At 62.2% G+C, this 56,974-nt stretch carries 50 protein-coding genes and 1 tRNA gene; 30 read left to right on the forward strand and 21 right to left on the reverse strand.

Annotated elements, in window-relative coordinates:
• Nucleotides 1-74: 74 nt before the first annotated feature.
• The 4 genes from DC522_RS07860 to DC522_RS07875 form a co-directional block, all read right to left on the reverse strand.
• The gene (locus DC522_RS07860; RefSeq protein WP_116528155.1) at nt 75-746 is read right to left on the reverse strand and encodes a response regulator transcription factor; all 672 of its coding nucleotides are present in this window, start codon (nt 744-746) and stop codon (nt 75-77) included.
• 125 nt (nt 747-871) lie between these two features.
• The gene (locus DC522_RS07865) at nt 872-1,324 is read right to left on the reverse strand and encodes a secondary thiamine-phosphate synthase enzyme YjbQ (RefSeq protein ID WP_116528156.1); all 453 of its coding nucleotides are present in this window, start codon (nt 1,322-1,324) and stop codon (nt 872-874) included.
• 2 nt (nt 1,325-1,326) lie between these two features.
• Nucleotides 1,327-3,168 (reverse strand): cisplatin damage response ATP-dependent DNA ligase, encoded by a 1,842-nt coding sequence (locus tag DC522_RS07870; protein WP_116528157.1) that lies wholly within the window; start codon nt 3,166-3,168, stop codon nt 1,327-1,329.
• Nucleotides 3,165-4,208, reverse strand: a complete 1,044-nt coding sequence (locus DC522_RS07875) for a ligase-associated DNA damage response exonuclease (RefSeq protein WP_116528158.1) — start codon at nt 4,206-4,208, stop codon at nt 3,165-3,167. The genes DC522_RS07870 and DC522_RS07875 overlap by 4 nt, the downstream gene beginning before the upstream one ends.
• A gap of 762 nt (nt 4,209-4,970) precedes the next feature.
• Here DC522_RS07875 and DC522_RS07885 point away from each other — a divergent pair.
• Nucleotides 4,971-5,894, forward strand: a complete 924-nt coding sequence (locus tag DC522_RS07885; RefSeq protein WP_245444043.1) for a class I SAM-dependent methyltransferase — start codon at nt 4,971-4,973, stop codon at nt 5,892-5,894.
• Nucleotides 5,895-6,042: 148 nt separating this feature from the next.
• Here DC522_RS07885 and DC522_RS07890 read toward each other — a convergent pair whose 3' ends face one another.
• A complete protein-coding gene (locus DC522_RS07890; protein ID WP_116528161.1) occupies nt 6,043-6,861 on the reverse strand; it encodes an SDR family oxidoreductase in 819 nt (272 codons plus the stop codon).
• A gap of 142 nt (nt 6,862-7,003) precedes the next feature.
• Here DC522_RS07890 and DC522_RS07895 point away from each other — a divergent pair, with 142 nt between their 5' ends.
• On the forward strand, nt 7,004-9,517 hold the full coding sequence (locus DC522_RS07895; protein WP_116528162.1) for a ligase-associated DNA damage response DEXH box helicase: 2,514 nt from the start codon (nt 7,004-7,006) through the stop codon (nt 9,515-9,517).
• Nucleotides 9,514-10,215 carry a ligase-associated DNA damage response endonuclease PdeM gene (pdeM, locus tag DC522_RS07900; protein ID WP_116528163.1) on the forward strand — a complete coding sequence of 234 codons (702 nt, stop codon included), beginning with the start codon at nt 9,514-9,516 and terminating at the stop codon, nt 10,213-10,215. The genes DC522_RS07895 and pdeM overlap by 4 nt, the downstream gene beginning before the upstream one ends.
• Nucleotides 10,216-10,219: 4 nt before the next feature.
• Here pdeM and DC522_RS07905 read toward each other — a convergent pair whose 3' ends face one another.
• From DC522_RS07905 to DC522_RS07915, 3 genes are all read right to left on the reverse strand, one after another.
• Nucleotides 10,220-10,957 (reverse strand): TIGR02186 family protein, encoded by a 738-nt coding sequence (locus tag DC522_RS07905; RefSeq protein ID WP_245444044.1) that lies wholly within the window; start codon nt 10,955-10,957, stop codon nt 10,220-10,222.
• 83 nt (nt 10,958-11,040) lie between these two features.
• Nucleotides 11,041-11,970: a sulfite exporter TauE/SafE family protein gene (locus DC522_RS07910; protein WP_116528164.1), complete on the reverse strand. Its 930-nt coding sequence runs from the start codon at nt 11,968-11,970 to the stop codon at nt 11,041-11,043.
• 115 nt (nt 11,971-12,085) lie between these two features.
• Entirely contained in the window at nt 12,086-15,205 is a 3,120-nt protein-coding gene (locus DC522_RS07915) for an SEL1-like repeat protein (RefSeq protein ID WP_116528165.1), read from the reverse strand.
• A gap of 597 nt (nt 15,206-15,802) precedes the next feature.
• Here DC522_RS07915 and DC522_RS07920 point away from each other — a divergent pair.
• The 8 genes from DC522_RS07920 (at nt 15,803) to DC522_RS07955 (ending at nt 24,539) form a co-directional block, all read left to right on the forward strand.
• The gene (locus DC522_RS07920) at nt 15,803-16,213 is read left to right on the forward strand and encodes a MerR family DNA-binding transcriptional regulator (protein ID WP_116528166.1); all 411 of its coding nucleotides are present in this window, start codon (nt 15,803-15,805) and stop codon (nt 16,211-16,213) included.
• Between the two features lie 305 nt (nt 16,214-16,518).
• Nucleotides 16,519-18,312, forward strand: a complete 1,794-nt coding sequence (locus DC522_RS07925; RefSeq protein ID WP_116528167.1) for an acyl-CoA dehydrogenase C-terminal domain-containing protein — start codon at nt 16,519-16,521, stop codon at nt 18,310-18,312.
• A gap of 133 nt (nt 18,313-18,445) precedes the next feature.
• Complete coding sequence (locus DC522_RS07930; RefSeq protein ID WP_116528168.1) at nt 18,446-19,654, forward strand: acetyl-CoA C-acetyltransferase; 1,209 nt, start codon at nt 18,446-18,448, stop codon at nt 19,652-19,654.
• A 26-nt stretch (nt 19,655-19,680) separates the two neighbouring features.
• Entirely contained in the window at nt 19,681-21,888 is a 2,208-nt protein-coding gene (locus tag DC522_RS07935) for an FAD-dependent oxidoreductase (RefSeq protein WP_116528169.1), read from the forward strand.
• 203 nt (nt 21,889-22,091) lie between these two features.
• Nucleotides 22,092-22,601, forward strand: coding sequence for a DinB family protein (locus DC522_RS07940; RefSeq protein ID WP_116528170.1), 510 nt, complete (start codon nt 22,092-22,094; stop codon nt 22,599-22,601).
• Nucleotides 22,598-23,146 (forward strand): thioesterase family protein, encoded by a 549-nt coding sequence (locus DC522_RS07945; RefSeq protein WP_116528171.1) that lies wholly within the window; start codon nt 22,598-22,600, stop codon nt 23,144-23,146. Before DC522_RS07940 ends, DC522_RS07945 begins: the two co-directional genes overlap by 4 nt.
• A gap of 54 nt (nt 23,147-23,200) precedes the next feature.
• Nucleotides 23,201-23,824: a 2-hydroxychromene-2-carboxylate isomerase gene (locus DC522_RS07950; RefSeq protein ID WP_116528172.1), complete on the forward strand. Its 624-nt coding sequence runs from the start codon at nt 23,201-23,203 to the stop codon at nt 23,822-23,824.
• A 7-nt stretch (nt 23,825-23,831) separates the two neighbouring features.
• A complete protein-coding gene (locus DC522_RS07955) occupies nt 23,832-24,539 on the forward strand; it encodes an aspartate/glutamate racemase family protein (protein WP_116528173.1) in 708 nt (235 codons plus the stop codon).
• Between the two features lie 108 nt (nt 24,540-24,647).
• On the opposite strand, the gene DC522_RS07960 is transcribed toward DC522_RS07955, so the two are convergent.
• The gene (locus tag DC522_RS07960) at nt 24,648-28,157 is read right to left on the reverse strand and encodes a PAS domain-containing hybrid sensor histidine kinase/response regulator (protein WP_116528174.1); all 3,510 of its coding nucleotides are present in this window, start codon (nt 28,155-28,157) and stop codon (nt 24,648-24,650) included.
• A 468-nt stretch (nt 28,158-28,625) separates the two neighbouring features.
• On the opposite strand from DC522_RS07960, the gene DC522_RS07965 reads away from it, so the two are divergent.
• The 5 genes from DC522_RS07965 (at nt 28,626) to DC522_RS07985 (ending at nt 32,587) form a co-directional block, all read left to right on the forward strand.
• Nucleotides 28,626-29,060, forward strand: coding sequence for a DoxX family protein (locus tag DC522_RS07965; RefSeq protein WP_116528283.1), 435 nt, complete (start codon nt 28,626-28,628; stop codon nt 29,058-29,060).
• Nucleotides 29,061-29,071: 11 nt separating this feature from the next.
• Nucleotides 29,072-29,599, forward strand: a complete 528-nt coding sequence (locus DC522_RS07970; RefSeq protein WP_116528175.1) for a VOC family protein — start codon at nt 29,072-29,074, stop codon at nt 29,597-29,599.
• A 58-nt stretch (nt 29,600-29,657) separates the two neighbouring features.
• Nucleotides 29,658-30,092, forward strand: coding sequence for a large conductance mechanosensitive channel protein MscL (mscL, locus tag DC522_RS07975; RefSeq protein WP_116528176.1), 435 nt, complete (start codon nt 29,658-29,660; stop codon nt 30,090-30,092).
• Between the two features lie 117 nt (nt 30,093-30,209).
• On the forward strand, nt 30,210-31,412 hold the full coding sequence (locus DC522_RS07980) for a pyridoxal phosphate-dependent aminotransferase (RefSeq protein ID WP_116528284.1): 1,203 nt from the start codon (nt 30,210-30,212) through the stop codon (nt 31,410-31,412).
• Between the two features lie 86 nt (nt 31,413-31,498).
• Nucleotides 31,499-32,587: an AbrB family transcriptional regulator gene (locus DC522_RS07985; protein ID WP_245444045.1), complete on the forward strand. Its 1,089-nt coding sequence runs from the start codon at nt 31,499-31,501 to the stop codon at nt 32,585-32,587.
• Between the two features lie 3 nt (nt 32,588-32,590).
• On the opposite strand, the gene DC522_RS07990 is transcribed toward DC522_RS07985, so the two are convergent.
• A complete protein-coding gene (locus tag DC522_RS07990; protein WP_245444046.1) occupies nt 32,591-33,448 on the reverse strand; it encodes a MurR/RpiR family transcriptional regulator in 858 nt (285 codons plus the stop codon).
• 153 nt (nt 33,449-33,601) lie between these two features.
• On the opposite strand from DC522_RS07990, the gene DC522_RS07995 reads away from it, so the two are divergent.
• The 6 genes from DC522_RS07995 (at nt 33,602) to DC522_RS08020 (ending at nt 40,630) form a co-directional block, all read left to right on the forward strand.
• Entirely contained in the window at nt 33,602-34,390 is a 789-nt protein-coding gene (locus DC522_RS07995) for an N-formylglutamate amidohydrolase (RefSeq protein WP_116528179.1), read from the forward strand.
• A gap of 197 nt (nt 34,391-34,587) precedes the next feature.
• Nucleotides 34,588-36,123 carry an amino acid permease gene (locus DC522_RS08000; RefSeq protein ID WP_116528180.1) on the forward strand — a complete coding sequence of 512 codons (1,536 nt, stop codon included), beginning with the start codon at nt 34,588-34,590 and terminating at the stop codon, nt 36,121-36,123.
• 60 nt (nt 36,124-36,183) lie between these two features.
• On the forward strand, nt 36,184-37,554 hold the full coding sequence (locus tag DC522_RS08005; RefSeq protein ID WP_116528181.1) for a glutamine synthetase family protein: 1,371 nt from the start codon (nt 36,184-36,186) through the stop codon (nt 37,552-37,554).
• A gap of 70 nt (nt 37,555-37,624) precedes the next feature.
• A complete protein-coding gene (locus tag DC522_RS08010; protein WP_116528285.1) occupies nt 37,625-39,016 on the forward strand; it encodes an aldehyde dehydrogenase family protein in 1,392 nt (463 codons plus the stop codon).
• A gap of 11 nt (nt 39,017-39,027) precedes the next feature.
• The gene (locus tag DC522_RS08015; RefSeq protein ID WP_116528182.1) at nt 39,028-40,191 is read left to right on the forward strand and encodes an iron-containing alcohol dehydrogenase; all 1,164 of its coding nucleotides are present in this window, start codon (nt 39,028-39,030) and stop codon (nt 40,189-40,191) included.
• Nucleotides 40,169-40,630, forward strand: a complete 462-nt coding sequence (locus DC522_RS08020) for a cupin domain-containing protein (RefSeq protein WP_205769541.1) — start codon at nt 40,169-40,171, stop codon at nt 40,628-40,630. Before DC522_RS08015 ends, DC522_RS08020 begins: the two co-directional genes overlap by 23 nt.
• A 65-nt stretch (nt 40,631-40,695) precedes the next feature.
• Here the strand turns inward: DC522_RS08020 and DC522_RS08025 are convergent, their stop codons facing one another.
• Nucleotides 40,696-41,298, reverse strand: a complete 603-nt coding sequence (locus DC522_RS08025) for an NADPH-dependent FMN reductase (protein WP_116528184.1) — start codon at nt 41,296-41,298, stop codon at nt 40,696-40,698.
• 103 nt (nt 41,299-41,401) lie between these two features.
• Here DC522_RS08025 and DC522_RS08030 point away from each other — a divergent pair, with 103 nt between their 5' ends.
• Nucleotides 41,402-41,794, forward strand: a complete 393-nt coding sequence (locus tag DC522_RS08030) for a helix-turn-helix domain-containing protein (protein ID WP_116528185.1) — start codon at nt 41,402-41,404, stop codon at nt 41,792-41,794.
• A gap of 10 nt (nt 41,795-41,804) precedes the next feature.
• Here the strand turns inward: DC522_RS08030 and DC522_RS08035 are convergent, their stop codons facing one another.
• Nucleotides 41,805-42,464 carry an HAD family phosphatase gene (locus DC522_RS08035; RefSeq protein ID WP_116528186.1) on the reverse strand — a complete coding sequence of 220 codons (660 nt, stop codon included), beginning with the start codon at nt 42,462-42,464 and terminating at the stop codon, nt 41,805-41,807.
• Nucleotides 42,465-42,633: 169 nt separating this feature from the next.
• Between DC522_RS08035 and DC522_RS08040 the strand changes: the two genes are divergently transcribed.
• Complete coding sequence (locus tag DC522_RS08040) at nt 42,634-43,401, forward strand: potassium channel family protein (RefSeq protein WP_116528187.1); 768 nt, start codon at nt 42,634-42,636, stop codon at nt 43,399-43,401.
• 3 nt (nt 43,402-43,404) lie between these two features.
• Here DC522_RS08040 and DC522_RS08045 read toward each other — a convergent pair whose 3' ends face one another.
• The 4 genes from DC522_RS08045 to DC522_RS08060 all read right to left on the reverse strand — a co-directional run bounded on the left by DC522_RS08045 (nt 43,405) and on the right by DC522_RS08060 (nt 48,791).
• Nucleotides 43,405-44,511 carry an ABC transporter ATP-binding protein gene (locus DC522_RS08045; protein ID WP_116528188.1) on the reverse strand — a complete coding sequence of 369 codons (1,107 nt, stop codon included), beginning with the start codon at nt 44,509-44,511 and terminating at the stop codon, nt 43,405-43,407.
• A 5-nt stretch (nt 44,512-44,516) separates the two neighbouring features.
• On the reverse strand, nt 44,517-46,706 hold the full coding sequence (locus tag DC522_RS08050) for an iron ABC transporter permease (RefSeq protein WP_116528189.1): 2,190 nt from the start codon (nt 46,704-46,706) through the stop codon (nt 44,517-44,519).
• Nucleotides 46,707-46,823: 117 nt separating this feature from the next.
• The gene (locus DC522_RS08055) at nt 46,824-47,870 is read right to left on the reverse strand and encodes an ABC transporter substrate-binding protein (protein ID WP_116528190.1); all 1,047 of its coding nucleotides are present in this window, start codon (nt 47,868-47,870) and stop codon (nt 46,824-46,826) included.
• Between the two features lie 126 nt (nt 47,871-47,996).
• Entirely contained in the window at nt 47,997-48,791 is a 795-nt protein-coding gene (locus DC522_RS08060; protein ID WP_116528286.1) for an inositol monophosphatase, read from the reverse strand.
• A gap of 199 nt (nt 48,792-48,990) precedes the next feature.
• On the opposite strand from DC522_RS08060, the gene DC522_RS08065 reads away from it, so the two are divergent.
• From DC522_RS08065 to DC522_RS08085, 5 genes are all read left to right on the forward strand, one after another.
• The gene (locus DC522_RS08065) at nt 48,991-49,416 is read left to right on the forward strand and encodes an NUDIX hydrolase (RefSeq protein WP_116528191.1); all 426 of its coding nucleotides are present in this window, start codon (nt 48,991-48,993) and stop codon (nt 49,414-49,416) included.
• A 139-nt stretch (nt 49,417-49,555) separates the two neighbouring features.
• Nucleotides 49,556-50,728 carry a zinc-dependent alcohol dehydrogenase gene (locus DC522_RS08070; RefSeq protein ID WP_116528192.1) on the forward strand — a complete coding sequence of 391 codons (1,173 nt, stop codon included), beginning with the start codon at nt 49,556-49,558 and terminating at the stop codon, nt 50,726-50,728.
• 11 nt (nt 50,729-50,739) lie between these two features.
• Nucleotides 50,740-51,315 (forward strand): cyclase dehydrase, encoded by a 576-nt coding sequence (locus tag DC522_RS08075; RefSeq protein WP_116528287.1) that lies wholly within the window; start codon nt 50,740-50,742, stop codon nt 51,313-51,315.
• Between the two features lie 5 nt (nt 51,316-51,320).
• Entirely contained in the window at nt 51,321-51,770 is a 450-nt protein-coding gene (locus tag DC522_RS08080; protein WP_116528193.1) for a DUF488 family protein, read from the forward strand.
• An 88-nt stretch (nt 51,771-51,858) separates the two neighbouring features.
• Nucleotides 51,859-52,356: a GAF domain-containing protein gene (locus DC522_RS08085; protein ID WP_116528194.1), complete on the forward strand. Its 498-nt coding sequence runs from the start codon at nt 51,859-51,861 to the stop codon at nt 52,354-52,356.
• Between the two features lie 196 nt (nt 52,357-52,552).
• Here the strand turns inward: DC522_RS08085 and DC522_RS08090 are convergent, their stop codons facing one another.
• From DC522_RS08090 to DC522_RS08105, 5 genes are all read right to left on the reverse strand, one after another.
• Complete coding sequence (locus tag DC522_RS08090) at nt 52,553-53,968, reverse strand: M10 family metallopeptidase (RefSeq protein ID WP_116528195.1); 1,416 nt, start codon at nt 53,966-53,968, stop codon at nt 52,553-52,555.
• Between the two features lie 18 nt (nt 53,969-53,986).
• On the reverse strand, nt 53,987-54,268 hold the full coding sequence (locus DC522_RS34260) for a hypothetical protein (RefSeq protein ID WP_133239253.1): 282 nt from the start codon (nt 54,266-54,268) through the stop codon (nt 53,987-53,989).
• Between the two features lie 59 nt (nt 54,269-54,327).
• A tRNA-Thr gene (locus tag DC522_RS08095) sits at nt 54,328-54,402 on the reverse strand.
• A gap of 481 nt (nt 54,403-54,883) precedes the next feature.
• On the reverse strand, nt 54,884-55,177 hold the full coding sequence (locus tag DC522_RS08100; protein WP_116528196.1) for a hypothetical protein: 294 nt from the start codon (nt 55,175-55,177) through the stop codon (nt 54,884-54,886).
• Nucleotides 55,178-55,458: 281 nt separating this feature from the next.
• Nucleotides 55,459-55,737, reverse strand: a complete 279-nt coding sequence (locus tag DC522_RS08105) for a hypothetical protein (RefSeq protein ID WP_116528197.1) — start codon at nt 55,735-55,737, stop codon at nt 55,459-55,461.
• 386 nt (nt 55,738-56,123) lie between these two features.
• Between DC522_RS08105 and DC522_RS08110 the strand changes: the two genes are divergently transcribed.
• Nucleotides 56,124-56,894, forward strand: coding sequence for a response regulator transcription factor (locus DC522_RS08110; protein ID WP_116528198.1), 771 nt, complete (start codon nt 56,124-56,126; stop codon nt 56,892-56,894).
• Nucleotides 56,895-56,974: the final 80 nt, after the last annotated feature.

A 56,974-nucleotide genomic window follows, 5' to 3' on the forward strand; every position in this document is an offset into this window, starting at 1 on the left:
TCCATCTGGCCTTCACCACGCTTGGATGTGCTCTCATTTGCTTCAACCAATGCAAACGGTTTTGTTAGGCGCTCTTAATCCGCCCCGGCCGGGGAGGGGCGCTGGGTCACGCCGATCTTGGAGGCTGCGATGACGGCCTGGGTGCGGCTGTCGACGCCGAGCTTGTCGAGAATCGCGGAGACATGGGCCTTCACCGTGGCCTCGGAGACGCCGAGCTCGTAGGCGATCTGCTTGTTGAGCAGGCCTTCCGAGAGCATGGTCAGCACGCGGACCTGCTGGGGCGTGAGGGTGCCGAGACGCCGGACCAGATCGGCGGTCTCCACGTCCTCGGCGGCGGAGAGGTCCACATCCGGCGGGGTCCAGGTATCGCCGGCGAGCACCGCCTGGATCGCACCGCCGATATTGTCGATGTCGATCGATTTCGGAATGAAGCCCGAGGCGCCGAAATCCATGGCCCGACGGATCACGTTGGGCTCCTCCGTGGCGGAGACGATCACGACCGGAAGCTCGGGATATTGCGCCCTCAAGGACATGAGCCCCGAGAAGCCCTGAACGCCCGGCATCGTCAGATCGAGGAGGATCAGGTCGACGTCTCGCTCCTGAGCGAGCGCGGCATTGAGGTCGTCCATGCCGCTGGCCTCGATGACCCGGGCCTGGGGCATGATGGACGCGACGGCCTGTCTCAGCGCGCCGCGAAACAGGGGGTGGTCATCGGCGATGATGATCGTGGTGTTTTGACCCTGCACTGCTGCCTTCTCCCACGAGAGCTTTTGTGAGCCTTAGCCGCATCTCTCATGAAATAGCAAGGCGGCAATCAAGACCACGGCCATTCTACCGAGAAAGACAGGCGAATAATATACGGGCATGTGGGTTATGCCCCGATCAGGTGGAGGACGATATCCCTCCGATGTGGCCTGTCCCGATGCTCGGCCAGATACAGCCCCTGCCAGGCGCCGAGGGTCATCTGCCCCTCCATGACGGGAATGCTGACCGACACGCCCGAGATGACGGTGCGGATATGGGCCGGCATGTCGTCCGGACCTTCCGTTGAGTGAATGTAGCCTGCGTCCCGAGGCGCCATCCGGTCGAAGGCGGTCATCAGGTCGAGGCGCACATCCGGGTCGGCATTCTCCTGGATCAGCAGAGAGGCCGAGGTGTGGCGGCAGAAGACCGTCAGCAAGCCATGCAGAATACCGGTGCCGAACACCCAGCGGGAGACGGCCTCGGTGATCTCCACGAGCCCCTGACCGTCGGTATCGACCTGGAGCCGCCCATTGACCTGCTGGGTCACGCTGCCCTCGGAGAGGGTTTCCACATTCAGCATCGTCAGGCCTCCTGATCCTTCAACGGGTGGATCTCCTTTTCACCCCGCTCCAAAATCTTTTCCAGGGTCTCGATCCGGTCGGCTTCCGCCGCAGGCTTGTCCCACCGGATGCGGTTGATGCGGGGAAAGCGCATGGCGACGCCGGATTTATGACGGCTCGAGCGTTGCAGGCCCTCGAATGCCACCTCCAGCACGAGCCCGCGATCCTTGCCGTATTCCACTTCCCGCACGGGGCCGAAACGGTTGACCGTGTGATTGCGGACATAGCGATCGAGCTTCATCAACTCCTCGTCCGTGAAGCCGTGATAGGCCTTGCCGACAGGCACCAGCTCCTCGCCGTTGGGCCCGTCGCGCCAGACGCCGAAGGTGTAGTCGGAATAGAACGATGAGCGCTTTCCGTGCCCGCGCTGGCCATACATCATCACCGCATCGACGAGATAAGGATCGCGCTTCCACTTGTACCAATAGCCCTTGGGGCGACCGGGAAGATACGGGCTGTTCGCCCGCTTGATCATGCAGCCTTCGATGGCATCCGCATCAAGTCCTGCGCCGACGGAAGCAGGGTTGGCCCGTGCAGCGGCAAGGTCTTCCCAGGTCTCGAACGGCACCATGGGCGAGAGATCGATTCGTGGATCATCGATGCGCGCCACGAGCGCTTCGAGACGCTTGCGCCGTTCGATGAAGGGAAGATCACGCAGATCCTCGTCGCCTTCGGTGAGAATGTCATAGACGCGCAAGTGCGCCGGAAATTCCGCGATGAGCTTCGGCGTCACGGCTTTCCGGTTGAGGCGCTGCTGCAGGACGTTGAAGCTCTGCACACGGCCTTCGCGCACGATCAGCAATTCGCCGTCGATGGCGCCCTCAAAAGTGAGTGCTTCCAAAAGATCAGGAAACGCGCGGGATACATCCTCGCCCGTGCGCGAATAGATGCGCCGCACCGGACGTCCATGACTGTCATGGCCAGAGACGGCCTGCAGGCGAATGCCGTCCCATTTCCATTCGGCGAGGAAGTCTGACGCTTCGAGCTTCTCGAAATCCTCTTCCTCCAGCGGATGCGAGAGCATCGGCGGGCGAAACGGCGCGGGATTGCCGGTTTCAGGTTTCGGACCACGCCCTTCGACCCAGGCAAAGAGATCTTCATAAGGCGCCTCCAGCCCGTGCCAGATCAGCTCCACTTCATCGGGCTCGATGCCGCCGAGCTGCGCCACCGCCGTTTTCGCCAGCCTTGCCGAGACACCCACGCGCAGCTCGCGCGTGATGAGCTTGAGCAAAGCCCAGCGCCCTGTCTCGTCGAGCGCATCGAGCCAGCCTGCGACCTTCGCAGGCAGGTCGCTCTTGCTCGTGGTGGCGAGGGTCTCCACCACTTCCGTCAGCGTGGGCACATCCGGCGGATTGTTGTGGCCGATTGCATGCACGGCTTCCTCCCTCCCCCTTGAGGGGAGGGCTGGGGTGGGGGTGGGAGTGCCACGCTGGTCCAGTCCTGCGCTCACACCCCCCTCTCCGTCTCTACCCCACAAGGGGGGAGAGGGTCGGTTGGCGCCGTCGGATATCCTAGCCGCCTCATCATGCCCCGGCGAAGGCCAGATCAGCGCCACCGTCTCGGCGAGGTCACCCACATAATCGTGCGACATGCGGAACAGGATCGGATCGACGCGCTCCTCAGCGAGCCCTCGGATCAGGCCGGGTTTGGCCTCCTTGAACATCAGCGCATTGGTCATGGCGGCGAGCGCATAGCCGCGCTCGGGATCGGGCGTATGGCGGAAGTAATCCATGATGAGCCGCAGCTTCGCATTGCGGCGCGGTTCGTATGCCAAGCGGTCGAGGAGAGCGGCGAAGCGGTTCATGCCTCGCCTCCTGCGGGCGCGGCTCCCTCCACCTCGCCCTCGTCGCCATAGCCCAGCATGTGCAGGGGCCGCGCGCGAATGCCATGCGTCGTGCACCAATGAACCAGCGCATCCTCCTGGCCATGCGTGACCCAGACTTCGCCTGCGCCGGTTTCGCGGATCGTGCGGCAGAGGTCATCCCAGTCGGAATGATCGGAGATCACGAGCGGCAGCTCGGCGCCCTTCTGCCGAGCGCGCGCCCGCACGCGCATCCAGCCGGAGGCGAAGCACGTCACGGGATCGGGAAAGCGGCGGGACCAGAGATCCTGGATGGAGGAGGGCGGGCAGATCACGATGGCACCCGCGAGTTTGGACCGCTCGGAAGCGACGACCCTGGGTGTTTCACCCAAAGGTACGCCTTCGGATTTGTAGAGTTCCGTCAGGCGCTCCATGGCGCCATGCAGATAGATTGGCTGCTCGTAGCCTTCCTCTCGCAGCAGCGCCATGACACGCTGCGCCTTGCCGAGGGCATAGGCCCCGACGATGTGAGTGCGCTCGGGGAAGAGAGCGACGGAATCGAGGAGCTTGCGTATCTCGGCCCGTGTATCGGGATGGCGGAACACGGGGAGGCCGAAGGTGGCTTCCGTGATGAACACATCGCAAGGCACGACTTCATAGGGAAGGCAGGTAGGATCCTCGGCGCGCTTGTAGTCGCCCGAGACGACGACACGGGTGCCGCCCGCTTCGATGGAAATTTGGGCCGAGCCCAGCACATGGCCCGCGGGCGTGAAGCGCACGGTCACGTCGCCGAGGCGTAGGCTCTCGCCGAGGGGCGCCTCCTGGGTCGAGCCAGCAAAATCTTCGCCATAGCGCACGCCCATGATGCGCAGGGTCTCCCGCGTCGCCAGCACGGCCCTGTGGCCGGAGCGGGCATGGTCGGAATGGCCGTGGGTAATCAGTGCCCGCTTCACCGGCCGGACCGGGTCGATATGGAAGTCACCTAAGGGGCAGTAGAGCCCTTGCGGGGTCTGGGTGAGGATGTCGGTGGAGCGCAACGCCATGAGAGGAATATAGGGTCGGGCAGGGGGATGTCAGGCTCGGGAGCGGAGCTTTGCCTCTCGCATTCGGGCGTCCGATGAAAAGGGGCAAGCATCATCGGCCTCGGGGCTTGAGAGCCTCCAAGGGGCATCCAGCGAGGGAAGCGCGGGACGCGGCTTGAGCTTCGCGCACCTGGGCGGGGGCGCGAAGAGTTCGGGGCGGGGTCCGCCCGAACGGGAAGCTCCAACCGCCTCCCGCGCACGGCTTTTTTCATCCTGAGCCCCGCGCTCCAGCCCGTCAGGGACGAACCCTCAGAGGGCCTTACGGCGCCTGTCTGCGCAGCCCCGGGTGCACCGGTGCCGGCGAGGCTTGAGAGGCCGATGGCAGGAGCCTGCCCGAACAGGTCCTCCAGCCCGCATCCTCTGCTCAGGACCCCGGCATGCGGGGGCAGCGTCTTTCCCTGCAGCGGCCAGAACCGTATCCCGCCTCCTTCGACCGACGCCTCGGGCGCGTCCCTCGTGAGACAGAACACAGCACCTATAGCCAAGTCTAGGACAATTGTCAAGAACAAAAAGAGAACATTCCTTGGCTGCTCCCGGAGTGGCCTGAAGAGGCTCCTCCCTGTCATCACCGGCCTCGTACCGGTGATCTCGTTTCTGAGAGGCACTGCGCTTCTCATCATCGGGATGGCCGGGACAAGCCCGGCCATGACGAGAGAGGCGGCCCCGCTTTCGAATGCCTGAATTGACAGCCCGTCGTCTCTGCCTCATGGCAGAGCCATGCCGTTGACTACTTCCTTCCGATCCTCCGGCGATGTCCTCGCCGACCGCCGCTATGAATATGCCAGCGCCGCCTTCGACGAGCGCGAATTCGAGGCTGCCGCCGATCTGGCCCGGCAGGTGCTGGAACTTGCGCCGCGCTTTGCCCCGGCCCATGCCCTTCTGGGGCGCGCGGCGGCGAAGCTGGGCTTGCAGGACGAGGCTGCGCAAGCCCTGCGCCGGGCGCTGGAACTCGAACCGGAGGACGTCCTGGGCGTCCGTCTCGATCTCGCCCGCCTCGGCGCGTTGCCGCCCGATGAGGCGATGACGGACGGCTATGTGCGGGCATTGTTCGATGAGTATGCGCCCAAGTTCGACCGGCACCTCACGAAGAGCCTGGCCTATTGCGGGCCGGAGCTGATCGCCGATGCGCTGCGTCGCGCCTGCTCCAGGCAGATCAGGGATTGCCGGTTCGGGCTCACCCTCGATCTCGGTTGCGGCACGGGACTGATGGGGCAGGCGCTCGACGGTCTTTGTGAGGCGCTGGCCGGCGTCGATCTCTCGCCGCGCATGCTGGAGAAAGCGTCGAAGACGAAGCTCTATCATGAGCTCCACGAAGGAGAGCTTGTCTCCTTCCTGAAGGGACGCGCCGATGCGCAAGCCGATCTCGTGGTGGCGGCGGATGTGTTCGTCTACATGGCGGCGCTCGACGATGCATTCCGCGAGGCGCATCGCGTGCTGAAGCGCGGAGGCCTCTTCGCCTTCACGGTCCAGGCGCATCAAGGCGAAGGCTTCGTTCTTGGGGCTGATGCGCGCTATGCCCATAGCGAAAGCTATCTGCGAAGGCTTGCTGAAGAGAATGGCTTTGCGACACTCATCCTCGATCGGGTCTCGACCCGGGAGGATCGCGGCGTCCCGGTTCCCGGGTTCCTTGTGGTGCTGCAGCGCTGATCTTTTCAGTGCTTCAAAATTCTCCTGACCTCATCCTGAGGAGGCGCGTCAGCGCCGTCTCGAAGGAGGATCCAGTGTGCTCTGGAATCTCCTTCGAGACGCAGCCTACGGCTGCTCCTCAGGATGAGGGTGTGCTTGTGAGAGACCCTTACTCAGCCGGCGTCGACGGGTGTGGCGCGCTCTCGTAGCAGCCGATCACCGACTGGTCGAAGTCGATGACCGAGCCGGTCATCATGCCGGATTCGTTGCTGGCCAGGAACGCGACCGCGCGGGCGACTTCCGCCGTTTCGAGCAGACGACCGAAGGGCTGCTCCTTCGCGGCCCTTTCGAGCCAGCCATCCTGCGCGCCGTGATAGGTGCGCAGGGTCTTGTCCTCACCCGGCGTGTTCATCCAGCCGATGTTGAGGGCGTTCACGCGGATGCGCCAGGGCATGAGGCTGAAGGCGGCGTTCTTCGTCAATGTCGCCAGTGCTCCCTTGGAGCCGCTATAGGCGGTGATGAAGGGCTGGCCGCCATGGGCCGACATGGACAGGATATTGACCATGGTGCCTTCGATCTTCTCGCGCCGCATGATCTTGGCCGCATCCTGCATCAGGAAGAACGGCGCGCGCACGTTCACCGCGAACATGCGGTCGAACAGTTCCGGGCTCGTGTCGAAGATCGTGCCGCGGTCGGTGATGCCGGCCGCGTTCACGAGAACGTCGACGCGCCCGAACGCGCTGTCGGCGCGGACCATCACCTGGCGCGTGTCGTCCATATGGGAGAGATCCGCCTTCACGAATTCCGTGCGGCAGCCCTGCGCCGTGATCTCCCGCGCCACGGCCTCGCCCCGCTCCGCGTTGCGGCCGCAGATGACGAGGCCCGCAGCGCCGCGCTCGGCGAGCGTACGGGCAATGGTTTCCCCGAGCCCCTGCGTGCCCCCGGTCACGACGGCGACGGCATTCTCGAACTGCGCTGAATTGGTCATTGGCGTTTCCTCCTGATCGTTTTCAGTTTTCCTAAGCTGAAGGTATCTCGCGGAAGATGGCAAGGCGGCAAAGGATTGGCTTCACACCGGAAATTGAGCCTCCCGTAGCGAAACTCTCCCTTCCCGCTTATCTTGTAAGGGAATGTCCAAACCGTCCGCATCCCTTCTCCCAAAAATCTTCAGGGACTGGTTCAAGAGCCGAGGCTGGGAGCCTCGCGAGCATCAGCTGCAGCTTCTCGCCAAGGCCGAGGCGGGCCGCTCGGTGCTGCTCGTGGCGCCCACGGGTGCAGGCAAGACACTGGCCGGCTTCCTGCCGAGCCTCGTGGAACTGGCGGATCGGGAGCCGCGCCGCGGCACGGCCAAAGAAGGCCGGGGGCTTCACACCCTCTACATCTCGCCCTTGAAGGCACTCGCGACCGATATCGCCCGCAACCTCGAAACACCGGTTCAGGAGATGGGGCTTCCGATCCGCATAGAGACGCGCACGGGCGATACGCCCTCTCACAAGCGCGCGCGACAGATCGAGCGGCCGCCGGACATCCTGCTGACGACCCCGGAACAGCTGGCGCTGCTTCTCGCCCATCGCGAGGCCACGGACTTCTTCAAGGACCTGCGCCGCGTGGTGCTGGATGAGCTGCATTCGCTCGTGACGTCGAAACGTGGTGATCTTCTCTCGCTCGGTCTGGCGCGGCTTTTGAGCTTGGCTCCGCAGGCGACGGCCGTCGGATTGTCGGCGACCGTGCGCGAGCCGGACGATCTGCGGCGCTATCTGGTGCCTCAACGCGAGGATGAGACGAGCCTCGCCGATCTCGTCGTGGTCGAAGGCGGCGCGCAGCCTGACATCCGCATGCTCGAACTCGATGAGCGCCTGCCGCTTGCCGGCCACACGGCCTCTCTGTCGATGCCGGCGATCTACGAGTTGATCAAGCAGCACAAGACCACGCTCGTCTTCGTCAACACGCGGCTGCAGGCGGAATACACGTTCCAGGAGCTCTGGAAGCTCAACGACGATGGCTTGGCCATCGCCCTCCATCATGGTTCGCTCGATGTCACGCAGCGCCGCCGCGTCGAGGAGGCGATGGCGGCGGGCAAGCTCAAAGCCGTCGTGTGTACCGCCACCCTCGATCTCGGCATCGACTGGGGCGATGTGGATCTCGTGGTGAATGTGGGCGCGCCGAAAGGCGCCTCGCGCATCATGCAGCGGATCGGCCGCTCCAACCACCGCATGGACGAGCCGTCGCAGGCCTATCTCGTGCCGGCCAATCGCTTCGAAATCCTGGAATGCCGCGCCGCCTTGGATGCCGTGCACGAGGCGGCGCAGGATACGCCCGATGCCCGCATCGGCGCGCTAGACGTGCTCTGCCAGCACATTCTCGGGCGAGCCTGCGCCGATCCGTTCAAGCTCGAAGATCTCTACGAGGAAGTGCGATCCGCCGCGCCCTACGCATCGCTCTCCTGGGAGGATTTCGAGGCCTGCGTCGCGTTTGTGGCCACCGGCGGCTATGCCCTTCGCGCCTATGAGCGCTTCGCCAAGATCGTGAAGGGCAATGATGGCTTGTGGCGCGTGCGTGACGGCAAGGTGGCGCAGCAATATCGCCTGAATGTCGGCACCATCGTCGAAGCCACGATGATCAAGGTGCGGCTCGGCAAGACGTCGCGCGCGAGGCCCGGAACGGTGCTGCCGCGCGGGCGCATTCTCGGCGAGATCGAGGAATATTTCGCCGAAACGCTGACGCCCGGAGACACCTTTCTCTTCGCAGGCGAGGTGCTGCGGTTCGAAGGAATCGCGGAAGACGAGGTGCTGGTCACGCGGGCGGCCTCGGGAACGGATCCCATGATCCCATCCTATGAGGGCGGCAAGTTTCCGCTCTCCACCTTTCTCGCGGCGCGGGTGCGCGAAATCCTCGCCGATCCCTTCGAATGGGATCGTCTGCCGCCGCAGATGACGGAATGGCTGCTGCAGCAGCGCCGCCGCTCCATCGTGCCGGGGCCCCGCGATCTTCTGGTCGAGACATTCCCGCGCGGCAATCGTTTCTACATGACCTGTTTTCCCTTCGAGGGCCGTCTCGCGCACCAGACGCTCGGCATGCTGCTGACAAGACGCCTGGAGCGGGCGCGGCTGAAGCCTCTGGGCTTCGTGGCGAACGATTACGGCATCGCGGTCTACGCCTCGGGCGACATCGCCGCACGGGCGGCGCGGGAGCCCGGCTTCATGGACGAGCTCTTCTCCGAGGACATGCTGGGCGACGACCTGGAGGATTGGCTTGCCGAATCCTCCCTCATGAAGCGCACCTTCCGCCAATGCGCCGTGATCGCGGGCCTTATCGAGCGCCGCTTCCCAGGGGAACAGAAGACGGGACGGCAGGTCACGATCTCGACCGATCTCGTCTATGATGTCCTGCGCAAGCACGAGCCCGACCATGTGCTGCTCCGCGCCGCGCGGGCGGATGCGGCAACGGGACTCCTGGACGTGAGGCGTCTCGGCATGATGCTTCAGCGCATCCGGGGGCGAATCATCCACAAACCGCTCGACCGGGTTTCTCCTTTGAGCGTGTCCGTCATGCTGGAGATCGGCCGCGAGCGCGTCTATAGCGACAATGCGGACGAGATTCTGGCCGAGGCGGAAGCGGCGCTTCTCGACGAGGCTTTGGCGTGACGGCATTGCGAAAGAACAAACAGACAACGCACGAAATCGAGCTTGCGGGGCAGCTGGCCCTCCTGGACCTGTCCGGGGGCCTCTATCTGCCCGCGCATGACGCCTTGCTCGTGGCCGATCTGCATTTCGAGAAAGGCTCCTCCTTCGCGCGACGCGGCATGATGCTGCCTCCTTATGACACGCGCGAGACCTTGAGCGCGTTGTCGGATGTGGTGTCCCGCTTTGATCCGCGTGTCGTCATCGCGCTCGGCGACAGCTTCCACGATATCGGTGGGCCCGATCGGCTGGGCGATGAGGAGCGCTCCACGCTGTCCGGCGTTCAGGCCGGCCGCGAGTGGATCTGGGTGACAGGCAATCACGACCGCATCCTGCCGGAGAGCATCGGAGGCCAGGTGGTGGAGGAGATGGCGCTCGGTTCCCTCACCCTGCGCCACGAGCCTGTCGCAGGAGAGCAGGCGGAAGTGGCAGGGCATCTGCATCCCGTCGGCAAGGTGGTGATGCGCGGACGCGCCACGCGCCGTCGCTGCTTCCTGACCGATGGCACACGCTGCGTCATGCCGGCTCTCGGCGCCTATGCGGGCGGCCTCAATGCGTGCGATGCCGCTTTCAAGCCGCTCTTCCCGAACGGCTTCACGGCGCATCTCATCGGCACGGAGCGCATCTTCGCCATCGCGAAGGCGATGCTCTGCCGCGACTGACCCGTCAGTCCCGCCGGAAGATCACGCTGGCGAGCCAGCCGAAGAAGATGGCGACCAGCGCGGTGGCAAGCCCGTAGAAAAGCGACCAGTCGCGGGCGACGGAACCGATCTGCTCCTCGAAGTCTGTTTTGACCAGCTCGAAATGGGTGATCGTGCTGGCCAGGATCACCGTGTCGGCGAAGAGGGTGACTTCCACGCTGTAATCGCCGGGCGGGGCTGTTGCCGGGAGCGGGATGCTCGCCCGGAAGATATCGGCGGTCAGGAAGGTCACCCCGCGTTCGTCTTCCAGATAGAGACCTGCCTGCGCCTTGAGGCGATAGAGGGCCTCCCGGAACTGTTTGTCTGCGCCAGCTCCGCGCTCGTTCGTAAAATCCGGCGCGTTGATGATGGCTCGAAGGCCGATCTTCTGACGCTGGCGTAATTGAACGCTCGTGATCTTCTCGATGGGCCTTGATGTGAAAACGCCCAAATAGGCAGGGGCTTGCGGAAACTTTTGCCGCTCCTGATTGATCCAGATCGGGCCCAGTCGCTCCTTCTCGCGGACGACCAGGAACTGACGTGGTCCGCGAACCGTGACGACCACGTCATAGCCCGTGGCGCGGGCGACGGTCTGTGCGTCCCGCTCAATGGCGCCGAACACGGCAATGGAGGTGCCCGTGTAGTTGGAGTTGATGAGAACACGGTGGTTCGAGAGCGACGTGATCAGGGTCTCCGCCGAGGCGGAGGCGATGGAGGCAAGCACGATCAGGAGGAGGCCAGAGCATCGGACCCAAAAGTGGATTCCACTTTTGGGATTGATCCGATGCTTCCTCCTCTCAGGAGTCCTCACTGGCGCAACTCCTGTACGGTAATCGAGAACGGCTCCTGCGGCTGGAGGACGAGCTCGAGCGCAAAGCGCAGGCCCACGGCCAGCAGCAGGATGGCGAGCAGGAAGCGAAACACTTCAGCTCTCAAGTTGCGCCCCATGCGTGCCCCGAACTGGGCGCCAAAGACACCGCCGATGATGAGCAGGATCGCCAGAACCATGTCGACAGCCTGGTTCTGCACCGCATGCAGGATGAGGGCCACGAAGGTCGTGCAGACGATCTGGAACTGGGAAGTGCCCACGACCACGTTGGTGGGAACGCGGAAGATATACAGAAGCGCCGGCACGATGATGAAGCCGCCGCCGATGCCGAGCAGGGCGCCCGCAAAGCCGATAAAGAGCGAAAGGCCGAGGATCGGAATGACGCTCACATAAAGTTTGGAGCGGTAAAAGCGCATCCGCAACGGCCAGCCGAGATAGGCGGCGTGCTCGCCCGCCTGCCGGCGCAATCGCACGGTGCCGCCCCGCCGCTTCGTCCAGAACTCCCGAATGCTCTCTTTGAGCATGAGGCTGCCGACGACGGTAAAAAGCGTCACATAGGAAACCACGATCACGAGATCGAGCTGTCCTGCGCGCCGGGCGGCCGCAAAGAACCACACGCCGAGCGCCGAGCCGACGAAGCCTCCGGCGACCAGGATCGCGCCGAGCTTGTGATCGAGCGCATCGCGCCTGATGGCACCGAGCACGCTGGTTGTCGAGGAGGCCACGATCTGGGCCGATTGGGTCGCCACGGCCACGGCCGGGGGGATGCCGAGAAAGATCAGGAGCGGCGTCATGAGGAACCCGCCGCCGATGCCGAAGAGGCCTGAAATGAAGCCGACCGCCGCACCCATCCCGAGGATGAGAAGAACGCTCACAGGCATTTCAGCGATCGGCAGATAGATTTGCAATCCGGATCCCCTTGCCGGTCCCTTAAGCCGGTGCAGACACGGCGTGGTTACGATGATGCGCGGAGCGGTTTAAAGGACAAGTGCTGAACGTAAGCTGACCGCTTCCGCTCCGCCGTCAACTCCTGTTGCCCTGAGTTCGATCCAGAGCCGCCGTCTGGCCGTCCAAAGAAGCGGGCGCTTCGTTGGCCAGGGGATCGACGGGGCGGGGATGCCACTGCTCAAGGGAGCCCTTCACCGCCGTCAGTTCGGCAGCGCTCAGCCGTCCGGCAAGCTCGTCCCGCTTCTTGGCGGCGTCCTGGTCGCCTTGAGCGGCGGCCAGGGCGAACCACTTGTAGGCCTTGGGGAGATCCTGCTTGGCTCCGAAGCCGCGGGCGAGAAGAACGCCCATGTTGAACTGGCTATCCTTGAGGCCAGCTTCGGCGGCTTCGTTGTACCAGCGTAGAGCGGCGGCGTGATCCGGCTTGCCGTTCCAGCCGGAGGCGAGAAGCGTGGCCAGATTGTGCATGGCGCGGATGTTGCCGCCCTGGGCCGCCCGCTCGTACCACATGACGGCCTGCTTCGGATCCCGCGCGATGCCGATCCCCTTCTCCATGATCATCGCCAAGCGCTCCTGCGCCGGGGGAAACCCGGCCTGGGCGGCCCGCTCGTAGAGATGGATCGCAAGGATCATGTCCCGGGGCATGTCACGCCCCTCCGCTGCGCGGGACGCAACGGTGTAAATCGCTGTCGCATCGCCTGCGAGCGCAGCCTGCCTGAGAACGGTCGGAACCTGGGCCGGAATTTCATGGACGGTTGCAGGATCGACCAGGAACTTCGCGGTCGCCGGCAGGGTCGGAGTTGCGGGCGCCACAAGGCTCGACGGCTGGAAGAGAGCTGTTTTGTCTGGAGAGGCGGTGATGCTGCCCGTCTGCGCGGTGTCCTCGTGCGGCTTCGCCTTGGCGAGAGGAACCGGCGTCTGCTGAGTGGGCTTCGCGGATGAGATCAGTGACAGAGGCGAGGGTGCAAGTCCGCTGGAAATGACTCCGCTGGAAATGACCTGCGCCGTTCCTGTCACCAGGATCGTGAGACCGAGGCCGAGAAGAAGCGAGCGGCGATGAGCCTCGATGCTTCTGCGGATGCGCTCGATGAGGGAGGCCGGCGTGTAGGATGGGGATTCTTCCGCGTCGATGGCTTCGATCTCGTCGGCACTCACTTCTTCTTCCGGCTGAAGCGTGAAGAAAGGCTGATCGGTTTTGTCGGCCTGCGCGGCCCGGCGCGCGGCCGCGATGAAGCCGGCGCGCACATTGCCAAGATCCGCCTCATCGAGGGCAGGCGGAGTCACCACGATCTCTGATGTTTGCGGTTTCGCGTCATCGTCCGGGCGCGCCGTCGCGACTTCTTCGATTTGGGACAGGGTGACGGCATGCAGTCGGCGGACGGCCGCTTCCAGCCGGTCTGCAGGCTGCATCTGCTCAGGGGAGGCGGGGAGGATCGCCTGAGGGATTGCACCGGATGCATGGGCGACAGCGCCTTGCCCGGGAAAGCGCGCAACAAGCGTCTCCAAGGTATCGTGAACGGCCCGCAGGGTCTCCTGGGTCTTCTTGTCGGCGCGGCTCTGCAGAGCCTTCAGCTCCACGAAACCCTGTTTCAACGCATCGACGTCGCTTGAGTCAGGCAGGTTCGGCTGCAAATCCTTCAGCGCGGCTTTCGCAGCACGCTCTGCGATACCGGCGGCATCGTTCTGCAGGTTGCGAAGGTGACTTGTCGTCTCTTCGAGAACCTTCTGTAGGGGCTCGTCCGATCTTTCCGCCAGGCGCTCGGCAAGGGAGGTGATCTGCCGCTCAAGCGTATCGAGGCTTGAAGGCTTGGGAGGCGCGCGATCGAGCTTCTCGTCAATCGTGCGCAGCATCAGTTCCACCGACGCGGTGTCCGCCTGCCGGCCAACCTGACGCAGTTCCTCCTCGATCCTGTCGAAGCGCTTCATCAGCGGCTCGTGCGAAGGAGCTTCCTTCTCGGCCACGGCCTGAACCTGCCCGGACAAGCGCTCGATCATGGCGTTAAGGGCATCGTTTTGCGCGAAGCGGTTCTCGGACAGGCTCGCCATGCGCTCGGTCAGAAGCACCAGATGATCGGTGATCGGATCGAGATTCACGGGCTCGGGTGCAGGCCGGTTCACGAGCACCGCAAGATTGCGGCGGATGCCCTCGAGCTGCGCCGGGACGTCGTTCGCCCCCTGGGCTTCGACGGTGCGGTTCAGGGCTGCGCAGACATTTTCGAGCGAAGTCTTGAGCGCGGAGAAATCGTTGCGTCCGACCTGATGGATGCGCAGATCTGCGATCTGACGGCCGAGGGTCGTCACTTCTTCCGACAGGCGTTCGATCTGGCGAGGCTCGGCGCGCTGGGACAGATCATGACGCATGTCCACGATCTGGCTGCTGAGAAAGTCGATCACCGTGCGGTCGATTCCGGTCTCGGCGATTCTGTCGATCTTGGCCTTGAGTTGATCGATCTCGCCGCCGATGCGCCCGTGCAGGCCATCGTTGATCTCCCCCGACAGAGCCTGGATCTGACGGTAGAGAGCCGCCGTGGACTGGGCGAGGATCAGGAGATCCCTGCTGGCGGCACCCTGGCCCATGTCCCTGACGATGTTCTTCAGAGCGTGGTCGATTTCGGCGATTTCCTCGCGCGTCGCGAGGTTGTCCATGCTCGTGCGCAGCCGCTCGATCTCGGCGCGGATTGTGCCGACGGCGGGAATCCATGTCTTGTCGGGTTCTGTCTGGCGCTCGGCGACCGCTTGGCGCTCGACCGTGTCGAGGCGGTTTTTCAAAGTGGAGAGAGCCTGCGAGAGGGCCGTGGCCATGCGGTCCTGGTGATCCGCCGAAGCGCGTGCCGTCTCGTTCAGGCGCTCCTCGGTCTGCTCGATCCAGCTTGCCATGGATTCGAGCGCGATCGCCGTGCGGGAGGCGTGGTCCTGAGCTTGGCGCTCGCTCTCCGCCGTCGCCGCTGCCATCAAGGCCTCGAAGTTTCGCTCCAGTTCGGGACGGGCGGCTTTCGAAGGGCGGGGCATGGCGGTGCCGGCATCCTGGCCTGCAGGCTTGCGCTCCTGGGCAGGTGAGGCGCGCCTTTCGTCCCTGGCAGCCAGAATGGCCGCTGCCCATTCCTCGAGGCTCAATCCTGCCTGGCGGGCGGCGGCTTTGGCCAGTTCACGGGCGTCAATGTCCAGATCGTCGAGGTTCGAAAGGACGTGTCGTCTCATGGCCGCGCTCGCGGGGGATACTACGAACTCTCCCGGCCGGCGTCGGGCCCCCTACCTCTGCCAACCGTGACGGTCATGAACCCGCGATTGAAGGCGAATCACTTGGCCTTCAGGTCACCGAGCCGACGGCGCAGCTTTCGACGAACGTAGTAAAAAAGCCGTTAAGCGCTGGGGGTTAGAGCCTTTTTCGGTGAAGTGGCTCCGGTTCACCGTCAAAAAATGCGGCAGCAGAGAAGAGATCTGATTCCGGGCCAAGGGAAACAGCTCTAGCGCATCGTGCGGACCCGAAGGGCCGCGTCAGCGAAAAGTGGCCCCGGTTTTCCGCTTTCAACGATGCGCTTTCTCTAGAAGGGAGCATCGGATCGATCCCCAAAAGTGCAGATCCACTTTTGGGTCCGATGCTCTAGCCCGGGAAGCCCCCTCCGAACGGGCAGTTTCCCCTTAGGTAGGTTGCAAGAAAAACCACTCCCCGTTGCTTGGGAACGGCATGTGGTTTGAAACACTTGCAACCAACATGTTGTATGTTCTATCATAACATTACAAATAATGGTGCTGATGCACTGGATCAAAAGAACAAACAACTGACGGGGCAATTCGATGAACCAAAATGCAGCGGGTTCCAATCCTAACGAAATGGGTGAGGGCACGAAGTCTTTTACGATCGGCGATCTCGCCCGCGAATTCGGCGTGACGCTGCGCACCCTGCGCTTCTACGAGGACCGTGGCCTTCTCTCTCCCCGCCGCGACGGCACCGCCCGCATCTACGATGCCCGCGACCGTGAGCGCCTCTCCGTCATCCTGAAGGGTAAGCAGCTCGGCTTCACCCTCACCGAGATCCGCGCCATGCTGGCCGAGGAGCGTTCAGCGAGCGGCCCGGCCATGAACCTCAGGCTCTCTCTCGATCAGGTCGAGGATCAGATCCGTCATCTCGAGCAGCAGAAGCTCGAGATCGAAGAGGCTCTCAAGGAGCTCAGGGCCCGCCGCGCCAGCTTGGCCGTCGCAGCCTGAAGCCGGCACCTTCCTCAATCTCTTTCTCGATGCGCCTGATGGCTGAGGGTGATTTCCGCCCGACGCCCTCGGGCGCATCCGCTTTCGAAGGCTTTCCTTGCGTGAGGGGGCCTTGTTCGTTGCGGAAGTCTAGTCGGCCTTTAGGGGAGGACGAGGGCTTGGACGTGCCCGACTTTCGTCCGTGTCGCACGAGATTTTGCGCCCTACCTCTTTCCAAAAGGAATAGATAGTTTATATGTGAACTATCTATTGAGTTGGCCGAGCGCCCGAAGGGCTGCCGCCAACCGAGTTGGGAGGAAGAGCGAATGCCGGTTTACAAGGCCCCTGTCGAAGACGTCATGTTCCTCTTGAACGATGTCTTTCCCATCGAGCGCTACAACAACCTGCCCGGCTTTGCCGATGCGACGCCGGATGTGGTGGAGGCGATCCTCGCCGAGGGCGCCAAGCTCTGCGAAGAGGTGTTCGCGCCCCTCAATCTCACGGGCGACCAGGAGGGTTGTACCCGTAACCCGGATGGCTCGGTGACCACGCCGAAGGGCTTCAGGCAAGCCTATGAGGCCTATGCCGCCGGCGGCTGGATGGGCCTGTCGGCGCCGGAGGAATTCGGCGGGCAGGGGCTGCCCTCCGTCCTCAACACGATCATGCAGGAATTCGTCTCCTCGGCGAACCTGGCGCTCGGCATGTATCCGGGCCTGACGCAAGGTGCCATTGCGGCGCTCCTGGTGCACGGCACCGAGGAGCAGAAGCGCACCTATCTGCCGAAGATGGTCGAGGGCGCCTGGACCGGCACCATGAACCTCACCGAACCCCATTGCGGCACGGATCTGGGCCTGCTCAAGACAAAGGCCGTTCCGAACGGCGACGGCTCCTATTCGATTTCCGGCACCAAGATCTTCATCTCCGCCGGTGAGCACGACATGGCGGAGAACATCGTCCATCTCGTTCTCGCACGCATCGAAGGCGCGCCTGCCGGCACGAAGGGCATCTCGCTCTTCGTGGTGCCGAAAGTTCTCGTCAACGCGGATGGTTCATTGGGTGGCAGGAACGGGGTGTCCTGCGGCTCGATCGAGCACAAGATGGGCATTCACGGCAACGCCACCTGCGTCATGAATTTTGACGGCGCGAAGGGCTGGCTCGTGGGTGAGGAGAACCGCGGCCTGAATGCCATGTTCGTGATGATGAACGAGGCGCGCCTCGCGGTCGGCGTGCAGGGGCTCTCGCAATCCGAAGTCGCCTATCAGAATGCGGCGGCCTATGCGAAGGACCGCCTGCAGGGCCGGTCGCTCACCGGCCCGAAATTCCCGGACAAGCCCGCCGATCCGATCATCGTGCATCCGGACGTGCGCCGTACGCTCCTCTCCATCAAGTCCTTCAACGAGGCGGCGCGCGCGCTCATCGTCTGGACCGGACTGAACAGCGACATCGCGCATCGCTCCTCGGATGAGGCGCAGCGCCAGACCGCCGAGGACTACATGGGCCTGATGACGCCGGTGGTGAAAGGCGTGCTCACCGATCTCGGCTTCGAGAACACCGTGAAGGCGCAGCAGATGTTCGGCGGCCACGGCTATATCGAGGAATCGGGCATGTCGCAGTTCGTGCGCGATGCCCGCATCGCCATGATCTATGAGGGCGCCAACGGCATCCAGGCCATGGACCTCGTCGGCCGCAAATTGGCGAAGGACGGCGGCCGGGCCGTCATGGCCTTCTTCAACGAGGTCGGCGCCTTCTGCCAGGAAAACGCGGGCGACGAGAGCCTAAAGGGCTTCATCGCGCCACTCCAGCAGGGACTCGGTCATCTGCAGCAGGCCACCATGTGGTTCATGCAGAATGCGATGGCGAAGCCCGACAACGCGGGGGCCGGCGCGACCGACTATATGCATCTCTTCGGCACCGTTGCCATGGGCTACATGTGGGCCAAAATGGCAAAGGCCGCGCATGCCAAGAAAGCGCAGGGCAATGGCATGCCTGAGAAGATGGACGCGAAGCTGCTGACGGGCCGCTTCTTCATGGAGCGCATGATGCCCGAGACCGGCGTGCGCCTGGCCCGCATCTCGTCCGGTGCGGATGTCACCATGGCGATGCCGGTGGAAGCTTTCTGATGACAAGCGTCATCCCGGCCGGAGCATCGCGAAAAGCCGGGATCGCGTGACGAGTATAGCGCTTCATTCTGAAAACGATCCCGGGTCGCGCTTCGCTTGCCCGGGATGACGTCAATAACTCTGGGAGGCCCTCATGGCCGAAGCATTTATCTATGACGCCGTTCGCACCCCGCGCGGGCGCGGCAAGCCGGATGGCTCACTCCACGAAGTGCCCACGGTCGATCTCGCCGTCACGGCGCTCGATGCGATCCGCAAGCGCAACGATCTCGATCCGATGCTGGTCGAAGACGTGGTGCTCGGCTGCGTCGATCCGGTCGGCGAGGCGGGCGGTGACATCGCCCGTGCAGCGGCCCTCAAGGCCGGCTTCGGCAAGGAAGTGCCCGGCGTGCAGATCAACCGCTTCTGCGCCTCGGGACTCGATGCGGTAAACCTCGCCGCCGCCCAGGTCATGTCCGGCATGAAGGACATCGCGATTGGCGGCGGTGTCGAATCCATGAGCCGCGTCGGCATGGGCGCGTCCGGCGGCGCATGGCCAGTTGACCCCGGTATCGCGATTTCCAACTACTTCCTGCCTCAGGGGATCTCGGCGGATCTCATCGCCACGAAATACGGCTTCACCCGCGATGACGTCGATGCCTATGCGGTCGAGTCGCAGAAGCGCGCCGCGAAGGCATGGGACGAGGGGCGTTTCGCCAAGTCCATCGTTCCCGTGAAGGACGTGAACGGCCTCACGATCCTCGGCAAGGACGAGCACATGCGTCCGCAGACCGACATGCAGTCGCTGGGCCAGCTCAAGGCCGCCTTCGTGCAGATGGGCGAAATGGGTGGCTTCGATGCCGTTGCCATCGCGGCGCATCCGGATGTGGAGTTCATCGATCACGTGCACCATGCGGGCAATTCGTCCGGCATCGTGGACGGCGCGTCCGCCGTGCTCATCGGTTCGAAGGAAGGCGGCACGAAGATGGGGTGCAAGCCCCGCGCGCGCCTGAAAGGTTTCGCCTCCATCGGCTCCGATCTCGCCCTCATGCTCACCGGGCCCATCGACGTGTCGGAGCTCGCGCTAAAAAAAGCGGGCATGACGAAGGACGACATCGATCTCTTCGAGATCAATGAAGCATTCTCGGCCGTGGTGCTGCGCTATATGCAGGCGCTCGATCTCGATCCGGCGAAGGTCAACGTGAATGGCGGCGCGATTGCCATGGGTCATCCGCTCGGTGCCACCGGCGCCATGATCCTCGGCACGGTACTCGACGAACTGGAGCGCACCAACAAGCAGACGGCGCTGATCACGCTCTGCGTCGCCGCCGGCATGGGAACGGCTGCCATCATCGAGCGCGTTTAAGAAACAGCGGAGACGGGAGAACCCCCATGACGAACTTCACCAATTTCCGCTTCGAGGTCGATGCCGACGGCATTGCGCTCGCGACCTGGGACATGCAGGGCCGCTCCATGAACGTCATCACCCCGCAGGTGATGGACGAGCTGTCCCAGATCATCGAAAAGGTTGCCGGTGACGAAGCCATCAAAGGTTGCGTTGTCACATCCGGCAAGGAATCCTTCTCCGGTGGCGCGGACCTCACCATGCTCCAGTCCTCCAACGCGCAGTATCTGCGGGTTGCCAAGGAGAAGGGTGAGGAGGCGGCCACTTCCTTCCTGTTCGAGGAATCGCGCAAGCTCTCGCTGCTCTATCGACGTTTGGAGACCTGCGGCAAGCCGTTCGCGGCTGCGATCCACGGCGTGTGTCTCGGCGGCGCGTTCGAGCTGGCGCTCGCCTGCCATTTCCGCGTTCTGTCGGATGTCGACTCCACCCGCGTCGGTCTGCCCGAGGTGAAGGTCGGTCTCTTCCCGGGTGCTGGCGGCACGCAGCGCGTGGCGCGTCTGATGCAGACCGGCGATGCGCTGCAGATGCTCTTCAAGGGCGAGCAGCTCCGTCCGCTCATGGCGCGCAACATGGGCCTCGTCCATGCCGTCGCGCCGCGCGATCAGATCGTGCAGACCGCGAAGGACTGGATCAGACAAGGCGGTTCGGCCATCGCGCCCTGGGACCAAAAGGGCTACAAGCTGCCCTCGAACAAGGTCTATTCCGCCGCCGGCATGCAGATCTGGCCTCCGGCCAACGCCATCTATCGCCGCGAGACGCAGGACAATTACCCGGCGATCCGCGCGATCCTGGAAACGGTCTATCAGGGCCTGCAGCTGCCGATGGATCTCGCACTGAAGGTGGAATCGCGCTGGTTCGCCAAGATCCTGCGCTCGAAGGAAGCGGCGGCGATGATCCGCACCCTCTTCATCTCCATGCAGGACCTGAACAAGGGCGCGCGCCGTCCGAAGGACGTGCCGCCGACGACCATCCGGAAGGTCGGTGTCGTCGGCGCCGGCTTCATGGGCGCGAGCGTGGCTTACGTCACCGCCAATTCGGGTCTTGAGGTCGTGCTGATCGATCGTGACGTGGAGGCGGCGGAGAAGGGCAAGGCCCATTCGCACAAGCTCATGTCCGATCAGATCATGAAGGGCCGTGCCAAGACGGCTGATCGTGATGCTCTGCTCGGGCGCATCAAGGCAAGCGCCGATTACGGCGATCTTGCCGATTGCGATCTCGTGATCGAGGCCGTGTTCGAGGACCTGGTTGTCAAGGCCGAGGTGATCCAGAAGGTGGAAGCTGCGATCCGCCCGGATTGCATCTTCGCCTCCAACACCTCGACGCTGCCGATCACCGGCCTTGCCAAGAACTCCAGGAATGCAGGCCAGTTCATCGGCATCCACTTCTTCTCGCCGGTCGAGAAGATGATGCTGGTCGAGATCATCATGGGCAAACAGACAGGCGACGAGGCGCTCGCCACGGCGCTCGATTATGTGCGCCTGATCAAGAAGACGCCCATCGTCGTCAACGACTCGCGGGGCTTTTTCGCCAATCGCTGCGTGCTGGCCTACATTCTCGAGGGCCATCTCATGTTCACGGAGGGCCTGCCGGCGGCGATGATCGAGCAGGCGGGCAAACAGGCCGGCATGCCAGTCGGTCCACTCTCGCTCAACGATGAAGTTGGTGTCGATCTTGGGCTCAAGATCCTCAAGGCCACGAAGGCGCAGCTTGGCGATGCCGCCATCGTGCCGCAGCAGGAAGAGCTGCTGACAACCCTCGTGGAGAAGGAGGGCCGCCTCGGACGCAAGAACCGGAAAGGGTTCTACGATTATCCGGAGAACGGCCAGAAGCGTCTGTGGCCGGGACTGAAGGATCTTCAGTCGAAGCATGTGGAGCCGGAGCTCGTCGACATGCAGGAGCTTAAAGCACGCCTTCTCGTGACGCAGGCTCTCGAAGCCGCCCGCACCTTCGAGGAGGGCGTGGTCACCGATCCGCGCGAGGCGGATGTCGGATCGATCCTCGGTTTCGGCTTCGCGCCTTATACAGGCGGTGCCTTGTCCTACATCGACTTCATGGGCGCCAAGACCTTCGTGGAGCTGTGCCAAGGGCTGCAGGCCAAGCATGGCGAGCGCTTTGCCCCGCCGAAGATGCTCCTCGACATGGCCGCTTCCGGTGAGACCTTCTACGGTCGCGCCGAAGCGAAGAAGGCAGCGTAAGCATCATGGCTCTTCGTCACCACCGGCCTTGTGCCGGTGATCTCGATCAGTAAAGCGCCGAGCTTTTCCAATCGGGATGGCCGGGACAGATCCCCGGATCAAGTCCGGGGACGGCCATGACGGAACGGAGTATGAAGAGGGAAACTTGACCAATGCTCCGCAGCATCGCATGACGCGAAGACGGACACGAAGGAGCCTTCGCCATGAAGCCGCACTTTGCCATGATGGCGGCCTACAATGCCTGGTGCAACGGGCGCATCTATGAGGCGGCCGCGCAGCTGTCGGACGAGGATTACCGCGCGGATCGCGGGGCGTTTTTCAAGTCCCTGCACGGCACGTTGAACCACATCCTCGTGGCTGACCGCATCTGGCTGAAACGCTTCACGGGCGAGGGAGAGGTCGCGAGCCGGCTCGATGCCATTCTGTTCGAGAGCCTGTCCGATCTTGAGGCGGCGCGCCGGAAGGAGGACGAGCGGATCGTTGCTTACATCGATGGCTTGTCCGAGGCCGATCTCGCAGGAAAGATCCGCTATCGGACGATGTCGAGCCCGACCGAGATCGAACAGCCTCTGGCTCCGGCGCTCATGCACTTCTTCAATCACCAGACCCATCATCGCGGCCAGGCCCATTGCCTGCTGACCGGCTTCGGTCTCGATGCGCCGTCTCTTGACCTCATTGCATTTCAGCGCATCAGCGGAATGGGCATGACATGAATCTGTGGCTGCGCGTTCTTCATCTCGTCATCGCTTCGTTCTTCAGAGCAAAGCTCCATCCGGTGAAGGACGTCTCGCGCCTCACATTTCGCGTGTGGCCGCACGATCTCGACACGTCGCTGCACATGAATAACGGGCGCTACTGGACCCTCATGGATCTGGGCCGCACCGACATTATGATCCGCTCGCGCCTCTGGCGCCCCATCCTGAAGCACGGCTGGGTTCCCGTGGTGAATGCGGGACAGATCCGCTTTCGGCGGGAGATGCGGCTGTTCCAGCCCTTCACCCTGGAAACGCGAATTCTCACGTGGTCCGAGGGACATGTGGTGATGGAGCATCGGCTGGTCTCGAAGGCCAGAGATGGAAGCCCGGTTCTCAATGCCATCGCGCTGGTCAGGGCGGGACTCTATGACCGGAAAGAGCGTCGCTTCGTGCCCATGGGCCGCCTCCTGGCGGAAATCGGCCTGCAGGCGGAGCCTCACATGGCTGCGCCCGAGGTCGAGGCGTTTCTTCATGCGCAAGAGACGTTGAAGAGAGCGGCGTGATGGTTCAAGGTTAGGCCCATCTTCCTTTGACCTGAACCGTGAAGCTTGGAACCCATGCCCCGCGTCATCGACTATTATTTCTCGCTCGTGAGCCCCTGGGCCTATATCGGCCATGCTCCCTTCATGGACATCGTGCAGCGGCACGGGGCTGAGGTGAACTTCAAGCCCGTGTTCCTGGGCCGCGTCTTCTCCGAGACCGGGGGGCTGCCGCTGCCGCAGCGCCACCCCGCCCGCCAGCGCTATCGCCTCGTCGAGCTCCAGCGCTGGCGCGAAAAGCGCGGGCTTTCCTTCCATATCAATCCGAAGCACTGGCCCTTCGACGTGAACCTGGCCGATCGCTACGTGATTGCCGTCACCACCACGGGCAAGAGCCCGGATGCCTTCCTGCGCCGTGCGTTCGCGGCCATCTGGGAGGAGGAGCGCAATCTCGCCGATCCGCTCGTTCTCACCGAGCTTGCGGAGCAGGCGGGGCTCGACTCTTCGGCCTTGATGGATATCGCCACCGGCAGCACCACGGAGGCCATCTATGCGCTCAATCTCGAGAATGCCGTAGCGGCGGACGTGTTCGGCTCCCCGGCCTATGTGCTCGATGGAGAGGTGTTCTGGGGACAGGACCGCCTCGATCTGCTCGACGATGCCCTGAGCAGTGGCCGCGCGCCCTACAAGCCTGCCGTCTGAGACGCCTATGCAGCAGAGGAAGACCATCGGGCTCATCGGCGGGATGAGCTGGGAAAGCTCGGCCGAGTATTACCGCATCATCAACCAGGAAATGCTGCGGCGCCTGGGCGGCGTGCATTCGGCGCGCAGCCTCATGTGGTCCGTCGATTTCGACGAGATCAAGCAGCTCCAGCATGCGGGCGAATGGGACAGGCTCGCCGAGGTGATGAAGAATGCGGCTCTTCATCTGGAGCGGGGAGGGGCCGATTTCATCGTGCTGTGCACCAACACGATGCATCGCCTGGCGGATGCGATCACGTCTTCCGTCCGCATCCCGCTGCTCCACATCGCCGATCCCACGGCCGAGAAGATCAAGGCTGCGGGGATCCGGCGCGTGGGCCTGCTCGGCACGGCCTTCACCATGGAGCAGGACTTTTACAAGGGTCGCCTGCAGACGCAGCACGGCCTCGATGTGATCGTGCCCGATGCGGACGACAGGCAGATCGTGCACGACGTGATCTACAGAGAGCTCGTACTGGGAAAGATCGATCCAGAATCCAGGAAGGCCTATCGCGCCATCATCGCACGCCTGGTCGAGATGGGAGCCCAAGCCGTCATTCTCGGCTGCACCGAGATCATGCTGCTGGTGTCGGAAGAAGACAGCGCGGTGCCGCTCTTCGACACCACGACCATCCACGCGATTGCTGCGGTCGATCACGCTTTGAAGTCTGATTGACACCCTCGTCATCACCGGGCTTGTCCCGGCCATCCCGTTCCGAAGTGCGCTGTGCTTTCCTTCATCGGGATCACCGGCACAAGCCCGGTGATGACGGTGCGTCGGTGTTTACTCCGCCGCCACTCTGGTGGCACGCCACTGCGTGAGCAGCGCGCGCAGGGCCGCAGGCTTCAAGGGCTTGTTCAGCACATGCACGTTCATAGACGCCGCTGCATCCCGCACGACCGGCGTGCGGTCGGCGGTCACGAGAATGGCCGGCGTCGCGACCTGTGTCTTCCAGCGCAAGGCCTTGATCAGCTCGAGGCCATCCGTGTCGTCGAGGTGGTAATCGGCGATGATCACTTCAGGCAGGCTCCTGTGGGTCCGGAGAACCTGATGGGCCGTGTCGAGATCGGACGCGGTCCACACGTCGCAGCCCCAGCCCGACAGCAGCAGGCGCATGCCTTCCAGAATCGCCGGCTCGTTGTCGATCACGAGCACGCGCAGTCCTGAGAGAACGGTCATCGGTGCCTTCGGCGGCTCGGGTGCGGCAATGGTTTCGGGCAGAGCCGCGACGACTGGCACCTCGACGCGGAAGACCGAGCCCCGCCCCACCTCCGACTTGAGGGTGACCGGATGCTTCAGCACGCGCCCGATGCGCTCCACGATCGAGAGCCCAAGACCGAGGCCTCGCGCAGCCTTCGCGCCCTGGTCGAGGCGCTGGAACTCGCGGAAGACGATTCTCTGCTTCGAGGGCGGAATGCCGAGACCCGTATCCCAGACCTCAAGGATGAGATGCGTGCCATGCCGGCGCGCGCCGACGAGAACGCGGCCCGCCGGCGTGTACTTGATCGCGTTGGACACAAGGTTCTGCAAAAGACGGCGCAGCAGACGGCGGTCGGAACGCACGGTGAGCGAGGAGGGAACGAAGGTGAGCTTTAAGCCCTTCTCCTTCGCAATCGGGTCGAACTCGCGCTGCAGCTGGCGGAGCAGCTCGTCCATGCGGAAGCTCGACCATTGCGGCTTCATCGCGCCCGTATCGAGGCGCGAGATGTCGAGAATGGCCGTGAGGATTTCCTCGACCGCATCGAGCGAGGCGTCGATGTTCTCGGCGAGCGTCGCGTCACCTGCCTCGCGATCGCGCTCCACAAGCGATGTCGCATAGAGGCGCGCCGCATTGAGCGGCTGCAGAATGTCGTGCGATGCGGCGGCGAGGAAGCGCGTCTTGGAAATATTCGCTTCATCCGCTTCCGCCTTCGCGCTGCGCAGCGCCTCGTTGAGGCGCGTCAGCTCTTCCGTACGCTCGCGCACGCGCTGCTCGAGCGTCTCGTTGGCGCGGCGGCTTTCCTCTTCCGCCAGCACGGCCTCGGTCACATCCGTATAGGTCGTCACGTGGCCGCCATCCGGCAACGGGTTCGAGCGGATCTCGATGACTTTTCCGGAGGGGTAGAGCTTGAGGCGCACAGGCTCCACATCATGCTGGAACGAGTGCAGGCGCGCGGCGACCTGATCATCGATCCGTCCCGGACCGTAGGATCCGCGCGCGGCGTTGTAGCGGACGATCCGGTCCATGCCGATGCCCACCTGCACGAAGTTGGGTGGCATGTCGTAGAGATCGATGAAAGCCTGGTTCCAGGCGAGCAGCCGCAGGTCGCGGTCGATCACGGTGATGCCCTGCTTGGCATAGTTGAGGGCGTGCTGAAGCAGATCGCGGCTATGCTGAATGGCGGCCGACGCATCATCGAGCAGCTTGAGGGCCGCTTCCGTCGAAACGGTGCGGCGCCGCAGCAGAAGCGACAGCGCCAGACGCGAAGAGGCCGAGCCGATGGCGGAGGCGAGGAGGTGCTCCGCGTACCGCAGAAGGTGAATATCGGCTTCGGCACGCGGTTCCAGACTCTGCCCGCGGCTGTGGCTGAAGCCCTCGAAGGAGCGGGTCGTGCGTTCCTCGCCCAGATAACGGGAAACGGTGGCGCGCAGTTCGTCGACGGTGACGCTCGCGCGGAAGAGACGGAAGCTCGGAGCAACGGAGGTATGCGGCTCTCCGACGAAAACATTCGCCTGGATCTGCTCCATCGCCGTGGCGGGGCGCCAGAGCGAGAAGCCGATATAGCAGAGAATGTTGAGGGAGAGACTCCAGACGACGCCGTGCGTGAGCTGAGGCAGGTCGACACCGAAAAGTGCGGTGGGTTTAAGAGCTTCGATGCCGAAGGGACCGGAGACCACCACGTCCGACCAGAACACGCCATCCCAGACGAGGCTCGGCAGCAGAAGCGTATAGAGCCAGGTGAGGAAGCCCACGACGAGGCCGACGCTGGCCCCGAGCGCGGTCCCGCGCGACCAGATGAGGCCGCCGATGAATACAGGCGCAACCTGCGCGACGGCAGCGAAAGAGAGAAGGCCGATGGCTGCGAGCGCAGCCTCGCCGGAAGCGCGGTAATAGGCATAGCCCAGCAGGATCACCAGCACGATCGAGATGCGCCGCACGGCGATGACGAAGCTGCCCGGATCCACGCCGGCAAAGGCGCGGCGGCGCAGGACGATGGGCATGACGAGATGGTTGGAGATCATCACCGCGATGGCCACGGAATCGACGATCACCATGGCTGTCGCAGCAGAGAACCCCCCCAGGAAGGTCAGCACGGCGATCGTGCCGGCCTGATCGGCCAGCGGCAGCGCCAGCACGGTCATGTCGCGATCGATCCCATCGCCGGGGAACATCACCATGCCGGCAAGCGCGATCGGAATGACGAACAGGTTGATGAGGATGAGATAGAGCGGGAACATCCAGGCGGCCCGCTTCAGGTCACTGATGGAGTGGTTCTCAACCACCGTCACATGGAACTGGCGCGGCAGCAGCAGGGTGGCGCAACTCGAGAGCAGGATGAGCGTGATGAAGCTGCCGAAGCCCGACGTCCGCTCGATCAAGCTGTCGCTTATGCCCTGAGCGACAAGGCGTTCCGTGATGCCGTTGTAGCCATCGAACATCACGAAGGTCACGTAGCCGCCGACCACCAGGAAGGCGACGAGCTTCACGATGGACTCGATCGAGATCGCCATGATGAGCCCATCCTGATGCTCGGTGGCATCCGGATGGCGCGTGCCGAAGGCGACGGCGAAGCCTGCGAGGACAAGGGCGACGACGAGCGCGAGATCGCCGATGAAGGGCAGATCCGGCGGCGGCATGCCGTTGGTTTTCGTCAGGAACACATCGAGGGACGACGAGACCGCCTTCAGCTGAAGCGCGATGTAGGGAACGGAGCCTATGAGCGCGATCAGGCTCACGATGGCGGCGACGCGCTCGCTCTTGCCGTAGCGGGCAGCGACGAAGTCGGCGATGGAGGAGATGTTCTGCGTCTTGGCAACTTGGATCACACGCCGGACGAGGGCGTGCCCCAAAGTGATCACCAGGATCGGGCCGATATAGATGGCGAGAAAATCGAGGCCCGAGCGGCTGGCCAGCCCTACGGAGCCGTAGAAGGTCCAGGAGGTGCAATAAACCGCAAGCGCCAGCGAGGCGATGGTGGAGCGCCATGGCCCCTGGACGAAGCGCCTGCCTTCATTGTCGCCCCAATAGGCGACCGTGAACAGGAAGCAGAGATAAACCAGCGCCGATAAGACAACCGCCCAGGTGGCGACCATATGCCCAAAACCCCAAACTCTCAGCTGGAACCAGCTTTACTCTCTGAAGGGGCTGAACGCTACCGTCAGAGACTGCCCAGAAAGGGTGGGTCGGAAAGTCAAAGCGCCGCGCTCCGTCCATTAGACCTTCACGTCCTCACCGGCCTTGGGCCGGTGATCTCGTTTCGCTGAGGCGCAGCGCTCTTCGGATCGGGATGGCCGGGACAGATCCCTGGATCAAGTCCGGGGACGGCCATGACGAGGAGTGTGGTCCGCGCTTCACTGGTTCAAGCTCTCACCCAGCCAGACCACCTCACTCCTCCTTGTAAAAGGGGAGGGAACGGGCGGCTTGTCATTGATGAACCAGGCTCTCAAGACAGCGCGAAGACACATCTCACTCTATCAGGGTGAATTGATATTCTGCGGCATGGATTATCATCCCTGTCGGAATGAGGTCATATGGAGGTCATCGAGTTTCAGGAGATCCCCATGATCGATACCCGCACTGCTCCCTATGCCGCGCTCATCCTGCGCGTCACCCTCGGCGCTCTCTTCCTGGCCCATGCCGGCCTGAAGATCTTCGTCTTCACCCCCGCCGGCACGGCTCAGTTCTTCGGCAGCCTCGGCCTGCCCGGGTTCCTCGCCTATGTGGTGATCCTGGCCGAGGTTGTCGGCGGTGTTGCCTTGATTGCTGGTTTCTATGCCCGCTGGGCAGCTTTGGCTCTCATCCCGATCCTGCTCGGCGCCATCTTCACGGTGCATGGCCCGGCCGGCTTCTTCTTCTCCAACCCGAATGGCGGCTGGGAATTCCTGGCGTTCTGGATCGTGGCGCTGCTGGCGCAGGCTCTCTTGGGTGAGGGCGCCTATGCCCTCAAGGCTGGATCGGAGAAGGCCTCTCCCGCGTTGTCCGTTCGCTCGGCTTGAGTGAAGCGGCCATGATCAAACCCATCTCCAATGAGGCCGCCGGACTTCCGGCGGCTCGTCCCATCGATCCGGGCGTCCGGATCGGCCATGTCCACCTCAAGGTGGCGGATCTCGAGCGCTCGCTCGCCTTCTATTGCGGCGTGCTCGGCTTCCAGTTGATGCAGCGCTATGGCCGTCAGGCCGCCTTCGTCGCGGCAGGCGGCTATCATCACCATATCGGCCTCAACACCTGGGAGAGCCAAGGCGGCTCCCCGCCGCCTCCCGGCACGACGGGGCTCTATCACGTGGCGATCCTCTATCCCACGCGGGCGGCTCTGGCCGATGCTCTCCATCGTCTGATCGAGGCGCGCATTCCGCTGCAGGGCGCGAGCGACCATGGCGTGAGCGAGGCGCTTTACCTGAGCGATCCGGATGGAAACGGCATCGAGCTCTATGTCGACCGTTCCGAGGACCAGTGGCCGCGCGCGCCGGATGGTGAACTCCAGATGGTTACCCGCCCCCTGGACCTGCGCAATCTTCTCGCCGCCCGCGAGGCTTGACGATATTCCTTGACCGGGCACCTTTATGCTTGTCGGCCAAGCTCAAGGAGGTCCGGTCATGTGGAACGAGTTCAAGCAATTCGCCCTGCGCGGCAATGTGGTCGATCTTGCCATCGGCATCATCATCGGCGCAGCCTTCGGCAAGATTGTGGATTCCCTCGTCGGCGACGTCTTCATGCCGATCATCGGCGCCGTCACGGGCGGCCTCGATTTCTCGAACTACTTCACGGCGCTGTCCGGCAGCGTCACGGCGCAGTCGCTGGAGGAAGCCAAGAAGCAGGGCGCGGTGCTCGGCTGGGGCAACTTCATTACGGTCGCGATCAACTTCCTTATCATCGCGTGGATCCTGTTCCTCCTCGTCAAGGGCATGAATCGCCTGCGCCGCGCCGAGGATGCCAAGACCGGCACGGCCGAGAAGCCGCCGGAAATCCCGGCGGATGTGAAGCTTCTCACCGAAATCCGCGATCTCCTGAAGACCGGCCGTACGGTGTGATCCATCACCCGTTTCGATGGAACTCTTCGCTTCTTGTCATGAGTGACGTGTGAAGGCTTGCCTTCGGCGGGTGGACAGGTCATCCCTGTCCACCCTTATGCCAAGGATCAGCCTCTGATGAACGCATCCGTCTCGATTCCCTCGACCTTCAATCTGCGCGTGGAAGCTCTGCAGGCTCCCACCAGCGGCATCGTGGATGTGTTCTCCTATGGAAGGAACAAGCCCGGCATCATCCCGCTCTGGGTCGGCGAGGGCGATTTGCCGACGCCTTCTTTCATCTGCGACGCGGCAACGCGCTCGCTGCAGGACGGCGAGACCTTCTACACCTATCAGCGCGGCATCCCGGATCTGCGCCAGGCGATCGCGCGCTATCACGAGAAGGTCTATAGCAAGGCCTTTGATCCGGAGCGCTTCTTCGTCACCTCGGGCGGCATGCCTGCGATGCAGATTGCGTTTCGCATGGTCTGCGGCAATGGCGACGATGTGCTGATCCCCACGCCCGCATGGCCGAATTTCGCCGGTGCCATCACCATTGCAGGCGCGCGTCCCGTCGCCGTTCCCATGAACATCGACGAAAAAGGGTGGCATCTCGATTTCGAGCGGCTGGAAAAATCGATCACGCCGCGCACCCGCGCCGTCGTGTTGAACTCTCCCTCGAATCCCACCGGCTGGACCGCAAGCCGTGACGATCTGCGCGCCGTGCTCGACATGGCGCGCCGACACGGATTGTGGATCGTGGCCGACGAGATCTATGGCCGCTTCATCCACGATCCGGCACTCACCCTCGACGGGCGCGCGCCGTCCTTCCGCGATGTGATGGAAGCGGAGGATCGCATTCTCTTCATCCAGACCTTCTCGAAGAACTGGGCGATGACCGGGTGGCGTCTCGGTTGGCTCGAAGCGCCGCCTGTCCTGGGTCAGGTGATCGAGAACCTCGTCCAGTATCAGACCTCCGGCACGCCCACCTTCATCCAGCGCGCAGGCGTTGCGGCCATCGAGCAGGGCGAGGAGTTCCTGGCCGACCAGATCGCCAAGGCCAAGCGCGGGCGCGAGATCGTCAAGAAGCTGGCGGAAACGGGCCTCGTGGAGCTGCCGCCGCCCAACGGCGCGTTCTACGCCTTCCTGAAGATCAAGGGCGCGAAGAGCTCCAAGGACATCGCCTTCCGCCTCATCGACGAAGCGAATGTGGGCCTTGCCCCTGGAAACGCTTTCGGCGATGCGGGGGAGGGCTATTTGCGCCTTTGTTACTTGCGCAGGTCCGAGGATCTGGAAGAGGCGGTGAATCGCATCGGCGCAGCTCTGCCCAAGCTGGTGGTGTGAGATCGTCGATGGCCGGCGGCAGCCTGCCAGTGCATACCCCGCCCGCAAATCTGACGATTGACCTGAACGCATGTGGCGGTCATTGAGTGAACAGAGCCTCTGAAGGGCTCTGTTCATTGCTCGACATGCATCTCATTCTTGCTCACGTCGCTCAAATCCTGATCGCCGGTCTCGGCGGTCTCGTCTTTTACTGGCTCGGCGTTCCGGCCGCATGGCTGTCGGGCTCTGCCATTGCGGCTGCGTTGTGGGGCCTTTCGAGTTTCGCCGTGCCCATGCCGCGTGCGCTCGCTGATGCTGCGATGCTCGTCTCCGGTGCCGCCATGGGAGCCGCCGTTACGCCTGCTGCCATCGATGCCATGGGACGCTATCCAGGCAGCCTCATGCTTTTGGTGATCGGCGTCTTCGCGATTTCGCTTACCTCCTCGCTCTGGCTCACGCGCATTTCCGGCTGGCACAAGGCCGATGCTTTGCTGGCGTCCGTGCCCGGCGCGCTCTCGACGGTGCTCGCCGTCGCTGCGGACCGGAAGGCGGATGTGCCATCCGTCGCCATCGTGCAGAACGTGCGGCTCTTCGTGCTCATCGCACTTCTCCCGAGCGTTGTTGTCGCAACAGGTGGAGGGGGCAACATGAACGCGCTGATCGGACAGGGCATGCCGGTTGAAAGTCCGGGTGGCATGGCTTTCATCCTCATCGGCGGTCTTGCGCTCGGGCTCGTGTTCAAGAAGCTGAAGGTCGCCGCTCCCATTCTTCTGGGCGCAACCATCGTCAGCTCCGTCAGCCATGGCACCGAATTCGTCACCGGTGTCATTCCGCCGGTTCTTGCCACCGGAGGCCTCGTGCTGATCGGCCTCTTCATCGCCGAGCGCTTCCGCAACATTCAGCGCTCCACCTTGCGGCGCGCACTCGTGGCGGCTTTGGGCTCTTTCTCGGTCGGCATGGGGGTTGCAGTGATCTTCGCGGCTCTCGCCGCATGGCTTGCCGGAGTGAGCTTCGCCAACAGCCTCGTCGCCTTCGCGCCCGGCGGCTTAGAGGCCATGACCGTGCTTGCGCTGATCCTCGGCCTCGATCCACTCTATGTCGGCATCCACCACCTCGTCCGATTTTTGGGGATCGGCCTGGTGCTGCCATTCATCGTGGGCTGGCTGCAGCGCGGAAAACTGGCTGACGCCGAATAACCCTCACGGCTTCTCGTTGCGCAGCCTCTCCACCGCCTCCATGCGAGGCTTTGCGGTCTCCCACAGACGTTTCGTCACGGCGGCAACGAGCGCTTCGGTGATGAGCAGGAGACCTGTTGACGAGTCCCAGTTCGAGGGTGCCACGATGTGGGCAGGCAGCACGTGGCGGGCGACGCGCGCGATGGGCGAGAGCCAAGGATCGGTGAGCAGAACGACCGTCGCGCCTTGCTTTGCCGCCGTTTCACACAAAGCCGTCACATCTTCCTGATAGCGGCGGATGTCGAAGGCGACGATCACGTCCTTTTTGCCGATTTCGATCATCCGGTCGCGCCAGAGAGCCGGCTGGCCTTCGATGAAATCCACTTGGCTTCGCACGATGCGGAAATGACTTTCCGCATAACGTGCAAGCGCACCCGTGAAACGTCCGCCCGTGAAGTGGATGTGGCGGCGTGGGTCGCTCAAGAGTTCCACCACCGCGTCGAACTCGGCAGGCGCGATGTTTTCCACCGTTGCGCGCAGGTTGCCGATCACCGCCTCGGCGAAAGAAGCGAGCGCCGGGGCGCGCTGGCCCTTGTCCGAGGGGCTCGCCTTGGCGAGGGGGGAGAGGAGCTGCGCCTCGAGTTCCCCGCGCAGGTGCTTCTGGAAATCCGGGAAGCCGCTGAAGCCCAGCCTTGTCACGAAGCGCAGAACCGACGGAGCGGAAATCCCGGCGCGGGTGGCGAATTCCGCCACCGTATCAAGGCCGGCAAAGGGATAATGGCTGAGCAGCAGGTGTGCGGCCCGCTTCTCGCTGGGCGTGAAGGAATCCATTTCGAGGCGGATGCGCTCGGCCAGGCTTGGCGGATCGACAGGGGGGATCATGCTGTCATCTTTCATGTTGGAATGTTTCGTCCCCCTCCTTGACGGTTTCCAAAAGCTGTACCAAAAATTTCAGCTAAGAAAAATCTGTAAGAAACGTACCAAGCGTTCAAACGAGGGCTTCAGCCTGCTCCCCGCAGGCAAACGGAGGACCGCATGGCGCATGCGAGTCGGATGGCAGCCGGTCAGGAACCCGCTACCCAGGCGGCGGAGCCGGCTGCTCTCTTGGAGAACCCCCAGGGGCGCTCACCCATCCTGCTCATTTGCGAACACGCCTCCCGGCACCTCCCGGACCGTTACGGCACGCTCGGCCTGACCCCTGAGCAGCTCGAAAGCCATATCGCATGGGATCCCGGCGCGCTCGGGGTCGCCAAGGAGCTTTCCCGGCTTCTCGACGCGCCGCTGATCCATGCCACCGTCTCGCGCCTCGTGCTCGATCTCAACCGCGATCCGTCCGCTCCGGATTCCATCTGGACCCTGAGCGAGCGCACCTCCATTCCCGGCAACCAGAACCTCGATCCGGCCGAGCGCGCCTGTCGCGTTCGCGAGGTCTATGATGCGTTTCACGGTGCTGTGGACCTCTTCATCGAGCCTCGCCTGAGGGCAGGGCAGACGCGCAGCATCGTATCCATCCATTCGTTCACGCCGGTTTACCGGGATGTACCGCGTCCCTGGCAGATCGGCCTCATCTACGATCACGACGCGCGCTTCGCGCTGAGCGTTGAGGCCGGATTGCGCAAGGATCCGGCCCTGAATGTGGGCATGAACGAACCCTATTCGCCGGCGGACCGGGTGTTCCACACCCTTGAGCGCCACGCCGAGAGGCGCGGGCTCGCACCGCTGATGATCGAAATCCGCAATGATCTGATCCGCACGGAAGACGGACAGGCATCGTGGGCTCACCGTCTTGCGCCGCTTTTGAGGGAGGGCGCGCAGACGCTTTGACGACAGCCATGGCGCATGAGGTGCCATGGCTAGCGCATCGTGCGGAACCGAAGGTCCGCGTCAGCGAAAAGTGGATCCGGCTTTCCGCATGAACGATGCGCTACTGAGGAGATGAGCATCGGATCGATCCCAAAAGTGGCGTCCACTTTTGGGTCCGATGCTCGAGAGGGGACAGACTATTCGTGGAGGAAGAGTCGATGTCAGTCGGACAAGGAAGTCCTGGGGTTCACGCCCCGCCGGCCGGGGCGCAAGGCGCTGCCGGCGTCACCTACAATACCGTGGATGAGAGCTACTTCGAGGCACGGCGTCTCAGACGTCATGCGCGCGTGTGGTCGCTCTGGGCGCTCGGCGTGGGAGCCGTGATCTCGGGCCATTATTCGGGTTGGAACCTGGGCCTCGCCAATGGCTTCGGCTCCATGTTCTATGCGACCATCATCATCGCCATCATGTATCTCGGCCTGACCTTCTCCATCGCGGAGATGTCTCCGGCCCTGCCGCATACGGGCGGTGCCTACTCGTTCGCACGCACCTCCATGGGGCCGTGGGCGGGCTACATCACGGGCATTGCAGAGAACATCGAGTTCGTGCTGACACCGGCGGTGATCGTTTTCTTCATCGGCTCGTACCTGTCGGCGATCTTCGGCACGGCGCCGGAGTTCCAGCCGGTCTATTGGGTGCTCTGCTATGCCCTGTTCGTCGGTCTCAACATCGTCGGTGTCGAACTCTCGTTCAAGGTGACCGTCATCGTGACCCTGCTGGCGCTGGCATGCCTCGTCGTGTTCTACGTCGCGGTGCTGCTCTCCGGCCAGTTCGACTTCTCGCGCTGGGCGCTGAACATCGGCCCCGATGGCGCGGAGCTGCCGAATGGCGGCGGGCCGTTCCTGCCCATGGGCATCGGCGGCATCTTCGCCACCATGCCGTTCGCCGTGTGGCTCTTCCTCGCCATCGAGCAGTTGCCGCTGGCCGCGGAGGAATCCCACGATCCGCAGCGTGACATGCCCAAGGGCATCATCGCCGGCATCCTGACGCTGATCGTCTCCGCCTTCTGCGTGGTCTTCCTGAACTCGGGGATTGCGCCGGGATCATTCGGCATCGCGAAGTCGGGCGAGCCGCTGCTCGACGGTTTCCGGACGCTCTTCGGCACGGATATCGCGAAGATCCTGGCGGCTGTCGCCGTGATCGGCCTCATCGCCTCGTTCCATACGATCATCTTCGCCTTCGGACGGCAGATCTACTCGCTCTCGCGAGCCGGCTACTTCCCGTCCTTCCTGTCGGTCACGCACGGCACGCGCAAGTCGCCGCATATCGCGCTCATCACGGGTGCGCTGCTCGGCTTGGCGGTGATGCTGATCATCTGGTTCGTCAGGGGCTCGGAAGCCGGTGCGACCGTCATCGGCGGCACGCTGCTCAACATGGCGGTGGCAGGCGCGATGCTGGCCTACTTCATGCAGGGCATGTCCTACATCGTGCTCAAGAAGAAGTTCCCGCATCTGGCGCGGCCCTACAAGAGCCCGTTCGGGATCGCAGGCGCGGTTGTTTGCATGGCCATTGCCGCCGTGACGCTGTACTTCCAGTTCACGGATCCCGTGTTCCAGACGGCCGTGATCGGCGTCGCGGTCTATTACGCGGTCATGATGGCCTATTTCCTGGTGCATGGACGCCACAAGCTCATCCTCTCGCCGGAGGAAGAGTTCGCCGTGTCCAAGGGCGAGGCCGAGTACAAGTCCTACTGATGACGATCGGGGGCGCGCATCCTGCGCGCTCCCTTCATCTTTCTCGTTGGGGTTTCGAGCATGACCGCTCCCAAAATCAAGAACGCTGCCGACGCAATCCAATACGTGCGCAGCCGCGACCTGCCTTTCGTGAAGATCGGCCTCACCGATGTCGACGGCATCATGCGCGGCAAGTACATGGCCCGCGACAAGTTCGAATCCGCCCTCGAAAAGGGGTTCGGTTTCTGCGACGTGGTGCTGGGCTGGGACTCCAACGATCAGCTTTATGACAACACGACGCTGACCGGCTGGCATACGGCTTATCCCGATGCCACCGCGCGCGTGCTGCCGGAGACCATGCGCCTCGTCCCCTTCGAGAACGATCTCCCGTTCTTCCTCGCCGAGTTCGAGGGTTATGCGGAGCCGGCCTGCCCGCGCGGCGTGCTGCGGCGCGTGTTGAAGAAGGCGGAGGACATGGGCTTTGCCGTCTCGGCGGCGGCCGAGTTCGAGTTCTTCCTCTTCGAGGAAACGCCGCACTCCGTGCGCGAGAAGGATTACCGGAACCTCAGGAACATCACGCCGGGCTTCTTCGGCTATTCGGTGCTGCGCTCGGGCGTGCACGCGGATTTCTACCACGAGCTGCTCGACCTCGCGAACAAGATGGATTTCGAGATCGAGGGCCTGCACACGGAAACGGGCCCCGGTGTGCTGGAAGCCGCGATCCGTGTGGATGATGCGCTGAAAGCGGCCGACAAGGCAGTTCTGTTCAAGACCTACACCAAGATCCTCGCGCAGCGTCGCCGCTGGATGGCCACCTTCATGGCCAAGTGGTCGCGCGACTGGCCCGGGCAGTCCGGCCACCTGCACTCGTCGCTGCGCCACCTCGACACCGGCAAGGGCGCGTTCTATGACCCTAACGTCGAACACAACATGTCGGAGACCATGCGCTGGTATGTGGGCGGCCAGCAGAAGCTGATGCCCGAGATCCTCGCCATGGTGGCCTGCACGGTGAACAGCTACACCCGCCTCATTCCGGGCTTTTGGGCGCCGACGGATTCCGCCTGGGGCGTCGAGAACCGCACCACGGCGCTTCGCGTCATTCCCGGTTCCGAGAAGTCGCAGCGCGTGGAGTATCGCGTCGCCGCCGCCGACATCAACCCGTATATCGCGCTTGCCGCCGCCATCGGATCCGGCCTCTGGGGCATCGAGAACCGCGTCGATCCTGGCGAGCCGATTAAAGGAAATGCCTATGCGGTGGAACATCCGAAGGAGCGGGCCCTGCCGCGCTCTCTCGGCGAGGCCGCCGAGCGCCTGAAGGGCTCCAAGGCTGCGCGTGAACTCTTCGGAGACACCTTCGTCGACCATTATGCCGCGACACGCGAATGGGAGGAGAGGGAGGCCCGCAAGGCCATCACCGACTGGCAGCTCGCACGCTACTTCGAAATCATCTAAGAGACTTCAGGACTCAAACCAGGAGAAGACGATGGTCCTCATCAGACCATCGTCTTTCAAACGTAAGATCATGGCTGATACCGATATCGTCTGTATTTCCCCCATCGACGGCCGCGAACTCGTCCGCCGGCCGATCATGACCGATGCCGCCATCGATGCGGCGATCACGACCGCCCGCGAAGCGCAAGTTGCGTGGCGCCACGTGCCTCTCTCCGAGCGCGCGAGCAAGGTGTCGGCCTTCCTTGATGCTCTGCTTGCCATGAACCAGGAAGTCGTTCCGGAAATCGCTCAGATGATGGGCCGCCCGGTGCGCTATGGCGGTGAGTTCCGTGGTGTCGAGGAGCGCGCGCGCTACATGATCGGCATTGCGGAGAAGAGCCTGCAGAATATTCCCGCCGATGACGAGAAGGCGGGCTTCCGTCGCATGATCAAGCGCGAGCCCGTGGGCCTCGTGCTCGTGATCGCGCCCTGGAATTATCCTTATCTCACGGCCATCAACACCATCGTGCCAGCGCTCATGGCCGGTAACGCGGTGCTTCTGAAACATGCGTCGCAGACGGTGCTCGCGGGCGAGCGCTTCCAGATGGCGATGGATCGCGCCGGCATGCCGAAAGGCGTGTTCCAGAACATGCATCTGAGCCACGGTCAGACGAGCCGCATTCTTGGCAATGGCCTCGTCGATCACTGCAACTTCACGGGCTCGGTCGGCGGTGGTCGCGCCATCGAGCGCGCGGCAGCAGGCTCCTTCACCTCGCTCGGCCTCGAGCTCGGCGGCAAGGACCCGGCCTATGTGCGCGAGGACGCGAATATCGACCACGCCATCGAGAACCTGGTCGATGGCGCCTTCTTCAACTCGGGCCAGTGCTGCTGCGGCATCGAGCGTATCTATGTGCACGAGAAGCACTATGACCGCTTCGTGGAAGGCGCAGTCGATCTCGTGAGCAAATACGTGCTCGGCAATCCGCTTGAAGAGTCAACGACACTGGGTCCCATGGCGCATAAGCGCTTCGCAGATCTCGTGCGCGGGCAGAATGCGGAAGCGGCGGCGAAAGGGGCGAAGGCGCATATTGATACCAAGCGTTTTGCGGCTGACACAGGCAATACCGCCTATCTCGCGCCGCAGGTGCTCACCGACGTCGATCACTCCATGAGCGTCATGCGCGAGGAGAGTTTCGGCCCCACCGTCGGCATCATGAAAGTGAAGGGTGACGAGGAGGCGATCCGTCTCATGAACGACTCACCCTATGGCCTCTCCGCTGCCATCTGGACCTCCGATGTGGATGCGGCCGAGGCCATCGGCGAGAAGCTCGAGACCGGCACCGTGTTCATGAATCGCTGCGACTATCTCGATCCCGCTCTCGCCTGGACAGGCGTGAAGGATACGGGCCGCGGTGCCAGCCTCTCGCGCCTCGCCTACGAGTCACTCACCCGTCCGAAATCGTACCATCTCCGTCAGATCTGATTGAAAGCATCATGACCACGTCTCCCCGCTCCAACTGGAATTATCCCACGGCGGTCCGTTTCGGCGCAGGCCGCATTTCGGAACTCACTGAGGCCTGCAAGTCGGTCGGCATGTCGTCGCCGCTCATCGTCACGGATCCGTTCCTCGCCACTCAAGCCATGACGAAAGCTGCGCTCGACCAGCTGATCACCGCTGGCTTCAAGGCTGCGATCTTCTCGGACATCAAGCCGAATCCGGTCGAGACGAATGTCTACAAGGGCCTCGAAGCGCTGAAAGCCGGCAAGCATGATGGCGTCGTCGCCTTCGGCGGCGGTTCGGCGCTCGATGCCGGCAAGGTCATCGCCTTCATGGCGGGCCAGACCCGTCCCATGTGGGACTTCGAGGATATCGGCGATTGGTGGACCCGTGCGGATCCTTCAGGAATCCTGCCGATCATCGCCGTGCCGACGACCGCTGGCACGGGCTCGGAAGTGGGCCGCGCCGGCGTCATCACGCAGGAGTCCACGCACACCAAGAAGGTGATCTTCCATCCGCTCATGATGCCGAAGATCGTGATCTGCGATCCGGAACTCACAATCGGCATGCCGCCCCACATCACGGCAGGCACGGGTCTCGATGCGCTTGCGCATTGCATCGAGGCCTATTGCGCGCCCGGCTACCACCCGATGGCCGACGGCATCGCGGTCGAAGGCATTCGCCTCGTGAAGGAGTACCTGCCGCGCGCCTACCGGGACGGCAAGGACATCGAAGCCCGCGCGCAGATGATGTCGGCCGCCGCCATGGGCGCCACCGCGTTCCAGAAGGGCCTTGGCGCGATCCATGCGCTGTCGCATCCGACCGGTGCGCTCTACGATACGCATCATGGTCTGACGAACGCGGTCTTTATGCCGTATGTGCTGGTTTATAACCGCAAGGCCATCGAGACGAAGATCGAGCGTCTCGCCGCCTATATCGGTCTCGAGCCGTCGTTCCAGGCCTTCCTCGATTGGGTTCTGCAGCTGCGCAAGGATCTCGGCGTGCCGCACACGCTGGAGGGCTTGAAGGTCGACAGCGCGCGGTTCGACGAGATGTCCGAGATGGCGCCCAACGATCCCACTGCCGGCGGCAACCCGGTGCCGATCACCAAGGAGAGCGCGCGCAAGCTCTTCGAGGATGCGCTGGCCGGACGGCTTTGAGTGTCGTTCTCGATTGCCTAAACAGCTAAAAGACGGCGCATCGGATTTGCTGATGCGCCGTTCCTCTATCCGGCCTTATCATGGAGAAGGCATCGTGGAAAAAGGTCCAAGCCGCGATATTCAGGTCACCCTCACGCAAGCGGCTGGTCACCTTTCAGCAGAAAGCCCATTCAAGACTTTTTTCGAGCAAGGCGAGGAAATCGCTGTCGAACTCTATGCGCCCGTCGGCACCGACAAGCAGACGCCTCACGAGCGGGATGAGCTTTACATCATCGCGTCAGGACACGGCACCTTCAGCCGCGGCGAGGAGCTTGTCACCTTCGAGCCTGGCGATCTTCTGTATGTGCCGGCTTATATCCCGCATCGCTTCGAGACCTTCTCGGAGGATTTCAAGACATGGGTGATCTTCTACGGGCCAAAGCGCGCTCGGCCTGCATGAATAAAGAAAAAGACACCGCTGTTCTCCGCAGCGATGCCTCTTGTGTGTTGAGCGTTTGGCGCCGGTTACGCAGCCTGAGCCTTGGTCTGCAGCGACGCCTTGTGCTGGGCTCGGAGGCCCTTGAGGCTCTCAGCCCAGCGGTGCAGCTCGTCCAGCATCGTGGCAGCCGAGGTCTTGTAGATGTCGGCGGGCTTCAGCTTTCCATTTTCCAGGTTCTGGAACACCATCGGCATCGGCACGCCCTCCATAATGGGCATCACCTGGAGCGTGGTGAGGATCTGCTTGGTCATTTGAACTGAGCGCAGGCCGCCCGAGATGCCGCCATAGCTCACGAAACCGGCGGGAGTGTAGTTCCACTCGAGCGTGAGATAGTTCAGCGCATTGAGCAGCGAGGGCGGAGGGCCGTAATTGTATTCGGGCGTGACGAACACGAAGGCATCGGCCGAAGCCACGCTCTCGCTCCAGGCCCTGGTGTGGGCGTGATGATAGTTCCTCAGGCGTGGATGCTCGGGCTCGTCAAAAACCGGCAGGTTGAAATCTGCGAGGTCCACCAGAACCGGGTCGAACTTGCCGTGCTCGGCGGCGAAGTCGTTGAACCACTGAGCGATGCTGGGGCCGACGCGTCCGGGGCGGGTGCTGGCCACGATGGTGTGAAGCTTGAGCGTCATCTGAAATCCTGAATTTGCAACGGACCGGAACCGGGATTAGGTTCCCTTTGGTAACCGAGGCTCATTAAGTAACTTGCCGAGGCTCGTGCAAGGAGGCACTTTCATGACACCCAGTCACATGCATGTGCCCACCAACTGCCGGACCGTGACGGAGATCCTGTCCCGGATCGGCGATAAGTGGAGTGTCCAGGTCGTGGTCCAGCTGGGCGGCGGACCTAAGAGATTCAATGAGTTACGGCGGGTCGTGAGCGGGATCTCGCAGCGGATGCTGACCTTGACGCTGCGGGGGCTGGAGCGCGACGGGCTCATCACGCGCACGGTCTATCCCACGATTCCGCCCCGGGTGGATTACCAGCTCACAGATCTGGGTTGCAGTCTTCTCAGGGCTGTACGGGCTCTGGGAGTCTGGGCCATTGAGAACCGGGACGAGATTCTGGAAGCGCGGCGGCGCTTCGATGAAGGTGCCGAGCCCAAGCCGCAATCCGATGCGGCCTGAGCTTGAGGCTTCAGGCAGCAGCTCGGCTGTTCAGCACATCCCAAAGGGCGGGGGCGTGGAAATCCTCGATGGTCGCATCCGCTCCCACATCCCGCATCTCCTGCGCGGTCAGGCCGGTCAGCATGCCGAAGGAGAAGAGGCCCGCAGCCTTGGCGGCTTTCATGCCGGAGGGGGAATCCTCGAAGGCGACAGCTTCGTCCGCACGCACACCGAGCCGCTCCAGGGCCGTGAGGTAGGGCAGGGGATCGGGCTTCCCGCGCGCCACCTGATCGATGGTGATCTGAACCGGAAAACGTTCCGTGAGGCCAAGCACATCAAGCATATGCTCCGCATTGAGCCGCGGGGCATTGGTGACGAGCGCAACCTTGATACCGCGTTCTCTCGCCCAGTCGAGAAGAGCCACAAGCCCGTCCAGGGGCTTGAGATCGAGCGCCAAGCGGCGGAAGGCCGCCTCCTTCTCGTCAGCGAAAGCCTCTTGCTCCTCGATCGTGCGATGGGGCAGGAGGGTGGCGAAGATGGACTCGTTGGTGCGGCCGATGATGGTGGAGCGATAGATATGCTCGTCGACCGCCACACCTTCCGGGCTCAGAACCTCGGCAAAGGCCTGGAGGTGAACAGGATCGCTGTGCACCAGAGTGCCGTCCATGTCGAAAATCAGAGCCTTGAGCATTGTTCCGTCTCGCGAGGGGATTGTGGCTATCAGGTAAGCCGCTTCGGCTCAAAAGACACCCTGTTAGAATTGCAGGGCTGCCTTATAGATAATGTGAGGCCCCCGATCCAGGAACCATGATGTCGCTCAGGTCTTGCACTCTCCTCAAGATCAATGGCGAGGAAGCTCGATGAGGGTGGTCGACAAGCTTAAGTTTCTCTACGAGGCGGATGCGCCGGAGGCTCACCGCTTCCGCTACGCCCTTCTTATCTTCGATATCGTCACCATTCTTTTCATCGTCGTTTCTTCCTTCCTGCCGCACTCCATCCTGGTGCAGGGCATCGACATCATCATCGGCCTCATCGTGCTCGCCGACTTTTCTGCGCGCCTTGCGATCAGCCCGACACCCTGGAAGGATCTCCTGCACCCGGCCACCCTGGCCGACGTGGCGGCCATCATCTCTTTCCTGGCTCCCATTGTCGGAGAGGGAATCGGTTTCCTGCGCATCCTGCGAACGGTACGGTTGCTTCGCACTTACCAGCTTCTCGCACGCCTGCGTGCCGATAGCGTTTTCTTCCGATGCAACGAAGAGCTGATCATCGCAGCGGTCAATCTCAGCGTCTTCATCTTCATCATGACCGGTTTTGTCTATGAAACGCAGCGCTGGACCAATGAGAAGATCGGAAACTACGTCGACGCGCTCTACTTCACCATGGCGGCGCTTACCACCACCGGGTTCGGCGACATCACGCTCACGGGAACGCTCGGCCACCTGCTCTCCGTCATCATCATGATCTTCGGCGTGACGCTGTTCTTGCGCCTCGTGCAGGTGCTCTTGCGGCCCAGCAAGGTGCGCCATCCCTGTCCGGTCTGCGGCCTGCAGCGGCATGACAGGGATGCCGTTCATTGCAAGGCCTGCGGCACCATCCTCAACATCCCTGACGAGGGCGCCGTGTAGGCGTTATGCGCCAGGAATGATCGCGATGCCGCGCTGAGCGGCAAAGCAAACCGAGATCGGTGTGCCTGGCGCAATCGTGTCCTTGCGGCCATATTGGACCACGAACAGATTTCCGATGGGGCTCTCCACCTCATACTCCATCTGCGTGCCAAGATAGGAGGCCTTCCTCACCGTGCCCATGATCCTGCCGGAAGCGCCGGAAACGTCATCCAGCACGATGGCATCGGGACGGACCGCCAGCTTCACCGGGCCCAGTCCTGCGCCGCGACGGGGCAGCTGGATGTTCAGGTTGCCGATTTTCACATTGGCAATCGGTCCTGATTCATCGACCACTTCGCCGGAAATGATGTTGGCGTCGCCAATGAAGTCGGCAACGAAGAGATCCGCAGGCTCCTCATAGAGCTCCCGCGGCGTGCCCGTCTGCGCGATGCGGGCGTTCGACATCACGATGATATGGTCGGAGACGGCAAGCGCCTCCTCCTGATCATGCGTGACATAGGCGACCGTGAGGTTGAGGTTCTGCTGCAGTTCGCGGATGTCCTCGCGCACGCGGCGGCGCAGCTTGGCGTCGAGGTTGGAGAGCGGCTCGTCGAACAGCAGCACCTGCGGCTCGAGCACCAGGGCGCGCGCGACGGCGACGCGTTGCTGCTGGCCGCCGGAGAGTTCAGACGGCGCGCGCTTCTCAAGGCCTTTGAGGCCAATCAATTCGAGCTTCTCCATGGCCATCTCGCAGGCATCCTTCTTCGAGATGCCCTGCACGGTCGGGCCGTAGGCAACATTCTCCAGCACCGACATGTGCGGGAAGAGCGCATAGGATTGGAACACCATGCTCACGTCGCGATCCGCGGCGGAAAAATGCGTCACGTCGCGGTCGCCGATCAGGATCTGGCCTTCGCTCGCCATTTCGAGACCGGCGATCATGCGCAAGGTCGTGGTCTTGCCGCAGCCCGAGGGACCGAGCAGGGTGACGAGCCGGCCGGGCTCGATGGTGAAGGACACGTTATCGACGGCCGTGACGCTGCCGTAGCGCTTCGTCACGCCACGGAACTCGACCGAAGCGGCCTGCTTCTTGGAGGCCGGGGAACGGGAAAGGGAGCTTAAGGATGACATGTGGTTCATGGAGTGGCTTGAGCGGCAACGGGGCTGGCTGACGTGCTGAGCGTACGGCGTCCGAGGCGCCGCTCGCCGACCGCAAGCTGAATCGCGAGGATCGCAAGCAGCATGACGATGATGAGCACGGTGGAATAGGCGATCGCGAGGCCGAACTCGCCCGCTTCGACACGGCCGACGATGTAGGTCGTCGCCATGTTGTATTCGGCAGTGACCAGGAAGATCACGGCGCTGACCGCCGTCATCGCGCGCACGAAGGAATAGACGAGCGAGGCGACGATGGCCGGGCGCAGAAGGGGCAGCACCACGCGGCGCATGGTGGTGGCCGAGCGGGCGCCGAGCGTGAGCGAGGCCTCGTCCAGGCTCTTGTCGATCTGGCTCAAGGTGGCGATGCCGGAGCGCACGCCCACGGGCATGTTGCGGAATACGAAGCACATCACGAGTACGAAGCCCGTGCCGGTGATCTCGATCGGCGGCACGTTGAAGGCGAGAATGTAGGACACACCCACCACGGTACCGGGGATCGCGAAGCTGAGCAGGGTGCCGAACTCGAAGGAACGCTGACCGGAGAAGCGCTGACGGGTGAGGAGATAAGCCGTCAGCAGGCCGATGGCTGCCGTGAGGGGCGCGGAAAGAGCCGCAATCTTCACGGTGGCGAAGAATGAATCCCAAGCCGATCCGGAGAAGTAGAGGCCCCAATCCGTTCGCTCGATACGGAAGGCGGTGAGGAAGTGCTCGAGGGTCGGCGTGTAGTCGCGGCCCATGGAGCGCACGAAGGCGCCGACCAGAATGGTCGCGTAAACGGCGACCGTGAACAGCGCCCACGGAATGGCCGTGAAGTAGGAGGCCAGGGCCACGCGGCGGGGCAGGGGCAGGGGAATGCCGGCATCCCCCTTTCCCGTCACTGTCGTGTAGACCTTCTTGCCGAGCCAGGCATGCTGCAGCCAGAAGGCGCCGAGCGTGAAGGCGAGCAGAATGATGGAGAGCACAGCGGCGCGGCCTTGATCCTGTTGCGCACCGACGACGGCGAAGAAGATCTTGGTGGAGAGAACCTCGTAATTGCCGCCTAGCACGAGAGGATTGCCGAAATCCGCGAGGCTTTCCACGAAGCCGAGGAGGAAGGCATTCGCGAGACCGGGGCGCATGAGCGGCAGGGTCACGGTGACGAAGGTTGTCCAGCTCTTCGCACGAAGAGTCTGGGATGCCTCCTCCAGCGTCGGGCTGATGCCCTGCACCACGCCGATCAGAACGAGGAAGGCGATAGGTGTGAACGCGAGAAGCTGCGCGATGAAGATGCCGGGAAAGCCATAGATCCAGCGTGAGCGCGGAACGCCGAACCACTCCCACAACAGGGAAGAGAGCGCGCCGGAGCGGCCGAAGATCAGGATGAGAGCAAGACCGATCACGAAAGGAGGCGTGATGATGGGAAGCACGCTCATCACGCGCAGGAGCTTCTTGTAACGGAAGGCCGTGCGTGTGGCGATGAGCGCGAAGGCAAGACCCAGAGCCGTGGTGCCGACACCGACGAGGAGGCCGAGAAACAGCGTGTTCCAGGCCACGCCGCAGCGCAGGTCGCTCGAGATGCAATCGAGTCCCCAGATCGACTTGTCCATGAACTTCGTCAGGAACACGAGAGGAGCGAAGTTGCCATCGTTGTCCGCAAACGCGCTCGCAAGGATCGTCGAGACCGGGAAGAAGACGAAGACGGTAATGAGTGCGACGACGATGCCAATGGAGGATGTGACGAAGGCATCACCGCGGCACCAGCCGCGCGCCGCAAGCCCATGACTTAGAATGATAAGGAACGCGGTCGAGGTGAGTGCAGCACCATAGCCCATGCCGCCCTGGCTTGGTCCATTTCCGCCGGTGAGGGCTTTAAGGATGTCGAGCGTCCAGCCGTTCAGGCCGATGGTGAAGCCTTCGATCACGATCAGCGCGAGGCCCAAAAAGCCGGAGGCGATGAGCCATGTGCTGTTGTCTGCCCGCGAGGGCAGAAGGGCAGGGCGCAAGCTTATCAGAAGCGGCACGAGAATGGGCAGAAGCCACCAGGCGCCGTTCAGGCCATGAACGAGGGCCGATCCGCCGATGACGTAGTCGGCAATGGTCGGAACGGCCGTGCGGTCGAAACCGTACCAAGGCAGGAGGGCAAAGCCGACCCAGCCTAGAACGATCCAGCCAAGGGTTGCCCGTGACATGTCTGTTCTCGCGTCAACGTCGATGCGGGTTCCATTGGGAATCCGACTTCGAAAGAACTGGTCAAGAAATGGCGTTCCGGCGAAGCGCTCTGGCTCCGCCGGAACGGATCGCTCAGCCTATTTCGGTAGGTTCTTCACCTCGGCGTCCCACTTGGACAGCAGGCGCTTGCGCTCTTCCGAGGAGCCGTATTTCGCGAAATCGAAGTTGATCAGCTTGATGTCGGTGAGCTTCGGAGCCTGCGGCGGGATCGGCGTGCTCTTGTTGGAAGGTACCTGATAGGACTTCGCTTCCGCGCCGATCTTCTGCGCGCCCGCCGTGAGAGCCCAGTCGTAGAACTTCCGTGCATTTTCCAGGTTCTTCGCGCCCTTGATGATCGACATGGAGCCGATCTCGTAGCCCGTACCTTCGCAGGGAGCCACGACCTTGATCGGCGCCTTGTCCACGACCATCGTCACCATGTCGTGCATGAAGGTGATGCCGGCAGTCGTCTCGCCCTGCGCCACGGCCTTGGCAGGCGCCGCGCCCGACTTGGTGTACTGGTTGACGTTCTTGTGCAGGGCCTTCAGGTACTCGAAGCCTTTGTCCTCGCCCATGATCTGGACGATGGAAGCGAGCAGCGTATAGGCCGTGCCGGAGGAGTTCGGATCGGCAACCTGCACTTCGTCCTTCAGCTCGGGCTTGAGCAGGTCGGCCCAGCATTTCAGCTCGGGCACGTTGTTCGCCTTGGCGAGTTCGGTGTTATAGCCGAAGCCCAGCGCGCCGGAATAGATGCCGACGGTGCGCTGCTTCGACTGCTCCCACTGGCGCACGGCCCAGTCCTGAAGCTCACCCATCTTCGGAGATTTGTACTCCACCGTCAGGCCTTCCTCGGCGGCCTGCATGTGAGGATCGCCCGTGCCGCCCCACCAGATGTCGGCGCGCGGATTGGCGGCCTCCGCCTTGATCTGGGCGAAGATCTCGCCCGAGCTCTTGCGGGTCATGGATACCTTGATGCCGGTGTCACGCTCGAAGGCGCCCACCATGGCGCGGCACCATTCCTCCTGCACGCCGCAATACATGACGAGCGCGCCCTGAGCCTGGGCCGTTCCGGCCGACAGGAAGGAGAGGGCGGTCATGGAGCCTGCCAGCATCGTGGCGGCAACGATATTCTTCTTCAGTGTCATCGTTTTCCTCCCATAGGGTTTTATCGTTATTGTTTTTATTGGTCGGCTAAGCTCCCTCCGATAGAGCGCTTGGTCAAGAGCCTAGCCGACGATGCGGAACTGAATCTTTGGACTCATTGCCCGGCGTCAGGGCTCCTTGGCGATGCCTGTTGCTGTCATCAGGGCTTCTGCGAGCTCCGGTGTGCAGGCGAGGATCGGGTTGCCCTCGCGCAATCCGTCCTTCGCCAGAAAGTTGTTGGTCCAGCCGCCGGCTTCCTCGATGATGAGAAGACCCGCCAAGGCATCCCATGAATTGATATGCAGCTCGCAATAGGCGTCGATCCGGCCGTCCGCCACATAGGCGAGGCCAAGCGTGCCCGAGCCTGCCCGGCGCACATTCGCGCCGCTCTTCTTCAGCCGCTCGACGACGGCGACGTAGGGCTCCGGAGGCAGGCGGGACGACCAGCCGGCCTCGACGGTGGCCTGGCGCATATCGGACAATCCGCTCACCTTGATCGCTTCGCCGTTGAGGATCGCGCCGCGTCCGCGCTGGGCGGTGTAGAGATCCGCATGCATCACGTCGTAGATCACGCCGATCTCGACCTGGCCGTCGCGCACAAAAGCAATGGAGATGGCAAAATGCGGGATGCCGCGGGCGAAGTTCGCCGTGCCGTCGATAGGGTCCACGACCCAGACATCACTGCCGAAAGAGCCACCACCTTCCTCGCCGAAGAACGAGTCCTTGGGAAAGAGAGCGCTCAAGCGGCGGCGGATCAACTCCTCGACCTCCGCATCGGTGACCGTCAGGAAGTCCTGCGGGCCCTTGAAATCCGGGCGCTGGGAGCGCGGGCGCTCCAGGAAGCGCTTGCGCGCCAGCACACCTGCCTCGCGCGCGATGGCGCAGGCGGCGGTAAATCTCATATCCAGGCTGTCGGTCGTCATGGCGTTCAGGCGTTCCTCAAGGATCAAAAATGGCGGCCGGTTTGTTGTCAGACATTCACGATGGTTCGTGAGAATGCGGAGAGCCGCGTACTCCTTCAAACATGGAGATGTCCCAAGAACCTGTCGAATTGATCCTTTATTAGCCGGCTCAGGTATACTATGTTATAGACTAACCGCGTGGAAACTCTACTCTCGTCGAATGCCCCGGACGCCAAAAGAAGAACTCAGCCAGGTCGCAGCGCTCCCCTTCCGCATCAAAGACGGCAAGGTCGAGGTGCTCCTCGTCACGTCCCGCGAGACCAGGCGCTGGCTGATCCCGAAGGGCTGGCCGATGAAGGGCAAGAAGCCGCACAAGGCTGCAGCCCAGGAAGCCGAGGAGGAGGCCGGCGTGAAGGGCGAGATCAAGCAGAAGCCGCTGGGCCATTATGATTACTGGAAGCGCCGCTCCACGCATTTCGATCTCTGCCGAGTGAATGTGTACCCCCTCGAAGTCTCCAAACAGCTCAAGTCCTGGCGGGAAAAGGGGCAGCGCCAAGCACAATGGTTCGAGGTCGAAGACGCCGCTCACCAAGTGCTGGAACCCGCTCTCGCGGAACTCATCCGCAGCCTGCCGGAGCACGTCTGACACGCCCGTTCTTTTGAGATAGCGCCCGGAAAATTGCACCCTTCCGGGAACGCAAAGCTCCCCAAGAAGTCTTTTCCCATATCGAGGCGGCCATGCAGCGCAGCTTGGCCGTTTTCAGGCATGCTGGAAGGAGATGTCGATGAAGGCGCTTGTTTGGCACGGCACCACGGATATCCGCTGCGATTCCGTTCCTGATCCGCAGATCGAGCATCCGCGCGACGCGATCATCAAGGTGACGAGCTGTGCCATCTGCGGCTCGGATCTCCACCTCTACGACCACTTCATGCCGGGCATGAAGAGCGGCGATGTCATGGGTCACGAGATGATGGGCGAGGTGGTCGAGGTTGGACCTGAGACCAAGGGCAAGCTCAAGGTCGGAGACCGCATCGTCGTTCCGTTTACGATCATCTGCGGCGAGTGCGAGCAGTGCAAACGCGGCAACTTCTCCGTTTGCGAGCGCACGAACCGCAACGGCCACATTGCAGCCAAGGCCTTCGGTCACTCCACCGCCGGTCTTTTTGGCTACACGCATCTCACCGGTGGCTATCAGGGCGGGCAGGCCGAATATCTGCGTGTTCCCTTCGCCGATGCCACGCATATCAAGGTGCCAGACGGTATTCCTGACGAGAAGCTCCTCTTCCTCGGCGACATCTTCCCAACCGGCTGGCAGGCAGCCGTGCAATGCGACATTCAGCCGAGTGATACGGTGGCGATCTGGGGTGCAGGCCCTGTCGGTCAGATGGCGATCCGCAGCGCCGTCCTGCTCGGCGCGAAACAGGTGGTCGTGATCGATCGCGTGCCGGAGCGCCTCGCCATGGCGAAAGCGGGCGGCGCGATCACCATCAACTTCGATGAGGAAAGCGTTATCGAGCGCCTGAACGAGCTCACCAATGGCAGGGGCCCGGAGAAGTGCATCGATGCCGTCGGCATGGAGGCGCACGCGGCCGCCACTGTCGATGCCATGTATGACCGCGTGAAGCAGGCCGCGATGATGGAAACGGATCGCCCGCATGTCTTGCGTGAGATGGCTTATGTCTGCCGTCCGGCGGGAACGCTCTCGATTCCTGGTGTCTATGGCGGGCTTCTCGACAAGATCCCCTTCGGCGCAATCATGAACAAGGGACTCACCATCCGCACAGGTCAGACTCATGTGAACCGCTGGACCGATGATCTGCTGCGACGCATCGAGGAAGGGCAGATCGATCCGTCCTTCGTGATCACGCATACCGTCGGGCTCGAAGACGGGCCTGAGATGTACAAGGTCTTCCGCGATAAGCAGGACGGCTGCATCAAGGTCGTGCTCAAACCTTAAAGGTGAACGTCATGCGCTACGAAACCGAAAGAACCCGTCGGCGCGGTCATGCCGACACCGCGACGGACACGCTCGCGCGTGGCCTTGGAATCTTCTCGATTGCCCTTGGCATCGCAGAAATCGCCGCGCCTCGCGCCCTGGCGCGAGCGCTCGGCATGAAAGGGCAGGAAGGATTGATCGCGGGCTATGGGCTGCGTGAGATCGCAACGGGCGTCGGCATTCTCGCGTCGAAAGATCCGACGCCCTGGATCTGGGGGCGTGTGGCTGGCGATGGTCTCGACCTCGCAACGCTTGCCACGGCGCTCGAAGGCAACAATCCGAACAAGACCAATGTCGGCATCGCCATGGCGGCCGTTGCCGGCGTGACGGCGCTTGACGTGTACTGCGCGCAAACGCTCAGTCGCGAAAGTCCGCATCCGTTGCCGCCGATGCAGGATTATTCCGATCGCACCGGCTTCCCGCGTGGCGTGGAGCAGTCGCGCGGTGCGGCAAGCGATTTCGAGGTCCCCCGAGACTTCCGTACGCCGGAGGCCTTGAGACCCTACACACAACCCGACTTGCCACAGCGCCCGATGCCGTCCATGTAAACGGGATGGCAAAGCCGCAGGTTTTTACGATCGGTTACGAGGGAGCGGATGTTGACCGCTTCCTCACCACCCTGGAGGACGCGGGCGTCGAAACGCTCGCTGATGTGCGCGCCGTTGCGCTCTCCCGCAAGCGCGGTTTCTCGAAATCCGCTCTCCGGGATGCGCTTGCGACCCAGGGCATCGGCTACGAGCATTTCATCAAGCTCGGAACGCCCAAGGAAGGCCGCCAGGCGGCCCGGGCCGGCGACGGTGAGCTGATGCGCCGGATCTATTGCGACGAGGTTTTGGCCACGGAAGAAGCGCAAGCTGCCTTCCGGGATTTGGAGACCTTGGCTGCCGCAAAGCCGATCTGTCTTCTCTGCTTCGAGCGCGATCCTGCCAATTGCCACCGGCGGGTTCTGGCGCGGCGGCTTGAGGGCCTGGGCTTCGAGACGGTGGATTTGATGGTTCTGTAAACGAGCATGTCTTGCAGCCGGCAAGCTCGGCTTCAGTCCCCGATAGGACAGACTGGACAAGCAAGGCGAGGGCTCATAAGTGAGTCCCATGTTCGAAGCCAAACCCCTTCCTTCCTCCGCCAGCAAGCGCGACCTTTATGCCTCGCTTGCTCAACAGCTCGCCGCCCTCTTGGAGGGTGAGCCCGACGCTATTGCCAACGCGGCGAATATGTCGGCGCTGATCTATCAGATCCTTCCCGACCTGAACTGGGCCGGATTTTATTTCATGCGCGGTTCGGAGCTCGTGCTGGGGCCGTTCCAGGGCAAGACGGCCTGCGTGCGGATCGCCGTCGGCCGTGGCGTTTGCGGTGCGGCCGTGGAGCGCAAGGCTTCCATCGTCGTGCCTGATGTTCATGCTTTCCCAGGTCATATCGCCTGCGACAGCGCCTCCCGCTCGGAGCTGGTGGTTCCTCTGATCAAGGACGGACGGGTCATCGGCGTTCTCGACCTCGACAGCCCGCATCCTGACCGGTTCGATGAAGAGGACCGTGAGGGATGCGAGCAACTCGTACAAATCTATCTCGAGGCCTCAGAGTTGCCGGCGTAAGAGCGTTTGCTTCTCTGCCATGTGGCGGGGCAATCACGACGAAGCCTCCGATAGGCCGAATAGCTTCTATCGGCCTATCACACCTGCAGGCTCGCTCTTTTGAATGTTCCCTTGGACGGCGGCATGCATTTGGCTCAGCAGCCGTGCATGCTGTCCATTAAAGCCATAAGAGGGATGATCGTGCCGAAGCATCCCTCTATAGATAGAAATCGCTGCTGGCCATGCTCGTGAGGCCAGCCATGCTCACCGCAAAATCGGCACTCTTGTCGCCGTTCACATCAGCCGAGAGAACACCACCTGAAAACCTGAGCTGTCCCGCCTTCGTGAACGCCGTTTGACCGATAAAGGCGAAAGCCTGATTGCCGGTGATCAACGTGTTGGCGTCGATGCTCCGCAGGTCGATATGATCTTCTCCACGCTTGAAATCATGGATCGTATCTCTCGTCAGTGCCGGAGAGTCGCTCGGGGTTCGAAATATGAAAGTGTCGGCGCCGGTACTGCCGTACATGCTGTCTTTGCCGCTCTGGCCAATAATCCTGTCGTTGCCGGTGCCGCCTTTGAGGATGTCGTTGCCACCGCGCCCGTAAAGCAAATCGTTGCCGCTCCGGCCCTGCAGATTGTTAGTGCCGTCATTGCCTTTGAGCACATCGCTCGCCGACCCGCCGAGCACATTCTCGATCAGAGATCGGGGGTCATCATTGTAAAGAAGGGCGTTGGCGATGTTGCCGGCAGCGAGTTTGGAGCCGCCCCAGGAGAGTTTCGCGCGCTGCGCCTGAGACGTGATTGTCCACGCACCGGGTGCCAGATCGACTGTGAGACCAGTCGTATATTGCGAGAAGTTATAGGTGTCGTTCCCGCCGCCGTCCCACACGGTCTGGAAAATCCGGTTGTTGCCGGGAGCGCTCTGCAGGACGCCGTCAATGTAGCTTTGACCTGAGGGCGTCCAAGTGTATTTCGTGTTTCCGCTATTGGTCGTGTAATTCGCGCCATAGAGATGCTGAATCGCGGCGATGTCGTACATCATCAGCGACTGCGCATAGCCCCAGGTCTCGTTGACGTAGCCGGACGACAGGGAGGCGTTCACGTGGGATCTGTAGCTCATGACCGTGTATTCCATGGAATCACGGCTGAGCGGCATGATGGTGCTACCCTCATGCGGATGTTCCAGGCCGAGCGCGTGGCCGATCTCGTGAATGATCGTCAGATAAGCGTAGTTGCCCTTGCGCGGCGCGTCGTAGATTCGGCTGGAGTTGTTGATCCAAACATCCCCGCCTGCTTCCTGTGCGCTCGGAAAGTACGCCCAGGCTGTGCTGGGTTTATCCGAGCGGGCAAACCGAATATCCGCGTGCTGAGTTCTCGTCTCGGTGATCGCCGTGAAGGTCAGATTGGCGACCGAGGAATAGAGCTTGAGGGCCGCGCGCGCCGCAGCCTGCTGAGCGCTCAGGAACACACCAAAGTTGGTCAGCGGCTCGTTGCTGCCATAGGGATCGCTGTAATGGACGGAAGAGGTCGGAAAGCTGTAGGTCAGGCTGTTTGTCGCCCATTTCCGGTCACCCAGAAGAGCGTTGATGTAGGTGCTGCTTGTCGTGGCGACGGACGAGGTGGAAGGCATTGGTCGGCTCAATCTCGTTTAAAAAATGGATTGATTGGGCAGGAAATAACTTGGCTGTTGCGTCTGCTGATATTGATGAAAGGCAGAAACTTTGCGCATTCCAAAATTACGTAGAAGTGCAACCTGCATGCCCCACTCTTTGAAATCCTGATTGTTCTTGATGCGAAGCTTTTTGGCCTGTGAGAACTTTAGCCTAAATCTTCCGGGCCAAGAAGTGAGCTGGGTCGAACTTCCGCTTTCCTGGACGATCTGACGCAGCGAGGTCGGAACGCATATCCACGAGCATGCTGCGGCTCGCATGGCCCGCCTTATGTCAGATGATTCTTCAAGAGAAAATTCTGCCTTCAGAAGAAGGTCGCTGGTGCTGCCGGAGAGGATCGAACTCTCGACCTCTCCCTTACCAAGGGAGTGCTCTACCACTGAGCTACGGCAGCATCGTCCAGGTCGAGCCGGGTTCTGCTCCATAGCGAAGGAACCAGAAAACCTTTCAAACCAAGCTGCTTCGGAGCTTGTGTATAACTGGTCGCTCAACATGAGCAAGCAGTTTTGGATTGCTACTGTGTAGCGGCAGATGCGAAGGCATCCAGTGTGACGGATCGCGACGAGCCGGGGACCACCAGAGGGGGAACGAGGCTGAGCGGGTGTCGAGCGATAGGCCCAGACAATTTTGCAGCAGAAACGAAAGGTCGTTGGCGAGACTATCCATGCCAGCGGCAAGGGTAGGACTCACAAGTCCATCCCTCCCGGTCATGCCGTGGCGAGTATGCTTGGTTCCAGCTTCGATGCTTTCCTGGAGCGTTGCTTCGCCTGATCAGGGCGGACGGTGCCGAAGAACGTTCTCTTCGTCTAACCTCCTCATAGACCTCCAAGCCGCCGCCGCTGACAAGCTCTTTGCACCACGAAAGATGAAGTTAGTTAATTGCTGTTGTCAGCAATAGAGACCCTATACTGGGCCCGTAAGTCCTCAACGGCCTGAACAAGAGGGAGGCGACTTGCCTCGTGATTGGCCAGAATGTCCTGTCTGACAAAGTCCTTCAACTCCTCATCGGCGGGACTCATCTTGACCCGTTCCAGTTCCAAAGCGATCCTTTGATCCATGTTCTCCAGGGCATCCAGGAGGTAATCCAGTTTTGCCTGTGTCTCTGAACTAAGGAGTGCGGGATAGGTGTCCGCGATGGTCCGCGTTTCAGACTTGAGCATATGCTCCATAACTTCCCCTTTTCTAGAATCCTGGAAGACGCGATTTTCTCAACTGATCAAGAATAAGGGCATGTCATCATCTTACCTGCAACACTTGCGTCACGGTTTAATACGTCTTGGCTAGTCAGCAGTTACGGATCAGGTCCCGATATACCTCATTCGGGTAGCTGATCAGGCTGACGAGGATCATCGATTCTGCGGCCATCATCATCCTTGAACGATCGTCATGCCTGGGAGAGCTGAGCAATAGCGCGAAACGACCGAAGGTAGGGATGTGAATTTCTTCGCATCTAACGCCGAGGCTTCTGCGCCTCAGCAGTTAATCTAGGCATATCCCTTATCATCCATGCGACCATTTCATCCGCGGTCTTGAGATGGTCAGGGATCGGGATGAACGGGCCATCCATGTCGTAGATTGTTGCCTGATCCTTCGGGTCTAAGATTGGGTCGATGGCGCTCTCTGGCTCGGGCTCTATGGTCATGCCACCGAACCACATGAGAAGCAGCAGAAGCATACCGAGAGAGCCGAGGACGATGGCCAGAAGTGATATTGTTATATTCGCGACCAACTCATCATCCTCATTACCAATAACTTAGCTGAGGCTCGTTGAAGCCTAACATCTCGCTATCTTTGCTCCAACAAGAACCATCTTGAGACAATCGGGTTAAGGCTGGAAGCAGCTTTCCGAGTCGCGGCTGACACGAAAGCGGGACTGGTGGATCCCGCTCACGCTAACAGCCGTGGGGGCAGGCTCATAAGCCCAGCCGTCTCCCTCCCGGTCACGCTATGGCCGAAATCAGTTTCTTAATTGTAGGTTTCTGATGGGCTACTCTTTAGGACTAGAGCATACCTCTTAGGTGTTAGACTGCTTAGTCTATGTCTTGATCAAAGCTGATATTTGCTCCCTCATATAGGAACTTATTAACTTCAAGTGTGCATCTCGGGGGCGCATATATGTCAAACGAATTAGCCGAGCGCGAAGCCAGCAGATACACCAACTTTATCGGAGTCTCTGCCAGTCGCACCAAAACGGCAAACGCCGTCATCATCTGCAACAATTCACTGATTGGTGTAGGCATTACGCATCTTTTAGCTGGAACCAGCTTTGTCACGACTGACCATTTTACCAATGCTGCTCAAGCAGCCGAGACCTCTTACCTTTCGGTTCCTGATCTGTTTGTCATCAGTGCGAACGTCTCCCCCGAAGACACAGCTGAAGCGGTGAGACACCTGAGAGGGAAGTTCCCTAAGGTGCGTATTGTTGTGATTGCCGACCACTACAATCTTAGCTTTGTGAAGCTCTGTCGCGGTGCAGGAGTTGACGGCTTCTGCCTGACGGGGAGCAGCCGCGAAGTTCTCATCAAGTCCCTTGAGCTAATTATGGTCGGGGAACTTGTGCTGCCTTCCGCTTTGATGGCCTCTCTGCTGAATGGCAGTGAGGCGATCCCTACACCTAAGTCCCGAGATAGCAGCGCTGATGCCAAGCTGCCTTCGGAAGACCCGAGGGTGAGGAAGCTCTCGGCAAGAGAGGCAGAGATACTGAGTCATCTCATGGACGGAGCGGCTAATAAGGTCATTGCGCGGAAGCTGGATGTCGCCGAAGCCACCATTAAAGTTCACATCAAAGCTATCCTGAGGAAGATTGGAGCCGCCAATCGAACACAAGCCGCCATGTGGGCTTCGGAGCACCTTCCGACCAGAGATGCATCATCCCTCGCCGCCTAGCTGGATAGTCAGGACGATCGATTCCTGGCTGAGCCTGCAACCAATCGAGAAACAGTCGACACCTATCCGCAAAGTAATAT

This window comes from Microvirga sp. KLBC 81 (assembly GCF_003075415.1).
GTDB lineage: Bacteria > Pseudomonadota > Alphaproteobacteria > Rhizobiales > Beijerinckiaceae > Microvirga.

What these genes read in the sequence shown, in the direction of transcription:
- DC522_RS07865 (WP_116528156.1), bottom strand. Translation starts at nt 1,324, where the DNA reads ATGCTGAATGTGGAAACCCTCTCCGAGGGCAGCGTGACCCAGCAGGTC.
- DC522_RS07870 (WP_116528157.1), bottom strand. Translation starts at nt 3,168, where the DNA reads ATGAACCGCTTCGCCGCTCTCCTCGACCGCTTGGCATACGAACCGCGC.
- DC522_RS07875 (WP_116528158.1), bottom strand. Translation starts at nt 4,208, where the DNA reads ATGGCGTTGCGCTCCACCGACATCCTCACCCAGACCCCGCAAGGGCTC.
- DC522_RS07890 (WP_116528161.1), bottom strand. Translation starts at nt 6,861, where the DNA reads ATGACCAATTCAGCGCAGTTCGAGAATGCCGTCGCCGTCGTGACCGGG.
- DC522_RS07895 (WP_116528162.1), top strand. Translation starts at nt 7,004, where the DNA reads ATGTCCAAACCGTCCGCATCCCTTCTCCCAAAAATCTTCAGGGACTGG.
- DC522_RS07915 (WP_116528165.1), bottom strand. Translation starts at nt 15,205, where the DNA reads ATGAGACGACACGTCCTTTCGAACCTCGACGATCTGGACATTGACGCC.
- DC522_RS07920 (WP_116528166.1), top strand. Translation starts at nt 15,803, where the DNA reads ATGAACCAAAATGCAGCGGGTTCCAATCCTAACGAAATGGGTGAGGGC.
- DC522_RS07925 (WP_116528167.1), top strand. Translation starts at nt 16,519, where the DNA reads ATGCCGGTTTACAAGGCCCCTGTCGAAGACGTCATGTTCCTCTTGAAC.
- DC522_RS07930 (WP_116528168.1), top strand. Translation starts at nt 18,446, where the DNA reads ATGGCCGAAGCATTTATCTATGACGCCGTTCGCACCCCGCGCGGGCGC.
- DC522_RS07935 (WP_116528169.1), top strand. Translation starts at nt 19,681, where the DNA reads ATGACGAACTTCACCAATTTCCGCTTCGAGGTCGATGCCGACGGCATT.
- DC522_RS07940 (WP_116528170.1), top strand. Translation starts at nt 22,092, where the DNA reads ATGAAGCCGCACTTTGCCATGATGGCGGCCTACAATGCCTGGTGCAAC.
- DC522_RS07945 (WP_116528171.1), top strand. Translation starts at nt 22,598, where the DNA reads ATGAATCTGTGGCTGCGCGTTCTTCATCTCGTCATCGCTTCGTTCTTC.
- DC522_RS07950 (WP_116528172.1), top strand. Translation starts at nt 23,201, where the DNA reads ATGCCCCGCGTCATCGACTATTATTTCTCGCTCGTGAGCCCCTGGGCC.
- DC522_RS07955 (WP_116528173.1), top strand. Translation starts at nt 23,832, where the DNA reads ATGCAGCAGAGGAAGACCATCGGGCTCATCGGCGGGATGAGCTGGGAA.
- DC522_RS07960 (WP_116528174.1), bottom strand. Translation starts at nt 28,157, where the DNA reads ATGGTCGCCACCTGGGCGGTTGTCTTATCGGCGCTGGTTTATCTCTGC.
- DC522_RS07965 (WP_116528283.1), top strand. Translation starts at nt 28,626, where the DNA reads ATGATCGATACCCGCACTGCTCCCTATGCCGCGCTCATCCTGCGCGTC.
- DC522_RS07970 (WP_116528175.1), top strand. Translation starts at nt 29,072, where the DNA reads ATGATCAAACCCATCTCCAATGAGGCCGCCGGACTTCCGGCGGCTCGT.
- mscL (WP_116528176.1), top strand. Translation starts at nt 29,658, where the DNA reads ATGTGGAACGAGTTCAAGCAATTCGCCCTGCGCGGCAATGTGGTCGAT.
- DC522_RS07980 (WP_116528284.1), top strand. Translation starts at nt 30,210, where the DNA reads ATGAACGCATCCGTCTCGATTCCCTCGACCTTCAATCTGCGCGTGGAA.
- DC522_RS07990 (WP_245444046.1), bottom strand. Translation starts at nt 33,448, where the DNA reads ATGATCCCCCCTGTCGATCCGCCAAGCCTGGCCGAGCGCATCCGCCTC.
- DC522_RS07995 (WP_116528179.1), top strand. Translation starts at nt 33,602, where the DNA reads ATGGCGCATGCGAGTCGGATGGCAGCCGGTCAGGAACCCGCTACCCAG.
- DC522_RS08000 (WP_116528180.1), top strand. Translation starts at nt 34,588, where the DNA reads ATGTCAGTCGGACAAGGAAGTCCTGGGGTTCACGCCCCGCCGGCCGGG.
- DC522_RS08005 (WP_116528181.1), top strand. Translation starts at nt 36,184, where the DNA reads ATGACCGCTCCCAAAATCAAGAACGCTGCCGACGCAATCCAATACGTG.
- DC522_RS08010 (WP_116528285.1), top strand. Translation starts at nt 37,625, where the DNA reads ATGGCTGATACCGATATCGTCTGTATTTCCCCCATCGACGGCCGCGAA.
- DC522_RS08015 (WP_116528182.1), top strand. Translation starts at nt 39,028, where the DNA reads ATGACCACGTCTCCCCGCTCCAACTGGAATTATCCCACGGCGGTCCGT.
- DC522_RS08020 (WP_205769541.1), top strand. Translation starts at nt 40,169, where the DNA reads ATGCGCTGGCCGGACGGCTTTGAGTGTCGTTCTCGATTGCCTAAACAG.
- DC522_RS08025 (WP_116528184.1), bottom strand. Translation starts at nt 41,298, where the DNA reads ATGACGCTCAAGCTTCACACCATCGTGGCCAGCACCCGCCCCGGACGC.
- DC522_RS08030 (WP_116528185.1), top strand. Translation starts at nt 41,402, where the DNA reads ATGACACCCAGTCACATGCATGTGCCCACCAACTGCCGGACCGTGACG.
- DC522_RS08035 (WP_116528186.1), bottom strand. Translation starts at nt 42,464, where the DNA reads ATGCTCAAGGCTCTGATTTTCGACATGGACGGCACTCTGGTGCACAGC.
- DC522_RS08040 (WP_116528187.1), top strand. Translation starts at nt 42,634, where the DNA reads ATGAGGGTGGTCGACAAGCTTAAGTTTCTCTACGAGGCGGATGCGCCG.
- DC522_RS08045 (WP_116528188.1), bottom strand. Translation starts at nt 44,511, where the DNA reads ATGTCATCCTTAAGCTCCCTTTCCCGTTCCCCGGCCTCCAAGAAGCAG.
- DC522_RS08050 (WP_116528189.1), bottom strand. Translation starts at nt 46,706, where the DNA reads ATGTCACGGGCAACCCTTGGCTGGATCGTTCTAGGCTGGGTCGGCTTT.
- DC522_RS08055 (WP_116528190.1), bottom strand. Translation starts at nt 47,870, where the DNA reads ATGACACTGAAGAAGAATATCGTTGCCGCCACGATGCTGGCAGGCTCC.
- DC522_RS08060 (WP_116528286.1), bottom strand. Translation starts at nt 48,791, where the DNA reads ATGACGACCGACAGCCTGGATATGAGATTTACCGCCGCCTGCGCCATC.
- DC522_RS08065 (WP_116528191.1), top strand. Translation starts at nt 48,991, where the DNA reads ATGCCCCGGACGCCAAAAGAAGAACTCAGCCAGGTCGCAGCGCTCCCC.
- DC522_RS08070 (WP_116528192.1), top strand. Translation starts at nt 49,556, where the DNA reads ATGAAGGCGCTTGTTTGGCACGGCACCACGGATATCCGCTGCGATTCC.
- DC522_RS08075 (WP_116528287.1), top strand. Translation starts at nt 50,740, where the DNA reads ATGCGCTACGAAACCGAAAGAACCCGTCGGCGCGGTCATGCCGACACC.
- DC522_RS08080 (WP_116528193.1), top strand. Translation starts at nt 51,321, where the DNA reads ATGGCAAAGCCGCAGGTTTTTACGATCGGTTACGAGGGAGCGGATGTT.
- DC522_RS08085 (WP_116528194.1), top strand. Translation starts at nt 51,859, where the DNA reads ATGTTCGAAGCCAAACCCCTTCCTTCCTCCGCCAGCAAGCGCGACCTT.
- DC522_RS08090 (WP_116528195.1), bottom strand. Translation starts at nt 53,968, where the DNA reads ATGCCTTCCACCTCGTCCGTCGCCACGACAAGCAGCACCTACATCAAC.
- DC522_RS34260 (WP_133239253.1), bottom strand. Translation starts at nt 54,268, where the DNA reads ATGCGAGCCGCAGCATGCTCGTGGATATGCGTTCCGACCTCGCTGCGT.
- DC522_RS08100 (WP_116528196.1), bottom strand. Translation starts at nt 55,177, where the DNA reads ATGGAGCATATGCTCAAGTCTGAAACGCGGACCATCGCGGACACCTAT.
- DC522_RS08110 (WP_116528198.1), top strand. Translation starts at nt 56,124, where the DNA reads ATGTCAAACGAATTAGCCGAGCGCGAAGCCAGCAGATACACCAACTTT.